Annotated in this window: 58 protein-coding genes and 2 pseudogenes (2 of these 60 only partly in view); 21 read left to right on the forward strand and 39 right to left on the reverse strand. The window is 67.6% G+C overall.

All coding sequences use genetic code 11. The features are described from left to right. Positions 1-197, forward strand: partial view of a cytochrome o ubiquinol oxidase subunit IV gene (cyoD, locus tag BXA03_RS24055; protein ID WP_083716403.1) — the 3' portion only. 187 nt of this gene lie to the left of the window's left edge; the window shows 197 of its 384 coding nt (coding positions 188-384); the start codon falls outside the window, past its left edge; its stop codon occupies positions 195-197. Positions 198-873: 676 nt separating this feature from the next. Here the strand turns inward: cyoD and BXA03_RS24060 are convergent. Then, entirely contained in the window at positions 874-1,629 is a 756-nt protein-coding gene (locus tag BXA03_RS24060) for a GntR family transcriptional regulator (protein WP_083716405.1), read from the reverse strand. A 486-nt stretch (positions 1,630-2,115) separates the two neighbouring features. On the opposite strand from BXA03_RS24060, the gene BXA03_RS27460 reads away from it, so the two are divergent. The 3 genes from BXA03_RS27460 (at position 2,116) to BXA03_RS26405 (ending at position 11,234) form a co-directional block, all read left to right on the forward strand. Further along, entirely contained in the window at positions 2,116-2,250 is a 135-nt protein-coding gene (locus BXA03_RS27460; protein WP_255377224.1) for a hypothetical protein, read from the forward strand. A 112-nt stretch (positions 2,251-2,362) separates the two neighbouring features. After that, complete coding sequence (locus BXA03_RS24065; RefSeq protein WP_076511716.1) at positions 2,363-10,915, forward strand: glycoside hydrolase family 94 protein; 8,553 nt, start codon at positions 2,363-2,365, stop codon at positions 10,913-10,915. Between the two features lie 85 nt (positions 10,916-11,000). Continuing rightward, positions 11,001-11,234, forward strand: a complete 234-nt coding sequence (locus BXA03_RS26405; protein WP_076511717.1) for a Na+/H+ antiporter NhaA — start codon at positions 11,001-11,003, stop codon at positions 11,232-11,234. Between the two features lie 543 nt (positions 11,235-11,777). Here the strand turns inward: BXA03_RS26405 and BXA03_RS24075 are convergent. The 4 genes from BXA03_RS24075 to BXA03_RS26715 all read right to left on the reverse strand — a co-directional run bounded on the left by BXA03_RS24075 (position 11,778) and on the right by BXA03_RS26715 (position 13,724). Continuing rightward, positions 11,778-12,038 carry a DUF378 domain-containing protein gene (locus tag BXA03_RS24075; RefSeq protein WP_083716410.1) on the reverse strand — a complete coding sequence of 87 codons (261 nt, stop codon included), beginning with the start codon at positions 12,036-12,038 and terminating at the stop codon, positions 11,778-11,780. Between the two features lie 293 nt (positions 12,039-12,331). Continuing rightward, the gene (locus BXA03_RS27465; protein ID WP_255377225.1) at positions 12,332-12,466 is read right to left on the reverse strand and encodes a hypothetical protein; all 135 of its coding nucleotides are present in this window, start codon (positions 12,464-12,466) and stop codon (positions 12,332-12,334) included. A gap of 268 nt (positions 12,467-12,734) precedes the next feature. Next, a complete protein-coding gene (locus BXA03_RS26930) occupies positions 12,735-12,911 on the reverse strand; it encodes a hypothetical protein (protein ID WP_159444749.1) in 177 nt (58 codons plus the stop codon). Between the two features lie 582 nt (positions 12,912-13,493). Next, positions 13,494-13,724 carry a hypothetical protein gene (locus BXA03_RS26715; protein WP_143476434.1) on the reverse strand — a complete coding sequence of 77 codons (231 nt, stop codon included), beginning with the start codon at positions 13,722-13,724 and terminating at the stop codon, positions 13,494-13,496. 569 nt (positions 13,725-14,293) lie between these two features. Between BXA03_RS26715 and BXA03_RS24085 the strand changes: the two genes are divergently transcribed. Then, a complete protein-coding gene (locus BXA03_RS24085) occupies positions 14,294-14,761 on the forward strand; it encodes a GH36-type glycosyl hydrolase domain-containing protein (protein ID WP_076511719.1) in 468 nt (155 codons plus the stop codon). Between the two features lie 85 nt (positions 14,762-14,846). Next, positions 14,847-16,175: a Na+/H+ antiporter NhaA gene (gene nhaA / locus BXA03_RS24090; RefSeq protein ID WP_200803428.1), complete on the forward strand. Its 1,329-nt coding sequence runs from the start codon at positions 14,847-14,849 to the stop codon at positions 16,173-16,175. Here the strand turns inward: nhaA and BXA03_RS27360 are convergent. From BXA03_RS27360 to BXA03_RS24165, 15 genes and pseudogenes are all read right to left on the reverse strand, one after another. Next, positions 16,150-16,482 (reverse strand): annotated as a pseudogene (locus BXA03_RS27360) (IS5/IS1182 family transposase); the annotation flags it as partial. The gene nhaA and the pseudogene BXA03_RS27360 overlap by 26 nt on opposite strands. Next, a pseudogene (locus BXA03_RS27365) lies at positions 16,483-16,896 on the reverse strand (transposase); the annotation flags it as partial. It abuts the pseudogene before it with no gap. A gap of 234 nt (positions 16,897-17,130) precedes the next feature. Continuing rightward, positions 17,131-17,367, reverse strand: a complete 237-nt coding sequence (locus tag BXA03_RS24105) for a DUF2274 domain-containing protein (protein WP_076511720.1) — start codon at positions 17,365-17,367, stop codon at positions 17,131-17,133. Further along, positions 17,364-18,680 carry a TraB/TrbI/VirB10 family type IV secretion system protein gene (locus BXA03_RS24110; RefSeq protein ID WP_076511721.1) on the reverse strand — a complete coding sequence of 439 codons (1,317 nt, stop codon included), beginning with the start codon at positions 18,678-18,680 and terminating at the stop codon, positions 17,364-17,366. The genes BXA03_RS24105 and BXA03_RS24110 overlap by 4 nt, the downstream gene beginning before the upstream one ends. Then, entirely contained in the window at positions 18,680-19,678 is a 999-nt protein-coding gene (gene trbG / locus BXA03_RS24115) for a P-type conjugative transfer protein TrbG (protein ID WP_076511722.1), read from the reverse strand. The genes BXA03_RS24110 and trbG overlap by 1 nt, the downstream gene beginning before the upstream one ends. Then, on the reverse strand, positions 19,675-20,379 hold the full coding sequence (trbF, locus tag BXA03_RS24120) for a conjugal transfer protein TrbF (RefSeq protein ID WP_076511723.1): 705 nt from the start codon (positions 20,377-20,379) through the stop codon (positions 19,675-19,677). Before trbF ends, trbG begins: the two co-directional genes overlap by 4 nt. Before the next feature lie 10 nt (positions 20,380-20,389). Then, the gene (gene trbL / locus BXA03_RS24125; RefSeq protein ID WP_076511724.1) at positions 20,390-21,766 is read right to left on the reverse strand and encodes a P-type conjugative transfer protein TrbL; all 1,377 of its coding nucleotides are present in this window, start codon (positions 21,764-21,766) and stop codon (positions 20,390-20,392) included. Positions 21,767-22,072: 306 nt separating this feature from the next. Next, the gene (gene trbJ, locus BXA03_RS24130) at positions 22,073-22,840 is read right to left on the reverse strand and encodes a P-type conjugative transfer protein TrbJ (protein WP_076511725.1); all 768 of its coding nucleotides are present in this window, start codon (positions 22,838-22,840) and stop codon (positions 22,073-22,075) included. Further along, a complete protein-coding gene (gene trbE, locus BXA03_RS24135; protein WP_076511726.1) occupies positions 22,837-25,284 on the reverse strand; it encodes a conjugal transfer protein TrbE in 2,448 nt (815 codons plus the stop codon). Before trbE ends, trbJ begins: the two co-directional genes overlap by 4 nt. A gap of 12 nt (positions 25,285-25,296) precedes the next feature. Next, positions 25,297-25,563 carry a VirB3 family type IV secretion system protein gene (locus tag BXA03_RS24140; protein WP_076511727.1) on the reverse strand — a complete coding sequence of 89 codons (267 nt, stop codon included), beginning with the start codon at positions 25,561-25,563 and terminating at the stop codon, positions 25,297-25,299. Next, a complete protein-coding gene (locus tag BXA03_RS24145; protein ID WP_076511728.1) occupies positions 25,560-25,892 on the reverse strand; it encodes a TrbC/VirB2 family type IV secretion system protein in 333 nt (110 codons plus the stop codon). Before BXA03_RS24145 ends, BXA03_RS24140 begins: the two co-directional genes overlap by 4 nt. After that, positions 25,889-26,923 carry a P-type conjugative transfer ATPase TrbB gene (gene trbB, locus BXA03_RS24150; RefSeq protein WP_076511729.1) on the reverse strand — a complete coding sequence of 345 codons (1,035 nt, stop codon included), beginning with the start codon at positions 26,921-26,923 and terminating at the stop codon, positions 25,889-25,891. The genes BXA03_RS24145 and trbB overlap by 4 nt, the downstream gene beginning before the upstream one ends. Beyond that, on the reverse strand, positions 26,920-27,399 hold the full coding sequence (locus tag BXA03_RS24155; protein WP_083716418.1) for a CopG family transcriptional regulator: 480 nt from the start codon (positions 27,397-27,399) through the stop codon (positions 26,920-26,922). The genes trbB and BXA03_RS24155 overlap by 4 nt, the downstream gene beginning before the upstream one ends. Then, positions 27,396-29,429 carry a conjugal transfer protein TraG gene (locus BXA03_RS24160; RefSeq protein ID WP_369822468.1) on the reverse strand — a complete coding sequence of 678 codons (2,034 nt, stop codon included), beginning with the start codon at positions 29,427-29,429 and terminating at the stop codon, positions 27,396-27,398. The genes BXA03_RS24155 and BXA03_RS24160 overlap by 4 nt, the downstream gene beginning before the upstream one ends. 133 nt (positions 29,430-29,562) lie before the next feature. Further along, complete coding sequence (locus BXA03_RS24165) at positions 29,563-29,877, reverse strand: helix-turn-helix domain-containing protein (RefSeq protein ID WP_076511730.1); 315 nt, start codon at positions 29,875-29,877, stop codon at positions 29,563-29,565. Between the two features lie 374 nt (positions 29,878-30,251). Here BXA03_RS24165 and BXA03_RS24170 point away from each other — a divergent pair, with 374 nt between their 5' ends. From BXA03_RS24170 to BXA03_RS24190, 5 genes are read left to right on the forward strand one after another with little or no spacing between them, the layout of a single operon-like run. Next, positions 30,252-31,037 carry an ABC transporter substrate-binding protein gene (locus BXA03_RS24170; protein ID WP_083716422.1) on the forward strand — a complete coding sequence of 262 codons (786 nt, stop codon included), beginning with the start codon at positions 30,252-30,254 and terminating at the stop codon, positions 31,035-31,037. A 15-nt stretch (positions 31,038-31,052) separates the two neighbouring features. Continuing rightward, positions 31,053-31,724 (forward strand): amino acid ABC transporter permease, encoded by a 672-nt coding sequence (locus BXA03_RS24175; RefSeq protein ID WP_076511732.1) that lies wholly within the window; start codon positions 31,053-31,055, stop codon positions 31,722-31,724. A gap of 5 nt (positions 31,725-31,729) precedes the next feature. Beyond that, positions 31,730-32,425: an ABC transporter permease gene (locus BXA03_RS24180; RefSeq protein WP_076511780.1), complete on the forward strand. Its 696-nt coding sequence runs from the start codon at positions 31,730-31,732 to the stop codon at positions 32,423-32,425. After that, positions 32,422-33,009, forward strand: coding sequence for a hypothetical protein (locus tag BXA03_RS24185; RefSeq protein ID WP_076511733.1), 588 nt, complete (start codon positions 32,422-32,424; stop codon positions 33,007-33,009). The genes BXA03_RS24180 and BXA03_RS24185 overlap by 4 nt, the downstream gene beginning before the upstream one ends. Beyond that, complete coding sequence (locus tag BXA03_RS24190) at positions 33,006-33,758, forward strand: amino acid ABC transporter ATP-binding protein (protein ID WP_076511734.1); 753 nt, start codon at positions 33,006-33,008, stop codon at positions 33,756-33,758. The genes BXA03_RS24185 and BXA03_RS24190 overlap by 4 nt, the downstream gene beginning before the upstream one ends. A 42-nt stretch (positions 33,759-33,800) precedes the next feature. On the opposite strand, the gene BXA03_RS24195 is transcribed toward BXA03_RS24190, so the two are convergent. The 4 genes from BXA03_RS24195 to BXA03_RS24210 form a co-directional block, all read right to left on the reverse strand. Further along, positions 33,801-34,388 (reverse strand): chorismate mutase, encoded by a 588-nt coding sequence (locus tag BXA03_RS24195; RefSeq protein WP_076511735.1) that lies wholly within the window; start codon positions 34,386-34,388, stop codon positions 33,801-33,803. Positions 34,389-34,525: 137 nt separating this feature from the next. Further along, a complete protein-coding gene (locus BXA03_RS24200; RefSeq protein ID WP_076511736.1) occupies positions 34,526-35,071 on the reverse strand; it encodes a DUF6036 family nucleotidyltransferase in 546 nt (181 codons plus the stop codon). Further along, complete coding sequence (locus BXA03_RS24205) at positions 35,068-35,745, reverse strand: helix-turn-helix transcriptional regulator (protein ID WP_076511737.1); 678 nt, start codon at positions 35,743-35,745, stop codon at positions 35,068-35,070. The genes BXA03_RS24200 and BXA03_RS24205 overlap by 4 nt, the downstream gene beginning before the upstream one ends. A gap of 162 nt (positions 35,746-35,907) precedes the next feature. Next, positions 35,908-36,234: a helix-turn-helix domain-containing protein gene (locus tag BXA03_RS24210; RefSeq protein WP_076511738.1), complete on the reverse strand. Its 327-nt coding sequence runs from the start codon at positions 36,232-36,234 to the stop codon at positions 35,908-35,910. Between the two features lie 164 nt (positions 36,235-36,398). Between BXA03_RS24210 and BXA03_RS24215 the strand changes: the two genes are divergently transcribed. Beyond that, positions 36,399-36,692, forward strand: coding sequence for a helix-turn-helix domain-containing protein (locus BXA03_RS24215; protein ID WP_076511739.1), 294 nt, complete (start codon positions 36,399-36,401; stop codon positions 36,690-36,692). 215 nt (positions 36,693-36,907) lie between these two features. Here the strand turns inward: BXA03_RS24215 and BXA03_RS24220 are convergent, their stop codons facing one another. Then, entirely contained in the window at positions 36,908-37,465 is a 558-nt protein-coding gene (locus tag BXA03_RS24220) for a helix-turn-helix domain-containing protein (protein ID WP_076511781.1), read from the reverse strand. A gap of 468 nt (positions 37,466-37,933) precedes the next feature. Between BXA03_RS24220 and BXA03_RS24225 the strand changes: the two genes are divergently transcribed. The 4 genes from BXA03_RS24225 (at position 37,934) to BXA03_RS24240 (ending at position 41,910) form a co-directional block, all read left to right on the forward strand. Next, positions 37,934-38,212: a helix-turn-helix domain-containing protein gene (locus BXA03_RS24225; RefSeq protein ID WP_076511740.1), complete on the forward strand. Its 279-nt coding sequence runs from the start codon at positions 37,934-37,936 to the stop codon at positions 38,210-38,212. Positions 38,213-38,376: 164 nt separating this feature from the next. After that, positions 38,377-38,652 carry a helix-turn-helix domain-containing protein gene (locus BXA03_RS24230; protein ID WP_076511741.1) on the forward strand — a complete coding sequence of 92 codons (276 nt, stop codon included), beginning with the start codon at positions 38,377-38,379 and terminating at the stop codon, positions 38,650-38,652. Between the two features lie 233 nt (positions 38,653-38,885). Next, complete coding sequence (gene pabB, locus BXA03_RS24235) at positions 38,886-41,045, forward strand: aminodeoxychorismate synthase component I (protein ID WP_076511742.1); 2,160 nt, start codon at positions 38,886-38,888, stop codon at positions 41,043-41,045. A gap of 28 nt (positions 41,046-41,073) precedes the next feature. Next, positions 41,074-41,910, forward strand: coding sequence for a DMT family transporter (locus BXA03_RS24240; protein WP_076511743.1), 837 nt, complete (start codon positions 41,074-41,076; stop codon positions 41,908-41,910). A gap of 24 nt (positions 41,911-41,934) precedes the next feature. On the opposite strand, the gene BXA03_RS24245 is transcribed toward BXA03_RS24240, so the two are convergent. Continuing rightward, the gene (locus tag BXA03_RS24245) at positions 41,935-42,645 is read right to left on the reverse strand and encodes an autoinducer binding domain-containing protein (RefSeq protein WP_076511744.1); all 711 of its coding nucleotides are present in this window, start codon (positions 42,643-42,645) and stop codon (positions 41,935-41,937) included. 246 nt (positions 42,646-42,891) lie between these two features. Here BXA03_RS24245 and BXA03_RS24250 point away from each other — a divergent pair, with 246 nt between their 5' ends. Further along, positions 42,892-43,509 carry an acyl-homoserine-lactone synthase gene (locus BXA03_RS24250; RefSeq protein WP_076511782.1) on the forward strand — a complete coding sequence of 206 codons (618 nt, stop codon included), beginning with the start codon at positions 42,892-42,894 and terminating at the stop codon, positions 43,507-43,509. Positions 43,510-43,649: 140 nt separating this feature from the next. Here BXA03_RS24250 and BXA03_RS24255 read toward each other — a convergent pair whose 3' ends face one another. The 12 genes from BXA03_RS24255 to radC form a co-directional block, all read right to left on the reverse strand. Beyond that, positions 43,650-45,611 (reverse strand): DUF3363 domain-containing protein, encoded by a 1,962-nt coding sequence (locus BXA03_RS24255; protein WP_076511745.1) that lies wholly within the window; start codon positions 45,609-45,611, stop codon positions 43,650-43,652. A 329-nt stretch (positions 45,612-45,940) separates the two neighbouring features. After that, the gene (locus BXA03_RS24260; protein WP_234983821.1) at positions 45,941-46,585 is read right to left on the reverse strand and encodes a S26 family signal peptidase; all 645 of its coding nucleotides are present in this window, start codon (positions 46,583-46,585) and stop codon (positions 45,941-45,943) included. 43 nt (positions 46,586-46,628) lie between these two features. Then, positions 46,629-46,892, reverse strand: a complete 264-nt coding sequence (locus BXA03_RS24265; protein ID WP_076511746.1) for a chromosome partitioning protein ParB — start codon at positions 46,890-46,892, stop codon at positions 46,629-46,631. Continuing rightward, positions 46,889-47,656 (reverse strand): ParA family partition ATPase, encoded by a 768-nt coding sequence (gene parA / locus BXA03_RS24270; protein WP_083716429.1) that lies wholly within the window; start codon positions 47,654-47,656, stop codon positions 46,889-46,891. Before parA ends, BXA03_RS24265 begins: the two co-directional genes overlap by 4 nt. Before the next feature lie 27 nt (positions 47,657-47,683). Beyond that, entirely contained in the window at positions 47,684-48,661 is a 978-nt protein-coding gene (locus tag BXA03_RS24275) for a replication initiator protein A (RefSeq protein WP_076511747.1), read from the reverse strand. A gap of 21 nt (positions 48,662-48,682) precedes the next feature. Continuing rightward, positions 48,683-48,976 (reverse strand): helix-turn-helix domain-containing protein, encoded by a 294-nt coding sequence (locus BXA03_RS24280; protein ID WP_143476436.1) that lies wholly within the window; start codon positions 48,974-48,976, stop codon positions 48,683-48,685. A 92-nt stretch (positions 48,977-49,068) separates the two neighbouring features. After that, complete coding sequence (locus tag BXA03_RS24285) at positions 49,069-49,503, reverse strand: DNA -binding domain-containing protein (protein WP_143476437.1); 435 nt, start codon at positions 49,501-49,503, stop codon at positions 49,069-49,071. Positions 49,504-49,684: 181 nt separating this feature from the next. Further along, complete coding sequence (locus BXA03_RS26720; RefSeq protein WP_143476438.1) at positions 49,685-49,888, reverse strand: transcriptional regulator domain-containing protein; 204 nt, start codon at positions 49,886-49,888, stop codon at positions 49,685-49,687. A gap of 81 nt (positions 49,889-49,969) precedes the next feature. Then, positions 49,970-50,317: a DUF2958 domain-containing protein gene (locus BXA03_RS24290; RefSeq protein ID WP_076511748.1), complete on the reverse strand. Its 348-nt coding sequence runs from the start codon at positions 50,315-50,317 to the stop codon at positions 49,970-49,972. Between the two features lie 550 nt (positions 50,318-50,867). Further along, positions 50,868-51,176: a DUF736 domain-containing protein gene (locus BXA03_RS24295; protein WP_076511749.1), complete on the reverse strand. Its 309-nt coding sequence runs from the start codon at positions 51,174-51,176 to the stop codon at positions 50,868-50,870. A 739-nt stretch (positions 51,177-51,915) separates the two neighbouring features. Next, the gene (locus tag BXA03_RS24300; protein WP_076511750.1) at positions 51,916-52,308 is read right to left on the reverse strand and encodes an ATPase; all 393 of its coding nucleotides are present in this window, start codon (positions 52,306-52,308) and stop codon (positions 51,916-51,918) included. Positions 52,309-52,481: 173 nt separating this feature from the next. Beyond that, positions 52,482-53,012, reverse strand: a complete 531-nt coding sequence (gene radC / locus BXA03_RS24305) for a RadC family protein (protein WP_076511751.1) — start codon at positions 53,010-53,012, stop codon at positions 52,482-52,484. A 395-nt stretch (positions 53,013-53,407) separates the two neighbouring features. Here radC and BXA03_RS27585 point away from each other — a divergent pair, with 395 nt between their 5' ends. Both BXA03_RS27585 and BXA03_RS24315 read left to right on the forward strand, forming a co-directional pair. Continuing rightward, positions 53,408-53,764 (forward strand): helix-turn-helix transcriptional regulator, encoded by a 357-nt coding sequence (locus BXA03_RS27585; protein WP_200803429.1) that lies wholly within the window; start codon positions 53,408-53,410, stop codon positions 53,762-53,764. Between the two features lie 29 nt (positions 53,765-53,793). After that, positions 53,794-54,201, forward strand: coding sequence for a site-specific integrase (locus tag BXA03_RS24315; protein WP_234983823.1), 408 nt, complete (start codon positions 53,794-53,796; stop codon positions 54,199-54,201). Here BXA03_RS24315 and BXA03_RS24320 read toward each other — a convergent pair. Further along, positions 54,185-54,541 (reverse strand): helix-turn-helix transcriptional regulator, encoded by a 357-nt coding sequence (locus BXA03_RS24320; RefSeq protein ID WP_369822467.1) that lies wholly within the window; start codon positions 54,539-54,541, stop codon positions 54,185-54,187. The genes BXA03_RS24315 and BXA03_RS24320 overlap by 17 nt on opposite strands. A gap of 209 nt (positions 54,542-54,750) precedes the next feature. Between BXA03_RS24320 and BXA03_RS24325 the strand changes: the two genes are divergently transcribed. Both BXA03_RS24325 and BXA03_RS24330 read left to right on the forward strand, forming a co-directional pair. Further along, complete coding sequence (locus tag BXA03_RS24325) at positions 54,751-55,032, forward strand: helix-turn-helix domain-containing protein (RefSeq protein ID WP_076511753.1); 282 nt, start codon at positions 54,751-54,753, stop codon at positions 55,030-55,032. Then, positions 55,029-55,460, forward strand: the beginning of a protein-coding gene (locus BXA03_RS24330) for a type II toxin-antitoxin system HipA family toxin (protein WP_076511754.1). It continues 894 nt past the right edge of the window; the window shows 432 of its 1,326 coding nt (coding positions 1-432); the start codon lies at positions 55,029-55,031; its stop codon lies off the right edge, out of view. Before BXA03_RS24325 ends, BXA03_RS24330 begins: the two co-directional genes overlap by 4 nt.

Below are 55,460 nucleotides of genomic sequence, written 5' to 3' on the forward strand. Positions count from 1 at the left end.
GGCTGCGCGCCTATGCCGTCATCGGCGCGGCCGCGCTGTTGCAAGTGGCAGTGCACTTCCGCTTCTTCCTGCACATCGGGCTGGGCCGCTCCACGCGCGACGACCTGCAGCTGATCCTTTTCACCGCGCTGATCATCGTCCTGATGGTGGGCGGCACTGTGTGGATCCTGGGGAATCTGCACGCGCGCATGATGTAGCTGCTGCGGCGGCGGAAGCGCACGGCGGCGGCCTTCACACCGAGTTGCGTTTTCCGCGCGGACGCCGTGTGGCAGGGGGTCGATTATTGGAGATGCGGGCCGGCACAGCGGCGCGCCCCACGCGCGTGGTCAATGCCCTCGGGACGGCGCCAGCTCGGCGGATCGGAAGACGGTTCACGTTTCACGTTTCACGTTTCTGCACGTGATGCGCCGGATTTCAGCGCCACTCCCAACATGCTCGCGGCAGACAGCAAAAAGCCCCTGACTCCGTTGGGAATCAAGGGCTTCGCATTTGGTGGCCTGGGGCGGAATCGCAAAAGGTCCGCAATGCCTCTATCCACGCGCCCTCCGTGAAGTTACAAATTTCCCGGGGTACGGGACGGGGTACGGTCGCAGAAAAGCAACGTATGCGGTCAGTGGTTCGATGTTGGAATAACACGCAACACAACATGTTGACGATGACCAAGGTCGAGAAAGCACATGTATCCGTGAAGATAAGCGGGCAGATAAACGCTGCTGGCGTGGATACGGTGGGAAGCCGACGACGACGCAAACACACTGCGCAGTTCAAGGCGGCGTGATCGCAGATTGCCCGAAGCCAATCGTGTCGATTGCGAGTGGCTTAAAGGCCATGGAGGTGTCGACCACTGGCTGTGAGGGACTTCGTCAGATGGGCCTATCGCGCATGGACGCACACACGCGTCAAGTCTTCCGCCCGCGAGCTCTCCATGCGTATCTCGAAGCAATCTGCGCGGCGCCAGCCCAGCAGCAATTGGACGGACGCGCGGGCCTCGTCCGACACCACGCGCTCCAGGCGCAGCACGGGCTCGTGCTCTGGCACGCCGAGTGCCGCGGCGATGTTCGCCGGGCAGCGTTCGGCCCTCACCGACTGCTGTGCGCCGCCCACCTTCAAGCCGCCTTCCTCCAGGGCCCTGATCAGCGGCTGCCGTAACAGTCGGGCAAGATCCAGCAAATGGGCCAGGCGCTGAGGCACAAAGCTTTCGGTGTAGGTGAGCGGCACGCCGACGCGGCTGCGAAGACGGACCACGCGCAAGACGCGTTCGCCTGCGCCGATGCCCAGCGACCCAGCCACCGGCAGCGTGGCCTCCACCGAGCCGAAGCGCAGCACCTTGCGGTGGTCGGCCCGGCCGCGATCCAGGAACTGGTCCACATGCTCGCGCAGCCGCCGCCGCCTGGCGGTACGCTCAGGGCTTACAGTGGCGGCTACCCGGCGTTCGTGGCGCGTGACCAAACTCTGGTCCTCCAGCCGGCGCAGTGCATGCCGCACCGTGACGCGCGCCACGCCAAACTCCAGGGCCAGTGCACGCTCGGTCGGCAGCGCGCCATCGGGATAGACGCCACTGCGGATGGGCTCGGCCGGCATAACCTCGACACGGTGGTATTTCGCAATGGGGCTGCTGCGGGTCGTCATGGGATGCGTGCCGGATGAGCTGGTTCTAAAAATAGAACCACTGGTTGCCCTTACCGTTGCTGCACCACGTGGCAGACGTCTGCGCCTGGCTCCTCCGCCATGGCATTTCCGCTGAAGCGGTGGTTCAGCCCACAGGGACGGTGACGATCTGCTCGACGGCTTTGCGCGAGAGCATGGCGACGATCTGATCGTGGCTGGCGCCTACGGCCACAGCCGCATGGGCGAATGGATTTTCGGCGGGGCAACCCAGAGCCTGATGCAGCACGCCAGTCGATGCGTGCTTTTCTCGCACTGAGGGCCTTGAATTGCGCCTGAGTGCCGCCATCTGACACTGTTGCCGAATGGGCGGACCCTTCCGCTTCCCGCTGGCCGATGCCGGCGTCTTGCAGACCCCCCTTCTTTTGCCGACACACGCCAGCCGCTGGCATTGAGCGGCTGCGCACCCTCGCCCGCATTGCGGGCCGACCTCGAGAGCAGGAGCACTCCATGGCAGAAAAAGAGCAGAAGCGCGGCAACCGGGAACTGAAAAAACCCAAGAAGAAGCCGGCATCGACAGTCCCGACAACCATTGCAGCGGATCGAACGCCGGCACCACCGGCACGCGTACCCAAGAAGTCCTGACAGACGCTGGGCCACTGCGCCCGGCCCCTTCCACGAGGGCCATATGGCCCATGTACTTCTCGGCGGGTTGATCGCGGGGCCACCCGTGCCCGCGGCGCCCTGAAAGGCGCCCATGCATCCAGTTCTTCAGTTCGCGTTCCAGCGGTCCAGCCGAGGGCCGTGGTCAGACACCCCGCCCGTGCGCGAGGAGTTGTTCGGCATCGAACGCCTGGAGCAGCATGCGCGCAGCCTCGCAGCGGCCCAGCAGGTCACCGCCAATCCGCCCCGGGTGCTTTCGCTGCACAGCCGGTTGCGCGACAACGCCGCCGAACTGCTGCTGGCCTACCGTGCGGGTGCAGCGGAAGTGGCCCAGGGCCGCGGCGTGGTCCCGGCTGCCGAATGGCTGCTGGACAACTACCATGTGGTCGAGGCGCAGGTGCGCGAGATCCGCACCGACCTGCCGCCGGGTTACTACCGGCAACTGCCCAAGCTGGCAGACGGTCCGCTGGCAGGCTATCCACGCGTCTTCGGGCTCGCCTGGGCCTTCGTCGCCCATACCGACAGCCACTTCGACCCTGCCGTCCTGCGCCGCTTCATCGCGGCGTACCAGGAAGTCCAGCCGCTGGACATCAGCGAACTCTGGGCCGTGGCAATCACCCTGCGTATCGTGCTGGTGGAAAACCTGCGCCGGCTGGCCGACCAGATCGCGGCGGGACGCGCTGCGCGGGCCGACGCGCAAAGGCTGGCCGACCGCCTGCTGGCGCCAGGCGGCGCGTATGCGGCGCTGCAGCGGGACATCGATAGCCGTGGGAGGGGCCCGCTGTCCGAGCTGTTTGCCGCGCAGCTCGCCAAACGCCTGCGCGACCAGGACCCTCGCACCACGCCCGCCCTGCAATGGCTGGAGGAACGGCTGGGTCGCCAGGGTTCGGACACAGACCGGGCCATCCTTCATGCGCAGCAGCGCCAGGGTGCCTCCAACGTCTCGGTGCGCAACGTCATCACCAGCATGCGCCTGATGTCGGACGTCGACTGGGCGGATCTGTTCGAGAGCAACAGCCTGGTGGATGCCCGCCTGCGGGCCGGCGGCGCCTTCGCGGCGATGGATTTCCCGACACGCAACCGCTATCGCACCGCGATCGAGCAACTGGCCCGAGGTTCGCCCCTGTCCGAGCTCGCGATCGCTGAGCGGGTGCTGGCGCTGGCTGCGGCGCAGAAGACGTCCGGGCTTCGCGTCCAGGACGCCAGCACGGCAGATCCCGGCTACTACCTGATCGCCGAAGGGCGCAACGCACTGGAGCAGGCCGTCGGATTCCAGCCGCCGCTGGCCGTGCGCATCAACCGCTTCAGCGTCCGCCTGGGGATCGGTGGCTACGTGGCCGCCATCCTCGTGCTGGCAGCGATGCTGCTGGGCCTGGCGTTCTGGGCCGCCTTGGGCACGGGCGCCTCGACGGCCGTTCCCGCCGGGCTGCTGGCGGCGCTTGCGCTGGCCGCATTCCTGCCTGCCACGGAGGTCGCCACGGCCCTTGTCCAGAGAATGGTCGGCTGGCACTCCGGGGCCGTGGGTCTGCCGGCCCTGGCGTTGGCCGACGGGGTGCCTGCCAACCTGCGCACACTGGTCGTCGTGCCCACGCTGCTGTCCAGCGAGGCGGAATTGCGCCGCCACGTCGAGAGCCTGGAAATCCACCATCTCGCGGGCGCGGGCGGCGACCTGTCCTTTGCCTTGTTGTCGGACGGCCTGGACGCGGACACGGAGGTGCTGCCGGGCGACGCCCACCTGATCGGTATCGCACGGGAAGCCATTGCCGCACTGAACCACCGGCATGGCCCGGCTCCGGGCGGCAAGCGCTTCTACCTGCTGCACCGGCGACGCCGGTTCAACGCCGGCGAGAACCGGTGGATGGGGTGGGAACGCAAGCGCGGCAAGCTCCACGAACTCAACCGGCTGCTGCGCGGCGCGACCGACACCAGCTTCATGCCGCCGGATGGCGGCGCGGCCGACAACACGCAGCAGCCCGACATCCTGGCCGGCGTGCGCTACGTCATCACGCTGGACGCCGATACCCGGCTGCCGCGCGATGCGGCGCTGCGGCTGATCGGCAAGATGGCCCACCCCCTGAACCGGGTGCGCTGGAGCGACGCCGAACAGCGCGTGGTGGGCGGCTACGCCATCCTGCAGCCGCGCGTGACGCCGGCGCTGCCGCTGGGCCGCGAAGGCTCGCTCTACCAGCGCCTGTCGTCCGGCCCGGGCGGCATGGACCCTTATGCGGCGGCCGTCTCCGACGTCTACCAGGACCTGTTCGGCGAAGGCTCCTACACCGGCAAGGGCATCTACGACGTCGATGCATTCGAAGCCGCGCTCGCAGGGCGCGTTCCCGAAAACACGATGCTCAGCCACGATCTGTTCGAGGGCGTGTTCGCACGCTCGGGGCTCGCGTCGGACGTCGAGGTCGTCGAGGAATTCCCGGCTCGCTACGACGTCGCCGCGCGGCGCCAGCACCGATGGACGCGGGGCGACTGGCAGCTCCTGCCCTGGGTGCTCGGGCGGCGCTACGCGGGTGCGGCCGTGCCGCCGGTGGGCCGCTGGAAGATGATCGACAACCTGCGGCGCTCCCTGCTGGCGCCAGCCAGCCTGCTGGCCCTGGTGCTGTGCGCCTGGCTGCCCTGGCCCCAGTCGCTGAAGGGCATGGGACTGATGATGCTGGCTCTGGCCGTGCCGGCCTTCCTGCCAGGCCTATCGGGCCTGCGTCCGCCACGCACGGGCATCGGACTGGCCAGCCACCTGCGCCTGATGGCCACCGACCTGCGGATGGCAGCACTCCAGGCGGCCTGGGCGCTGGCACTGCTGCCGGACCAGGCGTGGCGCGCGATGGACGCGATCTCGCGCACCCTCACCAGGCTGTACGTGACGCATCGTCACCTGCTGGAATGGACAACCGCCGCCCAAACCGCCACGCGTCCGCGCCCCGGCATGGCGGGCTTCTATGGTCAGATGGCCGGCAGCCTGCTGCTGGCCGGGACACTGGCGGCGGGCATCAGCGTGTTCGCGCCCGCAGCCTGGCCGATGGCGGCGGGTCTGGCTGCGCTCTGGCTCGCGGCGCCGGCCATGGCCTGGCGCGCCAGCCGCCGCCCGCCCTTGTCGCAGCCCGGCACCGCGGGCGCCGCCGACGCCATGGCTCTGCGCCGCACGGCGCGCCGCACCTGGCGCTTCTTCGAGACCTTCGTGACCCCAGCCGAGCACATGCTGCCGCCGGACAACTTCCAGGAAGACCCCAAGCCAGTGGTCGCGCACCGCACCTCGCCCACCAACATCGGCCTGTACCTGCTGTCGGCGGTGGCGGCCCGCGACTTCGGTTGGGCGGGCGCCGTACAGACCTGCGAGCGTCTGGAGGCGACGTTCGCCAGCCTCCACACACTGGAGCGTTTCCGTGGCCATTTCTACAACTGGTACGACACGCGCACGACCCGAGTGCTGGCGCCAGCCTACGTGTCGTCGGTGGACAGCGGCAACCTGGCGGGCCATCTGATCGCCGTGGCCAACGCCTGCGAGGAGTGGGCGGGCACGCCGCCGCCGCTCGACTGGACGGACGGTGCCGAGGACGCGCTCGCACTGGCACGCGAATCCGCGCTCACCGCGGCGCAGGGCCCGCGCGGCCGGCGGCTGCTGGCCATCTTCGACGAGATCGGCGCCGGCCTCCACGGCCGTGCCGGTCAGCCGGTGCCCGTGCTCCAGCGCCTGGCCGACAGGGCTGCGGAAGAGGCGCGGGCACTGATCCCGGCGGCACAGGCTGAGGGCGACGACCTGTTGTTCTGGACCGAGGCGCTGTCCGGGCGGATCGAACAGCAATCGCGCGATGCCGCCTCATTCGCCGCCACGGCAAGTCCCCTCGACGCCCGCTGGCGGGCCCTGGCGCAGCAGGCGCGTACGCTGGCGCTCGGGATGGACTTCGCCTTCCTGCTGGACCCCGAACGCAAGCTGCTGTCCATCGGTTATGCCGCGACGGAGAACGTGCTCGACGCCAACTGCTACGACCTGCTGGCGTCCGAGGCGCGGCTGGCCAGCCTGTTTGCGATCGCCAAGGGCGACGTGCCCACGCTTCACTGGTTCCGCCTGGGCCGCACCGCCATCCCCGTGGGCCGGGGATCGGCCCTGGTGTCCTGGTCCGGGTCGATGTTCGAATACCTGATGCCCTCGCTGGTGATGCGCGCGCCGGCCGGCAGCCTGCTGGAGCAGACCACCCGCCTGGTCGTGCAGCACCAAGCGGCCTACGGCCAGCTGATGGGCGTGCCATGGGGCATCTCCGAATCGGCCTACAACGCCCGTGACCTGGAGTTCACCTACCAGTACTCCAACTTCGGCGTGCCGGGCCTGGGCCTCAAGCGCGGCCTGGCCGACGACCTGGTGATCGCGCCCTATGCCACCGGCCTGGCCGCCATGGTGGATGCACCGCTCGCGCAGCGCAACTTCGAGCGCCTGCAGGCACTGGGCGCGCTCGGGCGCCACGGTTTCTACGAAGCTTTGGACTTCACGCGCGCCCGCCTGCCCGGCGGCGCGCAGGTCGCCATCGTGCGCAACTACATGGCGCACCACCAGGGCATGACCCTGGTCGCCATCGCCAACACGCTGCAGGGCGCGCGCATGCGCGAACGCTTCCACCGCGAGCCCATGATCCAGGCCTGCGAACTGCTGCTGCAGGAGCGCATGCCGCGCCTGGTCGCCGTCGCGCATCCGCGGGCCGAGGAAGTGCCCTCGGGCGCGGCAGATCCGCACGGCGACCTGCACGCGATACGGCGCATGGACCCTTCGGCGGCGGCGGCGCCCGCCACGCACCTGCTGTCCAACGGGCGCTACGCCGTCATGCTGACCGCGGCGGGCACCGGCTACAGCCGCTGGCGCGACCTGGCCGTGACACGCTGGCGCGAAGACGCGACCCGCGACCAGTGGGGCGCCTACGTCTATCTCCGCGACACGGACAGCGGCCGGGCCTGGTCCGCCGCGGCGCAGCCCCTGGGCGTGACGGCCGACAGCCACGAGGTGGTCTTCGCCGAGGACCACGCCACCTTCACGCGGCACGACGGCAGCCTGACGACCACGATGGAGGTGTTGGTCTCGGCCGAGGCCGATGGCGAAGTGCGCCGCGTCACGGTGGTCAACACCGGCCGCAAGGCGCGGGAGGTCGAGCTCACTTCCTATGCCGAGGTGGTGCTGGCGCCGCCCGCCGCCGACGATGCCCATCCGGCCTTCGCCAAGATGTTCGTGCAGACCGAATACCTGCCCGAGTTCGGCGCACTGATCGCGACGCGCCGCCCGCGCACACCCAACGAACCGCCGGTGTGGGCCGCGCATTTCGCGGTCGTGGAAGGCATGGTCACGGCGCCGGCGCAGTACGAATCGGACCGGGCGCGCTTCCTGGGGCGGGGACGCACGGCCGCCGCGGCGCAGGCCATGGCGGACGGTGCCGCGCTGTCCGGCACGGCCGGCACGGTGCTGGACCCGGTCTTCTCGGTGCGTCACCGTGTGCGCATCGCGCCGGGCAAGTTGGCGCGGCTGGCCTTCTGGACGTTGGTGGCCGCGACGCGCGAAGCGCTGCTCGACCTCGTGGACCAGCACCACGACCGCAGTGCCTTCGAGCGCGCACGCACGCTGGCCTGGACCCAGGCTCAGGTCCAGTTGCGGCACATCGGCATCGAGGCCGGCGAAGCCGCGGACTTCCAGCGGCTCGCTGCGCCGATCCTCTACGCCGACGCGCGTTTCCGCACCCCGTCCGAGGCCATCGCGCGCGGCGCCGGCCCGCAGTCGGGCCTGTGGCGGCACGCGGTCTCGGGCGACCTGCCCATCGTGCTGCTGCGCATTGACGACATCGAAGACATGGCCCAGGTGCGCCAGCTGCTGCGCGCGCACGAGTACTGGCGCATGAAGGGGCTGAGCGTCGACCTGGTGATCATCAACGAGCGCGCCTCGTCCTACGTGCAGGACCTGCAGACCGCCATCGAGACCGCCGTGCGCCGCAGCCAGTCGCGGCCCCGCCTGGACGGCGAGGCGCTGGCGCGCGGCGCGGTGCACACGCTGCGCGCCGACCTGATGGACGCGCCGTCCCGCGCCCTGCTGCAATCCGTGGCCCGCGTGGTGCTCCTGGCGCGCGCGGGCGGCATCGACCGGCAGATGGTGCGGCTGCCCGTGGCGACGCCCACCGCGCGGCCTGTTTCCGAGCCGCCCATGCAGCCGCCAGCCGCCGCGCTGCCCAAGCAGGCACAGAGTCCGGACGCGGCCTCACTGGAATTCTTCAACGGACTCGGCGGCTTCGACCAGAACGGCCGCGAATACGTGACCGTGCTCACCGACGGCCAGACCACGCCCGCGCCCTGGATCAACGTCATTGCCAACCCGGGCTTCGGCTTCCAGGTTTCGGCCGATGGCAGCGCCAGTACCTGGGCCGACAACAGCCGTGAGAACCAACTCACGCCCTGGTCCAACGACCCGGTGACCGACCCGACGGGCGAAGCGTTCTTCGTGCGCGACGAGGCGAGCGGCCAGCTCTGGAGCCCCACCGCGCAGCCGATCCGCGACGGCGGCACCTACGTCGCGCGCCACGGCCATGGCTACAGCCGCTTCGCGCACGAGGCGCACGGCATCGCGCTGGAACTGCTGCAGTTCGTGCCGCTGGAGGACCCTGTCAAGGTCTCGCGCCTGACGCTGCACAACCGCACCAAGCAGACGCGGCGCCTGTCCGTCACGGCCTATGCGGAATGGGTGCTGGGCAGCTCGCGCGCCGCCAGCGCGCCCTTCATCCTGACCGAGGTCGATGCAGCCACCAGCGTCCTGCTGGCGCGCAACCCCTGGAGCACGGCCTTCCCGGGTCGCGTCGCTTTTGCCGACCTCGCGGGCCGGCAGAGCGCCTGGACCGCCGACCGCACGGAATTCCTGGGCCACCATGGCAGCTTGGCGGCGCCGGCTGCGTTGCGCAGACAGACACCCCTGTCCGGCGCGGCCAGCGCAGCGCTGGATCCCTGCGCCGCACTGCAGTGCAGCCTGGTGCTGCGGCCCGGCGAGTCGGTGGACGTGGTCGCCCTGCTGGGGCAATGCGGCAGCACGCAGGAGAGCCTGGCGCTGGCGACCCGCTGGCGCCAGGCCGACCTGGACGCCGAACTGCAGCGGGTGCGGGACCATTGGGACGGCCTGCTCGGCGCCGTGCAGGTGCGCACGCCCGACCGCGCGATGGACATCCTGCTCAACGGCTGGCTGCTCTACCAGACGCTGGCCTGCCGCATCTGGGCCCGCTCGGCCTTCTACCAGGCCAGCGGCGCCTACGGCTTTCGAGACCAGTTGCAGGACGGCATGGCGCTGGCATTCGCGCGGCCGGAAGAGACGCGACGGCATCTGCTGCGCGCCGCGGGCCGCCAGTTCGTGGAGGGCGACGTGCAGCACTGGTGGCTCCCGCACTCCGGTCAGGGCGTGCGCACGCGAATTTCGGACGACCGCGTCTGGCTGGCCTTCGCCGCGGCCAGCTATGTCGCCGTGTCGGGCGATGCGGCGGTGCTGGACGAATCCATCGCCTTCCTGGAAGGGCCCGCCCTGCAGGAGGGTGAACACGACGCCTTCTTCCAGCCCATGCAAGCCAGCGCATCGGCAACGCTGTTCGAGCACTGCGCCCGCGCACTGGACCAGAGCATCGCGCTGACCGGCGGGCTGGGCCTGCCGTTGATGGGAACCGGTGACTGGAACGACGGCATGAACCGCGTGGGTCAGCACGGCCGGGGCCAGAGCGTGTGGCTGGGTTGGCTGCTCGTGCGCACGCTGGCCCTGTTCGGCCCGCTGGCCGAGGCGCGCGACCCGGCCCGGGCCGCGCGCTGGCGCGCCCATGCGCAAACCGTGGCCGCCGCGCTGGAGCGCGAGGCCTGGGACGGCGACTGGTACCGGCGCGCCACCTTCGACGACGGCACCTGGCTGGGCAGCCGCGACAACGAGGAATGTCGCATCGATTCGATCGCCCAGTCCTGGGCCGTGCTCTCCGGCGCGGCCGACCCGGACCGCGCCAGGACCGCGATGGATTCGCTGCGCGCGCACCTGCTGGTGCCCGAGCCGGGCCTGGCGCTGCTCTTCACCCCGCCCTTCGACAGCACCCCTTGCGACCCCGGCTACATCAAGGGCTACCCGCCGGGCCTGCGCGAGAACGGTGGCCAGTACAGCCACGCGGCCATGTGGGCCATCCTGGCGTTCACTCAATTGCGCACTGACCCTCAGGCTGGCAAGCACGCCCATGCGCTGTTCTCGCTGGTCAATCCCATCCACCATGCCCGCACGCCACGGCAGGCGGCGCGCTACCGGGTAGAGCCCTACGTGGTGGCGGCCGACGTGTATTCGGTGCCGCCGCACGAAGGCCGGGGCGGCTGGACCTGGTACACCGGCGCCGCCGGCTGGATGCATCGTGCGGGTGTGGAAGGCATCCTGGGCATTCGCCGCGAAGGCGAGGTCCTGATCCTCGATCCCTGCATCCCCGCCGAATGGCCCGGTTTCGAGGTCCAGGTCGTCCTTGGTACGGCGCGCTACGCCATCCAGGTCGAATCCCCGGGGAGGCGATGCACCGGCATCTCGTCGGCGGTGCTGGATGGCTTGGCACTGGCCTGCGACGGCGGCGCTCTGCGCGTGCCGATCACACCGGGCAAGCATCGATTGGTGGCCACGCTGTGACGAAACGATTTTCCCGATGCCCTCTGGAAAGCTCATGAACCGTTTACGGCCGGCACCCACGGCGCAGGTTCAACTCCCTCGGGCATTGATCGACCGGATCGCCCCGCCCTTTGTCCGCTTTCTGCACATCGAGGCAGCCGGTGGCGCTGTGCTGCTGGTGTTCACCATCGCCGCCCTCTTCCTGTCCAACTCCCGATGGGCAGATGCACTCTTCGGCATTTGGGAAACGCGGGTCGAACTGCGACTCGGGCCACTGGAATTCGGTCGCTCGCTGAAAGGTTGGATCAACGACGGGTTGATGACGCCCGCGAGGCGCTAGCAGCGGGATACCCCGTCAGGCCCCCGAGTGGGCGCCGCGCCATCGCTCGGCAGCGCCCTCGTCCGGCAGGTGGCCACCAATCAGTCGCGCACCGGGGCGGCGGGCGAGGCGGTATCGCCGCCCGCTCCGAGTCGGCTGCGCGAGCGAAGGAGTTCCGCGTAGGCGACGGCATCCTCTAGACGGTCGTAGCGATAGCCGCCGAATGTGTACTGGCGTCCATTGAAGCCGACCGCAAGCGCGCGCAACCGGGCGGCGTCCGGTTGCGCCCCCCCGTGTTGCGATTGGTCGCTCTGTCCACACGGCGTCCAAGACGGTGGGCCAGAGCGGGCAACGTCGTCCTGCGCGACAGATCGCGGGCCTGCACCCGCTGAACCAGTGAAAACGGGCAGAGTATGTCCAACGGAGGGCACCGCGGTACCGAGCCGGCGCATCAGCAGCCATTGCCCAGCGACCCAGAGCATCGGCAGGGCAGCAGCGACGGCAACCATCAGAACCAGATAACCGACCCAGGGCATGGAATGCTCCATTTCTCGATGGAACTGGCTATCCGGCGTCTTTGAACAGCCCCTGGAAGGGAATGCTCAGGAGATACATGCCAGCCGCACCGACGAGCGCGTAAACCGCACGCGCCAGCAGAGGCTGCGCCTCGAAGATGCCTGCCACGAGATTGATGTCGAACAGCCCAACCGCACCCCAGTTCAAAGCGCCGATGACGACCGTCGCCCACGCGAGCCAGTTGAGCGTGCCTAGCGTTCCGATATGGTCGCCGAAACGGAACGGGGACTGCGTCTTGATGATGGACATGGTGTTCTCCTGGAGGTCCGGCCGGATTGATCTGCAGGGCATCAAATGGATGCCCGAATCGCTGAAGGTGGAGTCCGTGCGTCACGGTGCATTCCGACGTGCGAGAAGCACCGAATCGCGCTCGCGCCCCATCATGCGCCGCTGGCCGGACCGCGTCCAGGAATCGATTGACATACCTTTTCCCGGGACATGGGCCGACGGAAGGCGGGCGAGGCGCCCGCGCCTTCTGCCGTCCTCTTGGGCCGTCGTGGCGCATGCCCATCCTGTCTGTACCTGCACGACGACTGGCACCTTCAGGCCGCGAAGTCGAAGCAACCGCCGCCATAGATTGCCAGGTCTCCACCCTTCACGAAAGGCTCGGCAATTGGATTGCCTTCGTTGCGCCAAGCTTCGCGCCGCCAGTAGGCGGCGCGGGCGGTCTGGGCCATGAGATCTTCTTGATGGGCGACGTAGTAGGGAGATCGTGACGCCACTGCTGTTGAGCGTCTAGAGGCTGGGCGCCGGGTTCATGGCGGGCAGTGTCAGGATGAGGCGTCGGAGCGTCGAGCCGAGCCCGGCGATGATTTCTTCCAATGCTTGCGGCAAGTGGTGCGGGCTGCCGTTCGATGCGGTTTCTGCCCTTGCAGTACACGACCTTCGGTTTTTCAGGATGCATCGCCAACCCGCGGTCCGCCAGTCGAGACGCGATGGATCGCATCACGTGCTCCGCCGGCTTCCAACTGCGGCAGTGATCGTGGCGTCCACCACGGTGCCGGTGCGCAGCATCAGGCCGCGCTGGGCGCGACGGGCTTTTCTGGTGGCCAGCACCTGCGGTGCCAGCGCGTGCCTGTCCAGCAGGTGGCGAAAGCGATGGATCATGGTTTCGTCGGGCATGCGCGCGGCGCCCTGCAGCCGGCGAAGCGCCGGTACCGCGGGCGCTCGTACAGTTCTTCTCCCACCGCCGGATCGCTGAGGTTTCACCAAGTTGCCGCCCGCCGAGCGCTTGATGCGCTCAGTGCGCATTAGGCTGGATCAAGCCCGAGTGGAATCTGGCTCATGTCAGCATCCTCGCCGATGCTCGACTACGGCGCCCACCCTACCACGGAGGGTTGTGCAGACTCGCCCTAGGTCCATCCGGGTGCCTCTGTCATCTTCAACCCACCCTACGAAGCCGACTTGACCCACCAGCCACTGTAATTTCACCTGGAAAGATAGGTAAATTTAATCCTAGGTGGTCGTTAGTTTCGAGCGCATGATGACTCACTGCTGCGGCGCAGCCCTAACGATCAAGGAGTCCTCGTGTCACACCAAGTACATCTTGAGTTATCAGAGGGTGAAGACAAAGCCATCTCACACGCGTCACCCACATCGGGGCTTGACCGGTGTCAGACATCTGTTCGATCAGTGCTTGGTGAACTGACCCCATCCATTGCAGCGGACCTGCCGGCGCCTGTGCCAAGCCCTCGCCGCAGCCCTTCAGGGTGCAGCATGGAAGGGGCTGACCAGTCCGAGCAGAACTTTTCCGGATCGGTTGGCGTTGCCAAAAAGATCCCATGCCGGGCCCAGAAACCCCCAGTGCTTCCACGCCAAGCTGCGCTGTTGGTTCGGGCGCGCCGCAAGCTGCCTGAGCTGACCGATCTGGACTTGCTCGATCGGGAGCACGCTGTAATGGCGGTGCGTGGTGCCCTCGACGGTCGATTGACTCACAGCGATGCCGCCAATGCGGCGATCGCAAAGGCAATGACAGAGAACAGTGCTGAGCTGGTGAATCTGTTAGAGGAGCTTGTACTCCGGGCTATTCGACAGTGCAGTGCCGAGTCTCTACGGGGCCACATTTCAACGCTTGCCTAGTGCGCTCTTAGCCGGGCCACGATTTGCCCGCGTTTCTGACCTCTATCGCATTCCAAACATTTCCAATCGCTTCAAGGATCCTGTCATGGCCATCGACTCCCATGGCGAATTAATGAGGTTTCATTGAAGGTCATTCTTTTGCCAGTTCCATGAAGAAAAATGTGCCACTCCCAGAAGAGCCGTCAGAACGTCTTTCGGCTACAGATTCGACAGGTAACGATCAACGCCGGACAAGCGTGTCAGCGATGCTCTGGGGCTGGATAGCGCTGGGTTGCTGCTTCGCAGCCGTGACATCCTTTATTGCGCTTCTGAACTGGCTATTTCCATAGAAAATCATTCACTGTGCCAGCCTATGGCGCAACATGGATGGGGTCGATGCCCTGCCTAAACCTGCGGTCCAGCGTCAACTTGCCTGAAGGCTGATCATGGCGGTCTTGAGACAAGAAAAGCCTGGGCACGGCCATGCGCTGTTCGCGCTGGTCAATCCCATCCACCATGCCCGCACGCCACGGCAGGCGGCGCGCTACCGGGTGGAGCCCTACGTGGTGGCGGCCGACGTGTATTCGGTGCCGCCGCACGAAGGCCGGGGCGGCTGGACCTGGTACACCGGCGCCGCCGGCTGGATGCATCGTGCGGGTGTGGAAGGCATCCTGGGCATTCGCCGCGAAGGCGAGGTCCTGATCCTCGATCCCTGCATCCCCGCCGAATGGCCCGGCTTCGAGGCCCAGGTCGTCCTTGGTACGGCGCGCTACGCCATCCAGGTCGAATCACCGGGGAGGCGATGCACCGGTATCTCGTCGGCGGTGCTGGATGGCTTGGCACTGGCCTGCGACGGCGGCGCTCTGCGCGTGCCGATCACGCCGGGCGAGCATCGATGGGTGGTCACGCTGTGACGAAACGATTGCCCCGATGCCCTCGGGAAAGCTCATGAGCCGTCCACGACCGGCGCCCACGGCACAGGTTCGACTCCCTCGGGCATTGATCGACCGGATCGCCCCGCCCTTTGTCCGCTTTCTGCACATCGAGGCAGCCGGTGGCGCTGTGCTGCTGGTGTTCACCATCGCCGCCCTCTTCCTGTCCAACTCCCCGTGGGCAGATGCCTTCTTCGGCATTTGGGAAACGCGGGTCGAACTGCGACTCGGGCCACTGGAATTCGGTCGCTCGCTGAAAGGTTGGATCAACGACGGGTTGATGACGCTGTTCTTCTTCCTGGTGGCAATGGAACTCAAGCGCGAAGCCGTCCTGGGCGAGATGCGCAATCCCCGCATGGCGGCCTTGTCGATCGCCGCAGCATTCGGCGGCATGGTCACGCCTGCGGCCGTTTACCTGGCACTGCAGTGGGCGCAACCCGGCCAGCACGGCTGGGGCGTCGTGATGGCCACCGACACCGCGTTTGTCATTGCTTGTCTGGCGTTGCTCGGCAAACGCATTCCGCACAGCCTGCGGGTTTTCATGCTGTTCCTGGCAATCGTCGATGACATCGGCGCCATCGTGGTCGTCGCCGTCGGATACAGCCACCACATGGACTGGCGCATGCTCGCCCTGGCGGGTTTATGCATCGGCATCCTGCGCCTGCTGGCTGCCGCCGGCATACGTAGCACCCCGATCTACGTCATCGTAGGCTGCGCCACTTGGCTGGCCATTGATGCATCCGGACTCCACGCCACGGTCACAGGCGTGATCCTCGGGCTGATGACGCCGGCGAGACGTTGGGTGAGCGACAGCCGGCTCTACGCCATCCTGGGACAGGTCATCGCACACCCGGCGGGCAACGACGGCAGCGCTCACACAAGCGACCGCAGCACATTGCGGGCGGCAGAGATTGCCGCGCGCGAGTCGCTCTCGCCCGTCGAGCGCCTGGAGATGGCGCTGCATCCCTGGGTCAGCTTCTGCATCATGCCGATCTTCGCCCTCGCCAACGCAGGCTTGGCACTTTCGTGGACAAGCGCCGCCCAGCCTGTCGCGGCAGCGGTGTTTCTGGGTTTCGCTGTCGGCAAGCCGGCAGGAATTCTTCTTTTCTGCTGGCTGGCCCTGCGTTCTGGGGTAGCGCTACGCCCTCCGGATCTGGGTTGGGGCAGCATGGCGGGCGGCAGCTTCCTGGCCGGCATCGGTTTCACGATGGCGCTGTTCATTGCCAATCTCGCATTGGCCGGCCCGTTGATGAACAGCGCAAAGATCGGGATCTTCCTGGCCTCGCTGTTCTCGGCGGCTGTGGGCTTGGCGTTGCTGGTGTGGAAGCCTCGAACACAGGCTATCGAGTCCGCCCTGAACAATCCCGTTTTCAGCCGCGAGCAGCGCGATTGTTGAGCGCGGGAGCGATCAGCGCGACGACAACCGCCTGCACGGACAGCCCGATCCGGGCGCAATAACGGCGCGATGCGGCCAGGATCAGGCGCAGGTGGTGCCCGGCACCGCACGACACCGCGTGCAGCGCATCGCCCAACGCGCCCTTGAGCGGGTTGGGAGCGAGGCGCCCGTCGACCTTCATGTGCCCGATAGCCGGCTCGATGACGCTTCTTCGCTTGATCATGGCCTTGAGGGTTTTGGTCAGGCCCCGCTTCTGGCCCAAGCGCAGGATGCGCACGCCCTCGATCTGCACACCCTGGGAGCCCTTGCCGGTGCGCAGCATCAGGCCGTGCTCTGCGAGATGGGCATTGATGGTTGCCAGCACCTGCGATGCCAGGGCATGCCGCTCCAGGAGGTGGCGAAAGCGAAGGATCGTGGTCTCGTCAGGCATGCGCGCGGCGCCTTCCAGCCCGGCGAAGCGGCGGTACAGCGGGCGCTCGTGGAGTTCTTCTTCCACGGCCGGATCGCTGAGGTTCCACCAAAGCTGCAGGCAGTGGATGCGCAGCATGGTCTCGATGCCAAACGGCGGGCGTCCGCCGAGCGCTTGGTGCGCACCGCGCGCATAGGGCTGAATCAAGGCCACCAGCGCAGCCCAGGGCACAACCTGGTTCATCTCTTCCAGGAAGACCTCCTTGCGTGTCTTCTTGGGCAACGGCTCAAGACCGAGTGGAATTTGGCTCATGCACGCATCCTCACCGAGGCTCGGCTACGGCGCCGGCCCTATCGCAAGGGGTTTTGCAGACCTTCCCTAACACGCCGAGCGCAGCGACAACTCTAGCGTCGTACTTGCCGCACTATAGAAATTTACACAAATTTCGAGCTATTGAGATACAGCAGCAATGGTCGGTTTTTCTAGGAGCGCGGGGGGCGAGATGCCTTCACCGAACGGCCATGCTCTGGCTAGATTCGGAAGTCATCAAGACGGTACTGTCGGCACTGTCCGCATCCGATGAAATGTGCGATCTCTTCTGATGAACGCCTTGAGCATGTGCGGGATCAGTGCAACGGCGTCAACGGTCTCCCCGTAGGTCTGCGCATGCAGCACCGCGTAACGTTCAAGGTCGTTTTTCAGAGCAACGGGACACGAGAAGGTCAGCTTGACGCTCTCATTCTTCGGCAGCGGCCCAAGCCGCAACTTTCGCGTCGAAGTCATGGAAGGCTCCTTCGTTCAAAGAAAAGCGGTTGGTACGGCCGCAACACCAGATCCCGGTTCACAATGACCCGCACCGGCAGCCCGGGGCGCAGTGTCAGCGTCGGTTGGATGTCGAGGTTGCGCCGTGTGAGTTCCTGCCCAACCCGGCTGACGCTGTCCTGCAGGCTATCGCGACCAGCGATCACGATGCGATCGCCGCCATTGCGGTTCTTGGGTGCGGCGAGCTCGGAACCAATGCCCAGCAGCGTCGTCAACGCTGCACCGGCCATCACCCGATCCCAGTGCCAATCGACACCGTCTTCCAGTCCCGCCTTGCCTGAGGGATCACCGCCGACCAGGTTGTCCAGTGTCAGTGACGTGGTGTCAGGCAACACGATGCGGTGCCAGACCATCTGTACCCTGCTCTGCCCAAAGCTCAACTGGCTGTTGTAGCGCCCCAGGATGTGCGAGCCCTGCGGAATCAACAAGTGGCGGCCCGTGGCGGTGTCGTAGACCGGCTCCGTCACGCTGGCAATGACATCACCCGGGAGGTCAGATTGAATGCCGGTGACCAAGGCGCCGGCGATCACCGTCCCCGCCATGACCTGGTAAGGAGAAGCGGGCAGCGTCACGGTTCCGGCATTCCGCGTCTGACCGGTACCCGCGCTCTGGAATGTTTCCTTCTGATTAGGCTGCGGAGCACGCGCTTGCAACCCGTCGCGCGCAGACGCGATACCTCCGCCGGGCACGTCGCCGTCACGCACAGGTACCTGACCGGACGATGCCGACGAAGCCACTGAATTAGCGTCGCTGTCTGCCAATGCCGGCCTACCCGCCAGCGACGCGGCGCGTTGACCGCCGGATCGAAAGAACACCCCGGAGGCGAGCGCCTGGGCCTCTTCCTTGTGCAGCGCGTCTCGCTCTGCCTGCTGCGGGTCTTGGCCAGGCGACGCATACGCGGCGCCGGCAGGCTGCTGCGCCTTCAGAACGGCATGTCCCAGATCTCCAGGCAGCGGAGGCCCCAACTGCGGAAAGGGGGGCGCATGTGGGACAGGCGCTGGCACCTGCGAGTAGTCCGTCGGCAACTGGCTCAATCCCTCCGATCGAGACACGCGATCCACGTTGTACAGCTCTGCGGGCTCGCCTCCTGGCTTCCGTGCGCGAGGCTCCAGAGACCAAAGCATGGCACCCAGGACGCCCGCCGACACCCCGCCCGCGAGCAGGATCATCATCCGGCGGTTGAGCCGGACGACGGCGCGCGGCTGGGCCCGCAACGCCATGCCTTCAGGCGGCGCCTTCGGCGCGGTCGCCGCGCCCTCCTCGATTGCAGCCATCACGATCCAGCTCCCAGTGCGCGGCCGTCGGTGCGCTCGATGCGCACGGCGTCGGCCTTGTCCGCGCCCAGCCGCAACTCGGCCGCACCGAACAGCCGATCCACGATGTAGTACGGCGGCCGGAAACGATAGTTCACCAACTGCGCGTCACCCTGGTTCCCCACCACGAAAAGCGGCGGCAGCTCGCCTTGGGCTATCCCTGCGGGGAACTGGATGTACACCTTCTCCCCGTCATCGAAGGCCCGCAGAGGCTTCCATGGCGGGCTGTCGCCGCGAATGACGTAGCGAAACCGGAGCCGGTCCAGCGCCAGCCCACTGTCGACGGGTACCGCAGCCTGTGCCTTCGCGGCCTCGCGCCTCAAAGCAATGAGTCGATCCTTTGGGTAGTCCCACGACACGGAAGCCATCCACGCCTTCTCGGTCGACGTCAGTTCGACAAGATAAGTCCGCCGGTTGGTCGTGATCACCAGGTTGGTCTTGAGGTCGGCACGAATGGGCTTGACCAGCACGCTGACCCGGGCCACCTCCCCCGCACCACTGACCGTGTCCCCGACGATCCAGCGCACGGTGTCACCGGCTGCGACCGTCACGAGTTCCTCCCCAGCTTGCAGAAGGATCGCCGTCACGCGCCCGGGCGCTGCATAGACCTGATAGAGCGCCCCTTCGCTGTAGGGCCAGACCTGGATCGCGTTCACGTAGCCATCGCGCGTGGGCGGAACACGGGCATCCTCGTTCGCGCGCGTGACGCGCTGCGCCTCATCAGCAGGCTCGGTTGCAACCGGCGCGGGCGCCTTGGCGTCCAGCGGCTTCAGCTGCGCCGGCATGGGCAGCACCTGCGGCACCTCGACCACGGTGGTGGGCGCGGGAGGCTCTGGCACGCGCGTCGCTTCGGCCGGCTCGTCCAACGCAATCACCGGTGGCGGTGCCGACCGACTGGCACATCCAGCAAATCCCACTGACACAGCCGTAAAGACACAGATCCTGAAACTCGCACTCATGGCTTCACTCCTTCATTGGCGTCCAGCTCACGGCTCCACGACAGACCATTGACGTAGATGCCGAGGGGGTTCTTGCGTAGCCGCTGCTCGGTGCGCGGCGTCTGCAGCACGACCGTGATCGAGGCCGTCCAGCGCTCCAGGCCCGCCGGTGCGCCGTTGACGAAGCGCTGTTCTGTCCAGCGCACGCTGAAGGACTGCTCGGTGGCACGGACAACGCTGTTGATCTGCACCGTGACGGACTCCTTGCCCACCCGCGAGAAGGGATCGTTCACGCGCGCGTAGCCATTCAGCGAAGCAGCACCGCGATCGGTGGTGTAGTCGTAGGCGTCGAGCCAGTTCTGCCGCACGACCACCGGGTCGATGGACAGGGACCGCACCAGCGTGATGAAGCGAGCCAGGTGATGCGCGATCTGGGCATCGGTCGGCCGATAAGGCGTGGCGGCCTCGCCCACCGCGCGGACTTGGCCCGCCGCGTCCACCTCCACGACGTAAGGTGTCACGGTGGCCCGAGAGGCCCGCCACAGCAGGCCACCGCCCATCAGCAGGGCGAGCCCCAGGCAGCCGAAGGCCATCCACCGCCAGTTGCGGGCCTGCGCCCGCGCCGATCCGATCCGTTCGTCCCAGGCTTGGCCAGCGGCCTGATAGGGAGTAATGGGCTGGGGCGTTTGGGCGTAGCGCACGCCCGGTCGCTTGAAACGCATGCTGAGCTCCTCAGGAATCCGAATCACGCAGGGTCGGTCCGCTGCCGGCACCACCGGCATCGCCGCTGCGCAGGGTGTGGGCGACTGTCGTGGCTGCATGCCCGATCTGCTGGCGACGCCGCATGCGGCGCGCCCAGGCAGGTTCGGCGGCTCGACCCATCGCAGACGGCTCGTCCCTCACTTCTGCAGCGTTCGCACCAGATGCCGGCGGTGCAGCCGCCTCTGCCACGAAGCCAGCAACACGTTCACCCAGCGCCTTGGTGCCAGCGGCCAGGCGAGTCCCCAATGCATTCGCGCCTGCCCGCGCCACATTGGCCATGCCAGCCGTTGCAGCCCGGGCAGGATTTCCGTCAGCGCCTGCGGCACCTACCGCATAGGCGTTCCCCGCATCGCGCGCCATCGAGGCGGCCGTACGGCCAGCGGTGGCGCCCCCGTGAATCGCAGCCCGCGCTGCCCCCGGCGCGAGCCGCGCACCAGCCGCTGCGGCAGACCCTATGCTGGCAGCCGCAGCACCGCCTGCAACCGCCAGGCCCGCGGCCCCCATCGCCGTTCCAGCGGCCGCCCCGGCGCCCAGTTGCGGTGCGCCAGACACTAAACCGGTGGCAATGCCCGGACCGAACACGCCAAGCCCCAACAAGGTCAACGCCGCCAGCATCGTGACCAGCGCATGGTCGATGCTCGGGTCGTCTCCGGCGGCCGCCGTGAACTCGCCGAACAGGCCTGAGCCGATGCCCACGATGACGGCGAGCACCAGCACCTTGACGCCCGATGCCACCACGTTGCCCAGGACCTTCTCCGCCAGGAACGCGGTCTTGTTCCAAAGGGCGAAGGGCACGAGCACGAAACCCGCGAGCGTGGTGAGCTTGAACTCGATCAGCGTGACAAAGAGCTGAACAGCCAGCACGAAGAAGGCCACGATCAGCACCAACCAAGCCAGGAAGAGGACAGCGATCATGTCCAGGTTGGCAAAGACCTCCGGAAAGCCCGTAAGGTCGCCGATCTGCTTCATGATCGGGCGCCCCGCCTCGATGCCGACCTGCGCCAGGCGGCCTGGCTGCAGCAGTTGCCCCTTCGAGAGACCGGAACCCGAGGCCTGCAGGCCAAGCGCCGCGACGGAGTCGAACACGATGCCCGCCAGCCGGTTGAAGTTGCCAAGGATGTAGGCGAAGGCACCCACGTAGAGCACCTTCTTGATGAGTCGCGCCATCACGTCGTCGCCCTGCCCGCCCGCGTGGCCCAGCGCCCACATCAGCCCCGCGAGCGTCATGTCGATGGCCACCAGCGTGGCGGTCAGGAAGCGCACCTCCCCCTGGAGCAATCCGAAGCCGGAATCGATGTAGCGGGAGAAGACGTCCAGGAAGCGGTCGATGGTTCCGACATCGTTCATGGCGCAACACCTTGAGCGGCCTGCGCCGACGTTGAACCGGGTGCAGCGTACGGCGACGGTGACGCTCGCAGGAAGCGCAGCCGGGCGGCCTCCGAAACGGCAGCGCACTGGGCTTCCGACACGGCGGTGTCTCGCCGCCGGCATGCGGACTGCAAGGCAGACAGCCGCTGCGGATCTTCCGCCAACTCCTGCGCCAACGCCGGGGACGGCAGTGTCTGCTGCCGACTGCAGCCGCCCTGCCCCAGCACAGCGCCCACGAGCATGCCCAGCGTCAGCCAGTAGATGGCGCCCGGCGCGCCCACGGCCTCACGGAGTGCCATGGAAACTCACCGGGTAAGGGGTGTAGACCGTGCCGCTGCCCTGGAAGCGGCGCCGCGTCTCCCGCGCCCGCTCATGCGCGGTGGCCTGCCGCGCCTGCTCAAGCGCAGCAGCCCGGTCTTGGGTCAGCTGCAGCTGCTGCGCCTGGATGGCCTGCCGGGCCTGCAGCGCCAGGAGTTGGTTCGTCGCTTGAACCGCCTGCAGTGCGCCGCTTGCCGACTGGCTGCGCGCCACCAGATCCGACAGGACCTGTTCATCCGCGGAGAAGTTCTGGACGGCCTGCGCCTGCACCTTGGCAGCGGTGCGCAGGGCCTCCAACGACAGGGACCAGCGCCGACGCGCATCCTCGACCATCTGGCCCTGCGACACGGCGCCGCCCACGGCCTGCGGGTACAGCGCCTGGAACTGCGCCTCCATGGCCTGCACGCCCTGGGCCAGGCCCTGCGCCTCCTGGATCAGCCGGTTCGACGTGGCGAGCGTGCTGCGCAGTTGCGCCAGGGCGTTGAAGTCCAGACGGGCCAGGTTCTTGGCCTGGTTGGTGATCATCTGCGCCTCGTTCTGCAACTGCTTCACCTGGTTGTTGATCTGCTCCAGCGTATTGGCCGCCGTGAGAATGTTCTGCGCCAGGTTCGAGGGATCGAGCACGATGTCGCCGATCCCGAAGAGGGCATGGGCGGGGGCTGCGGCGCCCAAGGCAAGGGCGGCTGCCAGCGCAACGCGGCGGAGCAAGCGGTGGTTGGTACGCGAAGACGTCATGCGATGTTCTCCTTCAGGTTGGACGATTCGGGACCGCGCCCGGGATAGGCATCCAGAAGCTCGGCCGCCCAACCCAGCCCCTGGTGCATCAGCCATCGCCGTGCGAACGCCGGGCGGCCGTGTTCGCGCAACAACTCATCCATCTCCCGCTGCTGTTCGGGCCGCGACGCACCGGCGAAGGCCAGGGCCACCGCGCCCAGGCCCAACTCGAACATCCGGCAGCCCAATCGGGACTGGTAGTAGTACTCGCGCTTCGGGGTGGCCGTCGCCACGAGAGCGATCTGCCGCGCGTTGAGGCCGAAGCCCTCGTAGATCTGCCGGATCTGCGGCTCCGTCGCCTGCGGGTTGGGCAGGAAGATGCGGCTGGCGCAGCTCTCGACGATGGCCGGCGCAATGGTGGAGTTCTGGATGTCGGCCAGGCTCTGCGTCGCGAACAGCACGGACACGTTCTTCTTGCGCAGCGTCTTGAGCCACTGGCGGATGCGTGCGGAGAAGACCGGCTCATCCAGGAACAGCCACGCCTCGTCCATGATCAGCAGCGTGGGCGCGCCGTCGAAGCGCGCCTCGAAGCGCGCGAAGAGATAGCCCAGCACCGCCAGCACCGCCGCCTTGCTGGGCATCAGCGCCTCCATCTCGAAGCACTGCACGGGCGCATCGCCCAGCCGGTCCGCTTCGGCATCGAGCAGCCGGCCATGCGCGCCGCCAAGCACGTAAGGCGCCAGCGCCTGGCGCAAGGCCTTGGACTGGAGCAGCACCGACAGGCCCGTGAGCGTGCGCTGCTCGACCGGCGCGCTGGCCAAGCTGCCCAAGGCCAGCCACACCGCCTCCCGCTCGGCCGGTCCCACCTCGCCGCCCTCCTGGCGCAGCCGGCCTTCGATCCACTCGGCCGCCCAGGCGCGATGGCTTTCTTCATCGATGCGGGCCAGGGGCTGGAAGGCAATGCCGTGCTCGGCGCCAAGGTCGTAGTGCTCGCCCCCGAGTCCCAGGATCGTCGCGCGCAGGGAGCGCCCCACGTCGAAGGCCAGGACCCTGGATCCGGGATAGCGCCGGAACTGCAGCGCGAGCGTGGCCAGCAGGACGGACTTGCCCATGCCGGTCGGCCCCACGACCAGCGTATGGCCCACGTCTCCCACATGCGTCACCAGCCGGAACGGCGTGGCCCCGTCGGTGCGGGTGATCACGAGGGGTGGGCCGTCCAGATGGGCGTTGCGCTCCGGCCCGGCCCACACCGCCGACACCGGCATCAGGTGCGCCAGATTCAGCGTCGACACGATGGGCTGTCGGACATTGGCATAGACATGACCCGGCAGCGACGACAGCCAGGCCTCCACGGCGTTGAGCGTCTCGGGCATCGTGACGAAGCCGCGTCCCTGGACCGCCCGCTCCACCTGCCGCAGCTTCTCCTCGGCCGCGTCAGCGCTGGCGTCCATCACGACCACCGTGGCCGTCACGTAGCCGAAGGCGACCTGGTCGCTGCCGAGTGCCTGCAGCGCCGCGTCGGCGTCGGCGGCCTTGTTGCTCGCATCGGTGTCGACCAGCGGGCTCTCCTGCTGGAACACGCTCTCGCGCAGCAGCGCGGCCACGCTCTTGCGCTTGGCGAACCAGTGCCGGCGCAACCGAGCCAGTGCCTGCTCGGCCTCGGCCTTGTCCATGCAGAGGAAGCGGGTCGACCACCGGTAGGCGAAGCCCAGGCGGTTGAGTTCGTCCAGGATGCCGGGCCAGGTCGACGTCGGAAAGCCGCGCACGGTCAGCACGCGAAGGTGCTGGTCGCCGAGCATCGGCGCCAGACCACCGGCCAGCGCACGGTCGGCCAGCAGCACGTCCAGGTACATCGGCACCTCCGGTACCGCCACTGGGTGCCGGTGCGCCGAGATGCAGCTGTGCAGAAAGGACAGCGTCTGTGCATCGTCCAGCCAGCCCACCTCGGGCATCACGCCCTCGATCAGGTCCAGCAGTCGGCCAGACTCCGCCACGAAGGTGGCCAGGCGCTCGCGCCAGTCCACGCCTTCCACGGCGCGGTTCTCGTAGAGCAGATGCGCCGCCCGGTCTCGGGCCTCTTTCGGGGGAAGCCAGACCAGTGTGAGGTGGTAGTGGCTTTCGAAGTGGCTGTCGGACGCTTCAAAGGCGGCACGACGCTCCTCGTCCACGAGCCAGGACAAGGGCTCCGGAAAGTCCGACGGGGGATAGCCGGCTGCCTCGCGCCGCTCGGCCTGCACGAAGATCGCCCAGCCGGAACCGAGACGACGCAGCGCATTGTTGAGCCGGGCGGTGGTCGCCACCAGTTCGGTCGGCGTGGCGCTGTCCAGATCCGGCCCACGAAAGCGTGCCGTGCGCTGGAAGCTGCCATCCTTGTTCAGGACGACCCCGGGCGCCACGAGCGCGACCCAGGGCAGGTAATCGGCCAAGTGGTCGGCCCGCCGACGGTACTCGGAGAGATTGAGCATGCGACTGGGCCCTCACACGTCCAGCAGCGCGCGGTGCTTGAGGTGCCGCATGAACACGGACATGAATTGCGCGTCCTGTCGCGCACCCCAGACCGCCAGCGCATGGCCGATCCCCCAAAGCAGCGCGCCTGGAATCCACAGCTGCAGCCCCAGGCCAACCGCAGCCGCCAGGGTGCCGTTGGCGATGGCCACGGTCCGCGGCGCACCGCCCAGCAGGATCGGCTCCGTCAGCGACCGGTGCAGCGGCACTTCGAAGCCGGGAACGTCCTGCCCGTTCATGCCAGGACCGCTCCGCCCGAGAAGCTGAAGAAGCTCAGGAAGAAGGACGAGGCCGCGAACGCGATCGACAGGCCGAACACGATCTGGATCAGCTTGCGAAAGCCGCCGGACGTGTCGCCGAAGGCGAGCGCCAGGCCGGTCGAAATGATGATGATCACCGCCACGATGCGCGCCACCGGCCCCTGAATGGATTCGAGGATGGACTGCAGCGGCGCCTCCCACGGCATGCTGGAGCCAGCGGCATGCGCGGGTACGGCCACCGCCAGCAAGGCGATCAAGGGTACGGCGGCGCGCAGCAGCGCTCGCCTGGAACGAGGACCAAGGGTCATGACAGATCTCCTGCGGTGGATGACGAGGGTTGAGAGGGCGAAAAGTCGGAAGCGTCGGGCAGTCCGGTCCCGAGCGCGTCGTCCAACAGATAGCCGTTGGCATCCAGGCCGATCACGCGCGTGACGCTGCGAACACGGCGGGCCTGACCCCGCCCCGTCAGATGCACCACGACGTTCACCGCTTCGGCGATGAGGGCCCGGGGCACAGTGAGGCTGACTTCCTGGATGAGCTGTTCCAGCCGCGTGAGGGCGCCGGCGGCGGAGTTGGCGTGCACGGTCGCGATCCCGCCCGGGTGGCCGGTGCCCCAGGCCTTGATCAGGTCGAGCGCTTCCGCGCCACGCACCTCGCCGACCACGATGCGGTCGGGTCGCAGGCGCAAGGTGGCGCGCACCAGGTCGGCCATGGTGGCGGTGCCCGGTTCGGCGCGCAGGCTCACGTGGTCATCGCTGCGGCACTGCAGCTCCACGGTGTCCTCCAGCACCAGCACGCGGTCGCGTGTCTGGGCCACCTCGACGAGCAGCGCATTTGCCAGCGTCGTCTTGCCGGTACTGGTACCGCCGGCCACGACGATGTTGAGCCGCGCGCGGACGGCGCTGCGCAGGAAGCCCGCCTGCGCCTCGCTCATGATCCCTGCGGCCACATAGTCCGCGAGCGTCATGACGGCCAGCGCCCGCTTGCGGATCGCGAAGGAGGGGGCCCGCACGACGGGCGGCATCGCACCCATGAAGCGCTCCCCTGTTTCAGGCAACTCGGCGGACAGCAAGGGCGCACCTGCATGGACCTCCGCCCGCACGTGGGCCGCCACCAGCCGGATGATCCGCTCGGCGTCCGCAGCGGCCATCCGGTGACCGGTTGGCGCCCTCCCCGCGCTCAACCGGTCCAGCCACAGGGAGCCGTCCGGATTGAGCAGCACCTCGACCACATCGCGGTCTTCGAGGGCAGCGGTGATCTCGGGACCCATGGCCGTGCGCAGCATGCGGATGCGCCGCTCCGCGGGTTCGCCGTCGGTCCAGGCATCTGAAGCCGTCATGCGCCCTCCTCGCCTGCAGTGGGCGCGGGCATGCCGGAGGGTCGGGTCTCTGGGCCATTGACCGACAACTCCTCGTGGACCTCCCGCACCAGGCTGCGCCCGCGCTGCACATGGCGGGCCAGTTGCTCGACAAACTGGGCGTAGCGCGCCCGGCCCTGGGCGCGCACGGCCTCCTGCTGGTGCTCCGGGACCGGCAGGGCCAGTGTCAGGTAGTGGCGCACGAACAGGGCCACGGTCTCGATCAGGATGGCCTGGTCGCGCTCGAGCCGTTCGAACTGGCGCGAGAGGCGGTCCAGTCGTTTGGTGAAGGCCGTTTCGCGCTGCTCCGCCGCATCCGGCGCGAGATAGACCGAGAGCGCTGCTGCAATGACCGCCGATTTGGACACGCCACGGTGGGCCGCGATGTCCTCCAACCGACGCGCATGGTCCGGCTCGATGAAGACATTCAAGCGCGTGCGCCGGGTACCGAGGCTCATAGCACGATCCCGTCGTCCGGATCCAGCGCCGCCAAGCGGGCGGTGCGAGAAGAGTTCCGCTCCGCCTGACCGCCTCTGGATGCGGAAAGACTCTGTGGCAGGGCCACCGCCGAATCGTCCGCATCCTCGTCGAGCAGCAGCAGGTCCCCCGCCTCCGTCTCGTGCGCCGGTGCCAGCGTCAGGTCGAGTTCCGGCTTGCGCTGATGTCCGCCCTCGTCGGCTGCGGCATCGTCACTGGCGCCGCAGCCTGCCACTGCACAGACAGGCGCGGGCAAGCCATGCCAGTCATCCTGCCGGGCCGGTGGCCGGTCGGCATAGCCGCCTGAAGACAGCAGTGGCGGCGGCAGCACACGCGCGGTGAAGTTGCGATCCAGGAAGTAGCGCAGCTTTCGAGCACGGATGGGTGGATGGCCGGACACCATCACGACCGCGTCATCCGGCGGCAGTTGCATCACCTCGCCCGGCGTCAGCAGGGGCCGCGCCGTCTCTTGCCGCGACACCATCAGATGCCCGAGCCAGGGCGAAAGCCGATGACCAGCATAGTTGCGCTGGGCCCGCAACTCGGTGGCCGTCCCGAGCGCATCCGAGATGCGCTTGGCGGTGCGTTCGTCATTGGTGGCGAACGCGATGCGCACATGGCAGTTGTCCAGGATCGCGTGGTTGGGCCCATAGGCCTTGTCGATCTGGTTGAGGCTCTGCGCGATCAGGAAGGCCCGCAGGCCGTAGCCGGCCATGAAGGCCAGTGCCGACTCGAAAAAATCCAGCCGTCCCAGGGCCGGAAACTCGTCGAGCATCAACAGCAACTTGTGCCGCCGTGCCAGCCCGTCCGAGCCGTCCAGCGACTCGGTCAGCCGTCGGCCGATCTGGTTGAGGATCAGGCGGATCAGCGGCTTCGTGCGGCTGATGTCGGAGGGCGGGACCACCAGGTACAGCGAGACGGGGTGTTCCGCCGAGATCAGGTCCACGATGCGCCAGTCGCACCGGGCCGTCACCGCCGCCACCGTCGGGTCCCGGTACAGGCCGAGAAAGGACATGGCGGTGGACAGGACACCCGAGCGCTCGTTGTCGCTCTTGTTGAGCACCTCGCGCGCCGCGGAGGCCACCACCGGATGCGGCGCGGTCCCCAGATGCAGCGTCGTCATCATGCGATGAAGCGTCTGCTCGAAGGTGCAGGCCGGGTCGGACAGGAAGTTCGCGACGCCGCGCAGCGTCCGGTCCTCACCTGCGTAGAGCACATGGAGGATCGCGCCCACCAGCAAGGCGTGGGAGGTTTTCTCCCAGTGGTTGCGCCGCTCCAGCGCCCCTTCGGGGTCCACCAGGATGTCGGCGATGTTCTGCACGTCGCGCACCTCGTGCTCGCCGCGCCGCACTTCCAACAGGGGGTTGTAAGCGGCGGACCGTGCATCCGTGGGGTTGAAGAGCAGGCAGTGCGAGAAGCGCGCCCGCCAGCCCGCCGTGAGCTGCCAGTTCTCGCCCTTGATGTCATGGATCACCGCGGAGCCAGTCCAACTGAGCAGCGTCGGCACGACCAGGCCCACGCCCTTGCCTGAGCGCGTCGGCGCGAAGGCCATCACGTGCTCGGGCCCCTCGTGCCGCAGGTAAGCACCGCCTTTCGCGGCGAAGCGCCCCAGGAACACACCAGCCTCGCCCGTCAGGCCAGCCTTGTCGACGTCCGCGGGCTCCGCCCAGCGGGCCGAACCATAGGTGGTCACGCGTCGGGAGACCCGCGAGTGCCACACGGCCATGCCGATGGCCACGCCTGTGGCGAGCAGACCGCTGGCCGCCGCGATGGTGCCTCCAAAGCTGAAGACCTCGGGCGCGTAGGCGTCGTACCAGTACCACCACTCGAACAGCTTCCAGGGTTCGTAGATGGGCTGTCCTGCCAGTTGGAACCAGGGCGGTCCCAGACGCCGCTGATGTCCCAGCGCATCGGCGGTCCACTGCGTCGCCGACCACACCCCGCCCAGCGCCGTGGCCGTCACGGCCGCGACCCGGCCGAACAACACACCGCTTTGCACTTCCTGGGACATCGCACTCCTCGTCAACGCAGAGACGCGCATGCGAATGGCATGCGGACAACTGCGACGCAGTGTGCAAAGCAGGCGCGGATGAGGCCACCCATGCTGGCGTACCGTGGCGTAGTCGCGAGCGAGCCGAAGATGTTCAGACGTCGCCGCGGCGCGATGGGCACGCGGCCGGCCCCATGTCGGCGCTTCGCAGGTCGCCCACCACGCGCTGGAAGTGCTGCTCCAGATCCCGCCCATGACGCGCCAACGCCAAGCCTGCCGGCGTGAGCTGCAACGGCCGTTGCCGCCGGTCAAAGAGCAAGACGTTGCCGAGCCTGTGCTCGAGCTCGCGAATGGCCCGGGACAGGTTCGAGGCATCGGTCGGCAGTTGCTCTGCAGCGCGGCGAACACTGGCCTCTTGGGCGACGGCCAGAAAGAAGCGCAGGTGGCGCAGGCTGATGCCTTGGATCATGGGTAGGCCTCCGCCGATGCACGGCGCTCTGACACCCCGGACAACTGCATCCAAGGCCAGCGATGCACAGTGTGGGCAGATACGGTCGAGGTAGCAGCCCCCGAAATCTGGCAGGCCCCCTGCGCACCGGGGCGCCCAGCCGCCCGATCTCATGGACATCACTGGCGAACACGCTGCGTTGGAGCGCCGGGGACCTTATGCAAGCGTGCTCAAGAAGCACGCTTGTTGCCCAGCATGCAACGGGCGTCATGCCGCCCGCCGCGAATCGCAGTCACTGCAATCCGGGTGACCGATTGCTCGGCATGCAAGCGTTGAACAGCTACCGCACAACCGGGAGGATCGCGCCGTTCCCATCGTCAACCGAGGACCCGCTCATGACCCTCTTTTCTCATGGCATTCGATTCGCCCGCCCGCTTTCGTTACTGCTGATGGCCTGCTGCCTCTGGGCCAGCAACGCGAACGCACAGGAAAGCTTCCGCATCGCGACCGAGGGCACCTACCCGCCCTGGAGCTTCAAGGATGCCCAGGGCACGCTGCAGGGCTGGGACGTCGACATCGCCCACGCGCTGTGCGAGAAGATGAAGGCCAAGTGCGAGATCGTGGCCCAGGACTGGGACGGCATCCTGCCGGGCCTGCTCGCCCACAAGTACGACATGATCGTCGCCAGCATGGCGATCACGGAGCAGCGGCGACAGCGCGTCGCCTTCTCGGACAAGTACAAGGAGACGGTCTCGCGCTTCGTCGCCCGGAAGGGCACGCCGCCGGACGTGAGCCCGACCGCGCTGAAGGGCAAGTCCATCGGCGTTCAGCGCGGCTCCATCCAGGCCGGCTACCTGAGCCACGAATACAGAAACTCGGATCTGCGCTTCTACGACACGCCGCAGGCCGCCGAGCTGGACCTCGTGGCGGGCCGCGTGGACTACATCTTCGGGAACATGGTCACCTACTACGTCGGCTTCATGAAGACGCCACAGGCCAAGGACTTCGACTTCGTCGGTCCCGACCTGAAAGGGGGACTGCTCGGTGAGGGCAACGGCATCGCCGTGCGCAAGGACGATCCGCAGACCCTGGCCAAGGTCAACGCGGCCCTTGCGGCCATCCGTGCCGATGGGACCTACGACCGCATCACGGCAAAGTACTTCCCCTTCAAGCTGATGTAGGCCAGCGACTCGCGTATGGAACTTCTTCAAGGCTATGAAGCGCAATTGCTGCAGGGCACGCTGACGACGCTGAAGCTGGCCGCATGTGCACTGGTCCTGGGCACGGTGCTGGGATCTGCCTGCTGCTGGCTGCAGCTGTCGGGCGTTCGTGTGCTCGAAGCCGTGGGGCGCACCTATGTGGCCGTCGCACGGGGCGTGCCGGATCTGCTCATCGTCTTCGCGGTGTTCTTCGGGGCACCGCTGACACTGGCCACCTTGACGGGTCGCCCGGTGGAGATCGACACCTTCGCTGCGGGCGTGGTGGCGTTGGCCCTGTCCTTCGGCGCCTACGTGGCCGAGATCATCCGTGGCTCGCTGCTGTCCGTGCCAGGCCCGCAGCGCGAAGCGGCGCGGATGCTGGGGCTTTCGCGCCTGCAGACGCTGGGGACGGTGGTGCTGCCGCAAGCGGCCCGTGCAGCGCTTCCGCCCTTCGGCAACCAATCCATCGTGCTGCTCAAGCAGACGTCCATCGTCTCCATCGTGGGCTGCGACGAATTGATGCGCAAGGCGGCGGAGGCCGCAGGCGCGACGCGGCAGCCGTTCACGATGTACCTGGCCGCCGCCCTCATCTACCTGGCGCTGACAGCCATGCTGACGCTGTGCCTGGGATGGGCGGAGCGCCGATCGGTGCCCACGGCACAGAGGTGAGCAGCATGTTCGACATCACCCTTCTTTGGTCCGTCCTGCCGACACTGCTGGCGGCCGCCCAACTGACGCTTTTGCTCACGGCGCTGGTCATCCTGCTCGGAATGGCGCTGGCCCTGCCCGTTGCGCTCTGCGTCAACTCGGGCTTTCGTCTGGTGCGCGCCGCCGCGCAGGGCTACATGCTGTTCTTCCGCGGCACCCCCGCGCTGGTCCAGCTCTTCCTCCTGTACTACGGTGCGGGGCAGTTCGACGTGGTGCGTGAGTCCTTCCTCTGGCCCGTGCTGCGCAATCCGTTCTGGTGCGTGGTCATCGCGCTCGGCCTGAACTCGGCCGCCTATGCCGGCAAGACGCTGGGCGCGGCGCTCGACGCCATTCCCAGGGGCATCCAGGAGGCCGCCTTCATGCTGGGCTTGAGCCCATCGCAGCGCTTCTGGCGGATCGATCTGCCGCTGGCGCTGCGCGCCACGCTGCCCGCGCTCGGCAACGACGTCATCCTGACCTGCAAGGCCACCTCCCTGGCGAGCACGGTGACGCTGCTGGAGCTGACGGGCACGGCACGGCTGCTCACGTCCGAGACCTACGCGCCCTATGAGGTGTTCTTCGGTGCCGGGCTCGTGTATCTCGCGATCAACTACCTCCTGATGTCCGGCCTTCGCAGGCTCGAACGCACCTTCAACGTCCAGACGGCTTCCCCTTCCCAATGAAATTCATCACCCTTGGCCCTGCCGGCAACAACCACGAACTGGTGACGTTGCGTTACCTCGACTTCCATGGCCTGCGCGACCGCGCTGCGCTCGCGTTCGCGCGCGACTTCTCGGAAGGTGCCGCCGCTGTTCTGAGCGGGACGGCCGACTTCATGGTCCAGTGCGCGGTCCATCCCGAATGCTCGACGACGATGGCCCGATCGTTCGACGGGCTGTACGCCCTGGACACCTTCATCTCGCCCAGCCGCGATCTCGCCATCCTGCAGCGCAAGGATGTCGCGCAGCCCCGAACACTGGCGGTCATGAGCCCGACGCTGGGCTACATCGACGCGTCCCGCTGGGAGGATGTCGAACTGGTCCCGACCGTGTCGGAAGTCACCACGGGGCTCATCGAAGGCCGGTATGCGGCAGGCGTGGGCTATGCATCAACCGCGCAGGACCACCCGGAGCTGCTGCGCGTCGCGCAGTTCATCGGTACGGTGGACGACGTGTGGATCGTGTACGGCCGCACCCGCGTGACCGAAGGACGCCTGCTCGCCTGGCCCGACAGCCCGGCCAGCCGCCTGTACCGGGAGGCCGCATGACCGCAGGCGCTCCGGACCGGACGCTGGTGGTGCGCGTCGGCAATCTGTCGAAGCACTTCGGGGCCCATCAGGTGCTCTGCGACATCAACCTGACCGTGCAGGTCGGCGAACGCGTGGTCGTCTGCGGCCCATCCGGCTCTGGCAAGTCCACGCTGGCCCGATGCGTGAGCGGCCTGGAGCCCTACGCCAGCGGTGAAGTGATCGTCAACGACCGGCCGATCTCTCCGCGCATGCGCCATGCGGACCTGGTGTCGGCCAACATCGGCATGGTGTTCCAGCAGTTCAATCTCTTTCCCCATCTCACGGTGCTGGAGAACTGCACGCTGGCGCAGCGCTGGGTTCGCCGCAGGTCGAAGGCTGAGGCGCAGGACACCGCGCTGGCCCACCTGGCGAAGGTCCGTCTGGCCGACAAAGGCTCGGCCTACCCGGCCCAGCTCTCGGGTGGTCAGCAGCAGCGTGTAGCGATCGCCCGTGCGCTCTGCCTGAACCCTTCGCTCATGATCTTCGACGAAGCGACCTCCGCGCTCGACCCGGAGATGGTGAAGGAGGTGCTCGACACGATGATCCTGCTCGCGCGCGACGGCATGACCATGATCTGCATCACGCACGAAATGGGATTCGCACGGGCCGTGGCGGACAAGGTCGTGTTCATGGACGCCGGCCGGATCGTGCAGGAGGCGCCGCCCGATCGCTTCTTCGGCGGGAACACGGACCCGAGGATCCAGCAGTTTCTGAGCCAGCGCTTCTAAAGCGGCCGGTCGAGACGCAGCCGGCTTGAGCGCTGCGCGCGCTCAATCGCCGCAGACCCGAGCCAGCCCCCGGTCCAGCCCCACGGCGAACAAGGCGGGTAGCCGGTGCGCATCGGCATAGGCCGCCGTGGCATCGGCGACACAACGCTTGCAGTCCGCGCGACCGCGGTACGGCTCGGCCGACTTCAGCGCGTCGATGAGGGCCGGCCTCAGCATGTCCAGGGCGGGGCGCAGCGCAGTGCGCAGGTCGGCCCGAGGCTCCCGCGGCGCCCCGCCTGAGCGGTGCCACTGCGCGATCAGTCCGATCTGGATGAGTTTGCTGGCCTCGATCTGGTCGGCGAAGAACGCGTTCGCACGCTCGGGAGCCACGCCATGCTCAGCAGCCTCCTGCGCCGCGGCGGCGATGACCTGGGCCTCCCGGGGATCGCCCGGCGGATCGGCCACGGGATGGCCGCTGTCCCATTTGGCGAGCGCCACCTGGCGGGAGATATCGAGCCGCTTTGCGCCCAGCTCGACAAGCCTGGACACGTCGCAACTCGGTGGCTCTCCCGATGGCGCCGCACAGGCTGTCAGCAGTGCGGCAAGCGCCAACAATCCAGGGATACGGTATCCGGCGATCGCAGGGGACATCGGCAACTCCTCATCGAATCCGCCGCTGAGCGTAGAACGGACGCCCAGGCGCAGGAACCTGCCAGATTCAGTAGGACCGCCCGTCCACGAAACGCTGTAGGCAGCACGTCGCCCCAGCGCAAGGGCGAAGCCTTCAGCTACCCCTCCGAAGGCGTCCCGAGAGCCCAGCGCGTCAGGGTGCGGCGCAGCCGCTGCTGCTCCACCCGGCCGAGCATGCCCATGCGCGGTATGAGCGCGACGACCTTGTCCAAGGTCACCAGCCCATGGACGAACATCGCGATGCAGAACGCACGGTCCTTCTCGCGGCCAGCCACGGCCTTGGAAAGGAGAAGGTCCGGCAAGTCCAGACAGTAGGCGACCTTCCCGTCGGTTCCCGGGCCCTGGACGCGATGCACCCGGGTCATCCAGTCGTCCGGAAGGACGGCGGTTTCCGGTCCCACGCCTTGTGCGTAATACCCATAGGTCTCGTGAAACTGCGATCCCTCACCGATGGCCCCATCAATGGCGTCTGCCAGGTCGGGGCGCTGCAACGGATAGATGTCTGCCTCGCGCGAAGCACGAAACACCTCGGGCGCCGCCGGCAGCGCCCCCAGGATGGACTGGCTGCCCACCACGATGAATTCGTACTGGTCGGTGATGTCCGCGCTGGCGCGAACGATATGCTCCAGTTCCTCCCGCGTCACGGCATGCTCGCAGAGAGGTCCGAAGCACCGAGCTGCACGCCCTTTTTGAGCGCGCGCACTTGTGCCAAAACATCGGCTCGCACGTTTTCGGGAAGAACGGCGGTGAGCGGCGACGCCTGACGAAGTTCGGCCGCACGTTGATTTCGGCCGAGCACCTTGCTCCAGGCGTTCGAGCGAAGAATGGCGTCCCATTCGTGCCAGAGGCTGGTGGATCGTGTAGAACCGGCACTCATCCAGCGCTGCAGTGTGGCTTGGGCCTGGGCCAGCAGTGCCGGGTCCTCGCGCACCAGGCGCACTGCGGCCTCGTGCAAGGCCAGGCTCTGCAGGTCCTGCGCGCGATGATGCGCGTCATCCGTGGACACCGTGACCTGAACCGACGGCCGAGGGCGGCGCGACCGGGCGCCCGCAGTATTGGCGGCCGCAGCCTGCAACGCGTCACTCGCCAGCAACGCGAGATCCCCCGCAACGCCCAGCACCGCCATCACACGCACATAGTTGCCCATTGACGGACCCGGGTCTCCCGCCTCGATCGCGGCCAACGTGGTGCGCGAGATCTGCGCGCATTGAGCGACGTCCGCCATGGAGCGCTTGCGGCTCTTGCGCAAGACTTTCAGGCGGTCCCCCAACTGCAACAGCAGCTGCCGTTCGAGAACACCGGACAGACCCTCGTTCATATGAACGGAATTCTAGTCAAAACACCTGGAATCGACCATTATTCTGAACACTTGAAGCACCGGATCGGGTATGGACGGAGCGGCGTCCCTGCGCCCATGCGACGGGTCAGGAGCACAGGGGGGTGAACCATGGCCTCAAGGCTCAAAGCCGCAGCAGCATGATCAGAGGCATGAAGAGGCTTCGCTGGTGGCCTCGGCCTTGGACAAGCTCTCCTCGAAGAGCGCGCCAATGCGCACGTCCAATGCGGCTGCGATGCGTCCTAGCGTCTGCGTTGAAGGAGATACCAAGCCCCGCTCAACACGCGAAAGCATGGACAAGGATAGGCCGGAGACCCGCGCGAGTGCTGAAATCGACATGCCCAACCGCTCGCGATGAGCACGGACATGCATCCCAATCCGTAGCTCCACGGATCCATCCACGCCGCGCTTCGGCGCTCGCACCCTTGCAAGCAACCGCTTGGGGATGCACACGGGTTCCGACGAGGGCATGGGAGAAGCTTGTTGCACGGCAAGGTCCTTTCACAAGCGCCAAGAGCGAACCCACGGCGGCCGTTATCTACGTATTTCGTAGAGCACTTTAGCCCAAATACTTCGAATATCGTAGGGTGACGCTCAACGGTCCGCCCACGTCCAGCCCCATATTCAGTCGACGCATGCGCGAAGCGCGTCTTCGAGCGCGATTGCCTCAAGACCGATTGGGCGTTCTCATCGGGCTGGACGAGTCGAGCAGCAGCGCCAGAATTTCTCGCTACGAAACCGGCGTGCACGAACCTTCGTTGCCCACGGCGCGAGCGATCGCCACGGTTTTGCGGGTGCCTCTCGCCTACCTTTACTGCGAGGACGACGTCACAGCGGAAATCCTCCTCGAACTGCACATGGGCGACGACGCCATGCGGGCACTGTGCCTTGAATGGCTGAGGACCGGCCGCCGGACGCACCACCCCTGACTCGTCGCCGGCGGCAAGCCGCATGGACTTCTTTCTGCGTCAGGCTTCTGGGCAGAGGATGCTGGCGCATCCTGCCGCTCCCACAAGTGAATGGCCGAGGCACGGGCCCCGCAGTCGGCGACCCAGCACCCGATGAAGTCAGCCCCTCTGCTCATCACCACCCTGCTTGGGATGAGCGCTCACCATTCGCTGTGCACGCCCCCTCCTGCGCCCGCTCAGGCGCGCAACGTGAACACGATGGACAGATAGGACACCGGCCGAACGACAACCGCCTCGACACCGTGCAAGGCACTCGCATCGAACAGCATGGAGTCACCCGCGCTCAGCTCCATCACCCGCGGGCCGTAGCGGTACTGGACCTGCCCACTGAGCAGGTGAATGAATTTGAGCCCCGGATGCTGGAAATTGGCATACGGCGGCGCCTCCGGCTCCAGTCGAACCAGGTAGGGCTCCACGAACATCTGGCCGGATAGAAGGTGGCCCAGCAATTCGTAGTGGTAGCCCGCCACGGCACCCAGCCGATCCACGGGCATCCCCTGCCCTCGCCGCACCAGGCTGAAATCCATGCGCTCCGCCTGGTCTGCAAAGAAGCGGGCCACCGGAACGCCCAGCCCGCGGGCGATGCGTTCGAGGGTGTCGACCGAGGGAGACACTAATCCGCGCTCGATGCGCGACAGCATCGAGCGAGACACACCGCTGGCCTGCGCCAGCCCCAGCCCCGACAAAGATGCCGCGGTGCGCAGCGCCCGGATCTGGGCGCCCACCCGGGACACGGTCGATTCCGGCTCGCCGGCCTTGGACTGCCGGGGGGTCGGCAGCGCCGAGACCGGAATCTGGATGACGCGGCCGGACGGCAGAGGCGAGGCCTTGCGCAGGCGGCTCATGGGCCCAGCCCCCCGCTGGCCCACCGGCCCACACGCCACGGCGAAACCATGCCCCGTGCCGCCAGCCAGCGGGCATGGGAAGAGCGGGCGCGAACGGAGCGATGCACGGCAGATCCACGTCAGAAAGGCCGCCAGTGTTCAAACAACCCTTCCCCCCCTCAAGCCTTGCCCCAGAGGCAACCACTGCTGATTGAATGGACCCGGCGCGGCGCCGCATGGGCAATGCATGCAGGGTTGCAGGACCGACACACGCACCAAGGCAGACCCGCCGGCGAGGTGTTGCACATCACGGCCACACCGCTGTTTTGTACCATACATGCGGGTGCATAAACAGTTCACCACCACGAGATTCGGTGGGTGCGCACCCACCAGGATCCCGAGCTTCTCCAGGCCTTCGCGGCCGAGATCCGGGCGCGCCGTCACGCCGCGGGCCACAGCCAGGAAGCGCTGGCTTTTCATTGCGGCCTGCACCGCTCCTTCATCGCCAGGCTGGAGCTCGCGCGAAGCAGCCCGTCGATCACCGTCCTGTTCCGACTTGCCGAGGGTCTGGCGACGCCGCCAGCGACGCTGGTCGATGCGGTCGCGGTACGGCTGCGACAGGAGCGCGCCGCACGCGCGCAGCAGTCCGACGCCTGAGCACCCGGGTCCGTGAGACCGACGCGGCATGGGCCCTCGGTGCCCCGTCGAGACAGGACGCCAGCGAACGGCAAGGGGCCCGCCGTTTCGTGCCATGCACACACCTCTTTTTTTGCACCATACAAGCGGGTGCATAAGAACCCATTGACCGGGAGAGTCGGCGCGTGCGCGCCCACCAGGATCCCGACCTTCTCCGAGCCTTCGCGGCCGAGGTCCGGGCGCGCCGGGATGCGGCAGGCTTGAGCCAGGAAGCGCTGGCCTTCCAGTGCAGCCTGAACCGGACCTTCATTGCCAAGCTGGAGCTGGGCCAGACCAGCCCGTCCCTCACCACACTGTTCCGACTGGCCGACGGCCTGTCCGCCACGCCGACCCAGTTGGTCGAAGCCGTGGCCGTGCGGCTGCGCAAAGAACGTACAGCCAGCCGCCGACGGGCCGCCTGAAGGCGGCCGCGCAGCGGCGCCGCCGGCACCAGACCGGAAGGGCACCGAGCGCGCCACGGGTGGCCGACACCGGCGCGCAGCGGCAGGTTCCGACGCCGGCCACGCCACCGCTCCCCTTCGCCTGACTTCGACGGACGCCGCCACCGCACCGGCGAACCTCCCATTTTCCGGAGGTTGTATTTGGCGCAAGCACGTTCAGGATGGCCGCTTCCCTTTCACGTTGGAGGCCCTCCATGCGCACCCTGCTGATCGACAACCACGATTCCTTCACCTACAACCTGTTCCAGTACTTGGCCGCCAGCAACGGCGTCCCGCCCGTGGTGGTGCGCAACGACGAAATGGACTGGGCCGAGGCCTCGCACCTGGGCTTCGACAACATCGTGATCTCGCCGGGCCCCGGCCGCCCCCAGCAGCCGGCCGACCTGGGCCTGTCGGCGCAGGCGCTGGCGCAGGCCGACGTGCCCATCCTGGGCGTCTGCCTGGGCCACCAGGCCATGGGCCATGCCTGCGGCGCCACCGTCGATCTGGCCATGCGACCCATGCACGGGCGGATCGACCGCATCTCGCACTGCGGCCGCGGGCTGTTCCAGGGCATCCCCGACCGTTTCGAGGCAGTGCGCTACCACTCGCTCGCCGTGACCCAACTGCCCTCCAGCCTGGAAGCGCTCGCCTGGGCGCCGGACGGCACGCTCATGGCACTGCGGCATGTGCGCAAGCCCTGGTGGGGCGTCCAGTTCCATCCCGAGTCGGTCTGCACCGAGCACGGCGCCCGCCTGTTGCGCAACTTCCGCGAACTGACCCTCGAATGGCAGCAGAGCCGGGTACGCCGCAGCACCTGGGGCAGCTTCATCACGATGCCCGAAGCGGCCGAGCCGCCAGCGCCCGCCTGGGATGTGCGCGCCCGGTGCCTGGATTTCTTCGTGGACCCAGCCCGGGTCTACCAGGCGCTCTTCGCCAGCCAGCGTCCGGCCTTCTGGCTGGACAGCAGCCAGAACGGGCCCGGCATCGCCCGCTTCTCGTTCATGGGCGATGGCAGCGGACCGCAGAGCGAATACCTGAGCTACGACAGCGAAAGCGGCGCGCTGCATGTGCAGCATGCGGACTGCGAGGAAACGCTGCCGCAGAGCGTCTTCGACTACCTGGGCCTGCGGCTCGCCAACGAGCCTGCCCAGTTGCACGCGCCGCTGCCCTTCGACTTCGTCGGTGGCTTCGTGGGCTACTTCGGCTATGAACTGAAGCAGGAGCTCGATGGCGACGGCGTCCACGAGGCCCCTGGACCCGACGCCGCCTGGCTGTTCGTGGACCGCTTCCTCGCCTTCGACCACGCGGAAGGCCAAGTGTGGATCGTCTGGCTCACGCCGCAAGGGGGCCAGGATCTGCATCAAGGTTGGGTCGAGTCCATCGCGGCCTATTTGCAGGCCGAAGCCGAGGCCATGCCGCCGCCGCCACCGGAGAGTCGGACCCAGGCGGCGAGCCAGGTGCAACGCATGCGCTGGCACACCCCTTTGCCGACCTATCGCACGCTGATCGAACGCTGCCAGCAGGAAATCCGCATGGGCGAGAGCTACGAGCTCTGCCTGACCAACCAGCTCGTCGGCGTCGGTCGCGTGGATGCGATGGCGCTCTATCACATGCTGCGCTCGCGCAATGCCGCCCCCTACGCGGCCTACCTGGCGCTGCCGGAACTGAGTGTTCTCAGCGCTTCGCCGGAGCTCTTCCTGGCCATCCTGCCGGACCGGACCGTCGAGTCCAAGCCCATCAAGGGCACGGCACCGCGCGGCAACACCCCCGAAGAGGACGAGCGGATCGCCCAGGACCTGCTGTCCGACGAGAAGACCCGCAGCGAGAACCTCATGATCGTGGACCTGCTGCGCAACGACCTCAATCGCAGCTGCGAAGTGGGCAGCGTGCATGTGCCGGTGCTCTTCGGGATCGAACGCTTCGCGACCGTGACCCAGATGGTGAGCACCGTGCGCGGCCGGCTGCGCAGCGACCTCACGGCCGTGGACGCCGTGCAGGCGGCCTTCCCGGGCGGCTCCATGACCGGCGCGCCCAAGAGGCGCACGATGCGCATCATCGACGCACTGGAAGGCGCGCCGCGCGGCGTGTATTCCGGCAGCCTCGGCTATCTGTCGCTCAACGGCGCCGCGCGCCTGAACATCGTGATCCGCACCCTCGTCGTGCAGGACGACATGCTCAGCATCGGCGCGGGTGGCGCCATCGTGGCGCTGTCCGATCCCGATGCCGAGGTCAATGAAATCGTCCTGAAGGCGCGGGCCCTCTGGGACACGCTCAAGGCCTGCGGCGCAGCGCTGGACGACGCGGACCTGCAGGGCATCGCGCCGGCCGCGCCACCGGTTTCCCCAGGCGACGGCCAAGCCCGTGAGAATTGATGCGGAGGGCCGGTACGGCCCCGCGGCCATGGCCGCTGCCATGGGCTGCTGGGCCGGCAACGATGCCCTGGTCAAGCTCTGCGCACACGACCTTTCGGTGACGCAGATCCTGGCCATCCGGGGCCTCTTCGCCAGCTCGCTCGCGCTGACCCTGGTCCTGCTTGCACGCGAGCGGCTTCAGCCACGCGCGCTCACGCGCCCAGCCGTGGCGCTGCGGTGCACGCTGGAGCTCGCCACGGCCGCCAGCGCTACCTGGGCACTGGCCCACGCGCCCCTGGGCGTCGTCACGGCCATCACGATGACCGCCCCCATGCTGGCGGTGCTCGGGGCACAGCTGCTGGGCTGGGAGGCGCGCGCATGGACTCGCCTGCTGGGCGTGCTGGCGGGTCTCTTCGGCGCCCTGCTGGTCGTGCAGCCATGGCAGAACCAACAACCGCCGCTCGCGGGTGTCGCGGCGGCATTCATCTGCGCCCTGTGCCTGGCCGCCCGGGACCTGAGCACGCGACGCCTGGCGCAGGCCCTGTCGGCGCGCGCAATGACGCTCCTGACGAGCGCCACTGTCGGACTTGCCGGCCTGGGGGCCTGGCAGGCGACGACGCCCGCCCCATCCGTCACTCCATGGCACTGGGGACTGTTGGCTGGCGCGGCCCTATGCGCCACCGCAGGCAACCTGCTGCTTGTCGCGGCGCTGCGCAGCACGCATCTGGGGCGCGTCATGCCCCTGCGCTTCAGCCTGCTGCTGTGGTCCACCTTGCTGGGCATGCTGATCTGGCAGGAACGGCCTTCGACGCTCACCTGGGCGGGCCTCACACTGATCGCCGCAACCGGCGCGGCCGCGTTGCGCAAGCGCGCCCCCTTCGCCTGAGCGCCATCGCGCGCGCCGGCGTCTTCAGCGAAGCATGCCGGTGGCAGCGGCCCGCGCCGTGGCCGAGGGACGGTTGCGCGCGCCCAGCTTTCGCCCTGCGTTCTTGATGTGGAACTCCACGGTGTGCGACGACGTGGACAGGATCTGCGCCGTCTCCGTCGACGTCTTGCCGTCGGCTGCCCAGCGTAGCGCCTCACGCTCGCGGGGTGTCAGCGGCGCCAGGTGCAGGCCCTTGAGCTGGAGGATCCGCTTCGTCAAGGCGGCGTGCGCCACGTTGACCAGGAAGCGCAGGCGGACCTCCTTGGTACGAAGTTCAGCCTGGCCGATCGGCTCCGAGGACCGTGCAAGGGTGAGCATCCCCACGCCGCCCTCCGGTCCGTAGCAGGCCTGGGCCCGCCCATGGCGAAGTCCAAACGACCGCGCTTCGTCCCACAACTGTTGCGCGGACCGAAAGAGACCGTCGCACCACAGCACCGGCTCCAGCGATGCGTGCGCATGGGCCACGGTGGGATCGACCCGAAGGTAACCGGCCTCTTTGTAGCGCTCTCGCCATGACTCCGCGTAGTTGTTGACCAGGTAAAAGCGCCGATCGGTGAACGGCAGCGGGTACTGGTAGCCGTAGGCACACCACTCGAAGCCAAGCTGCTCTGCGCACTTGGCCACCGTATTGAAAGCCTGCCGAACATCCCCGCTCGCATCCAACGCATCCAGCAGTGCGCCGCCCCAACTCTCCATGTGGTTCCCCTCATCGGACGTTGACACATGACCGTCACAAAAGATTAACGAAACATGCGCCTTTTATGCAACAGCTGTGCGCTCGATGAGCAGTCATCGTCTTTGGCAACTCGCGATCCAGACCCCGGCTCGCGCACTCCAAGGCGCACCGCAGCGCGTTCAACGCGGCGCGCAACTACCAGATTCAGCAGGTACCTCGGCAGCGCGTCTTTGCCTGAAATCGCGGTGATCACACCGGAGGATTTCATGCACTACCTGACAGGCAACGCGCAACAACTCGGCGCCACCTTGGTCGATGCGCTCGGCCGCTATCGGCACCAGGTTTTCGTCGAGCATCTGGGCTGGCAGTTGCCCGATGCGACCCCTGGCGCAGAGTGGGACACCTTCGACACGCCGGGCACCGTGTATGTGGTCGCACTTTGCAACCATGGTCGAATTGCCGGATGCGCGCGCCTGCTGCCGACCACCGGTCCGTATCTGCTCGCCGATGTCTTTCCCGAACTGCTGAACGGCACCCCGTGCCCGCGCTCGGCCGCCGTGTGGGAGCTGTCGCGCTTCGCGGCCTTCGATCCCGAATCACCGCCTGCACGAGGCCACACGCTGGGTTCGCCCGCTGCGCTCGACCTGCTTCGGGTGAGCCTGCGGGAGGCCGCACAACGGGGTGCCAGGCAACTCGTAAGCGTGTCCCCCGTGGCCATCGCGCGGATCCTGCATCGAGGCGGCTTCGCCCACGCCCGGCTCGGCCCACCGCGCGAGGTCGCCGGTCAGCAGCTGTTCGCCTGCAGCTTCAACGTGGCGCCTGACGAGGACGGGGCCGGCGGCCTTGAGGCCACACCCAGCGCGTTGGAAGTGGAGGCGCAGTAACCCCCATCCCCTCGCGCTGCGGCGACTCGGACCCGCGTCCGCATGCCCACGCCCTTGCTCAGCTGGCAGCGCAACTGCGCGTTGGGGCGCAGTCCACCCCAACAGTGACGAACAGAAGGCCGCCAGCGCATGGGGAGCCCTCAGCGGCCGATCCCACGGCTGCGCCCCACCTCCCAGTTCACCGTGCTGCCTCGGACGGTCACGCTCAGAGCCTGGCCAAGGCGCGTTTCGATGACGGGCCGCCAAGGCACCAGGCAGAAGCCGTGGCCGTCGTCGAGCAAGGCGAAGCGGCCGCTGACGAGCTGAACGGACGTCCGATAGGTGCCCTGGGCGCGAACGCCGTCCTGGACGGCTCGCCACACCTTGCCGGTCTCCGCCTCGAGCGCTCGGCCATGCTGCTCGACCTCCCGCGCGATCAGCGCCTGCAGCAGGTTTCTGTTCGGCACCACGTACGCCCCTTGCTGCTGCGCCAAGCCCTGTGACGCCAGCACACGCAGTCGGTCCTCGAGCGCACGGCGCACCTGCGCGCCGAAGCCTGCGGCAGCGGGATGCTCGGACGACTCGGCGCCAACGAGTTGTCGATCCAGCCATGTGGCGCCGCACGCATGAACCTGTTGCTCGACCGGCAGATGACAACGGACGTCCACATGCAGACCTGCAGCACCCTTGCGGCCGTCGTGATCCCGGGCCCGCTCGGCCAGGTCATCAGGAATTCGCCAGACCCCGTCAGTCACGCGCTCGACGACACCACCGCGTCGCAGGGCCTCCAGCCGGCGGGCGCAGGCCGCCAGCACCTGTTCGACATGGGGGTGCCGGCTGGTCTGAAGCGCGGCGCGATGCGCAGCCACCTCATAGAGACCGCCCTGAGCGGCTGCCCGCACAAGACCGTCGGCCGCGCGCCCCAGGGGCGGCGGCCCACAGGCCACGATGCTTCCCACAGGAATACCGGACAGATCGCGTCCCGCGGGCAGCCGGACGTAATGGGCACGCCCATCGATGCCGTCGATCACCAGGTACGGTTGCTCCAGCAGCTCGTCGTGCAAGCCCTTCGCATGGACACGCCCCAGGATGCGAGCGTCTGGCGGTGGATCGGGCACCAGTGATCGCGCCTCGCCCGCCATGGCGCGGTGCAAAGTGCGAAGGATGTCGCCACGCTGCCCCATGGTGGAGAGCGTGTCCGCCAGCCTCGGAGAAAGCTGCCATCGGTGCGCGTCGATCTTGCGCGCGAGCCCCAACTCCCCGAGCCGCTGCAGGCGCCCCCGCAGAAGCGTATCACGCGCAGAAACCCGGTCCGGCACCGGTGCGGACCTCAGCACGACGACGCCATCCACGGCCTGACGCAGCAGTTGCCGGTCCAGGCCGGTCAGGCGCTCCTGCTGCACCTCGCGCTGCTGGGCACGCTGGATCTCGAGCTCGGTGCGCGGCCCGAGCCACTGCGTGACGATCTCGCTGGCCCGGTGGCGAATCCCGTGGGCGGCATAGTCGGGAGCGATCACCAGGTCCCGCTCATCGCGCGCGCCACCCACCCGTCCTCGCAGCACGATGTGCGTGTGCGGGTTGTCTGTGTCCCAGTGGTCCACGGCCACCCAGTCCAGCGGCGTCTCCAGGTCCGTCGCCATCTGCTGCATCAGCCGCCGCGTGAAGCCGCGCAGGTCGTCGAGCTCGGCGGCGTCCTCGGGCGAGACGATGAGACGGAACTGGTGCCGGTCACCACGGCCGCGCGCCTCGAAGGCCTTGAGATCGGCCACGTCCGTCTCGGCACCGTAGGCTTGGGCCTTCTGGCCGTCGCGCGTCACGCCATCGCGTTCGATATACCGCAGGTGGGCGAGCACACCCGCCTTGCCCGCACGCCGCAGCACCACGAAGCGCGACTTCACAACCACCCGCCGCGCATCAGCACCCAGACGGCGGCCTGCCGCGCCAGCGGCGACTCGCCCGCGCCCAAAGGACGACGCCGGTCGCCCATCGCCCACGCGCGGCTTGGCGCCCGATGCGGACGCCGCCTTCAGCACGCGCGAGATGAAGGCCTGGGGACGGCCACGGCCACGCGCCTTGGGCGCGCCAAGCAGGGGCCGGAAGCGGTCGTCATCGGCAGCCGCCATGGCGCCTCCGACGATGGGACAACGGCACGGCGAAGGCACCGCGGCGGCGGGGCCGGTGCCGCGCCAAACCCTTGTGCAGACAGGAGAAACGCCCTTGGGTGTGCCGCCCCTTTTCTCTTGCCCTCCCCCTGCAAAACCCGGATCCACCCCGCACCCGGATGCGTGACCCGCAACGGGCAGACCTGCCGGACTGCGCAATGCGCCCAGCAGGCGAGCCGGACGCCGCAGCCTCCGAGAGACATCGATTGCATGTGCAAGAGCCGCGATCACGCAAAGCCCATGAGGTCTCTGCGGCACTGGCGATGACACGAGAAGGCATCTCGATGGCCTCACCAGATCCACAACGGCCGCGCGATGCCGAGCACAGCGTCGGCGCCGACGGGACCGAAGTAGCGACTGTCGAACGAAGCCGGATGCGCGTCGCCCAGCAGGAACAACTCGCCATGAACGAGCCGTCTGCAATGCAGCCACGAAGGCAAGGGACGGCCCGCCCCGTCGTGCGCCAGCACGACGCCCACGGCGGTATCCTCGATCACCACTTGCTGCCCAGACACGCACACCCGCTCCGGCGCCATGGCACCGATCCGCTTGAGCACCGGCACGCCCTCAGGCAGGTAGCCCCGCTGCGCGGCGAACGACGCAACGGCGTGCGGTAGCCGCGCCAGAACGATGGCACCGGGGTGGAGTGAACGCGGATCGCGCGGCGCGTCGATGCGATACCAGCCGCGCGCCACGCTGGCCGTCGGATTGAAGACAACACGGACAGGCAATGGCAGGGCAAGTGGCGCGATCAATGCGCCACTTGCGAGCACCATGCCGACCAACAATCCGGCACGTAAAAGTACGACGCTCATGACCGCCACCGCTGCCATGACGGCATCACGTGAAGCGGCGATATGCCCGAGAACGTACGTCCGGCAGCCCCGCGCGCGGCGCGCGCCAATCCGGTTCCTGACCGAGTTGCACGCAGGCATTCGACGTCCTCGCGACGTGCGGTGGTGCGTAAGCATGGCACCGTCATGGCTGCGGCTCCGGGTATTCGCGCTCCAGCAGTTCGCGCAGCATGTCGGCTGCCGTGATGCCCCGCTGAAACGCCGTCACCTTGATCCGTCCGCGCAACGCGGGCGTCACATCGATCGTCAGCCGCGCAGTGAACACCTGGGACTTGGCGGGCGCAGCGCCGCCGTCCTCCCGATGCACCCAGGCCGTTGCCGGATCGAGCGCCGGCCGGCGTCCGATCACAGGTCGTGGCGGCAGCTTGAGTGGCGGCGCCTTTGTCATCGCAGTGCCTCCTGCGCGGCATCGGCCAACGCCCAGATCTCGCGGGCCGCAGCGCCCTTGGGCGCCACCTCCCACACCAATTTGCCCGCCGCCACGCAGTCGGCGAAGGCGATGCGCTGCGCGATGTCGGCGCGCAGCGTGGGAAACGGCTGATCCGCCAGCGCATCGCGCGCCTCGCGTCCGATGACGGTGCCCACGATGCGCCGGTTGATCACGAAGGCCGCGCGCAGACCCGGCCGAAACACCTGCGCCTCCTGGATCAGGGCCACCATCTCCTGTGTCGCCCAGACGTCGTAGGCGCTGGGCTGCACCGGGATCAGCACCAGGTCGGCGGCGAGCAGCGCCGAGCGTGCGAGCGACGCCACCCGGGGCGGGCCGTCGATGACGACCCGGTCCGCCTGCAGCGCGATCTGCGGTACTTCCTTGTGCAGCGTGTCACGCGCCAGCCCGAACACGCCGTAAAGCCGACCCTGACCGCTTTGAAGCCGACGCTGAGCCCAGTCCAGCGCAGACTCCTGCGGGTCGGCATCGATCAGCGTGACGCGCTCTCCTCGACACGCGAAGGCGCCTGCCAAGTGCGTGGACAGCGTGGTCTTGCCGGCGCCGCCCTTCTGGTTCAACAGGGCGATCACCTTGCCCACCAGGCTGGCCTGCGTGGCGGCCTTGACGCTCAAACCGGGGGCCGGCGGCACGCGAGGGCGTGGCTCAAGGCCGGCACTGCCCGTTTCCTGGGCACCCCAGATCTCACGCGCGCGGGTATTCATCAAGTTAGTCCCTGTTATGGATAAAAGTTAAGGAAGACCCAAACCCTTGTCCCGTGCGGGTTCCAGCGGGTTTGGCGCCGGTGATCTCCCGAGCGCCGCGCCGCCGATCTCCCGTGCCTCCTGCCGGTGATCTCCCGAGCCCATCCCCACACGATCCACAGCTTGTTCCACAGGACCTGTGGATAAGCCGGCAACGTCATCGCGTCGGAACGCCAGCCAATCGGCGGCCCCGATCCGTTCGATCAAGAGCCGATAGCCGGGCAGCGACTGGCGCTCAGCCAGGGTGCGCACATGCAGCGCAAAGTCGCGGTAGCGCTGCAGGCTGCCGGACTTGGCATGGAGGTATCGCAGCTCGAAGCGCCAGCCACTGCGCTGGCGTCCGCCGTGCTTGCGCACCAGGCGGTACAGCCAGCGCTCGATCCCGCCCGTGAGCTGGAAATAGGTGCGGTCCAGCGTCAGCACCAGCGCGTTGTCGATCACGCCGGAATAGAACCAGTCTGGCAGGATCAACTCGATGCCAGCAGAGCGGCCATCAGGGCGGACGCAGTCGCGCCACTCGTTGATCCACGAGAAGCGGTGCATGCGCCGCCCGGCCTGCCGGATCGAGGTCTGCACCGTGGTGGACTGCAGCCGGTCCAGCGAGGCCCGCAGCGCGAGGTACTCGGTCTGGCCCGTGCCGCGCTGCGTGAAACGCAGGATCTCGTAGGGCGTGGCCGCCATCAGGCGCGAGGTGGGCCTGCCCTCGTCCCGCGCCTGCACGATCTGGCTCGCCGCCCAGATCAGCACGTCGGCGTCCCAGATGGTGGCGATGCCGTGCTCGGGCACACCCTCCACCGTCAGGGACACGGCGCCGGCCTCGAAGCGGATGGGCACCACGCGCCGCGACTTGGCCAGGCTGAAGAAGGGATAGGCCATCAGGTCCTGCGCATCGCGCAGCGCCATGTCCTCGGCCGGCAAGGCGCGGAACAGCGTGAGCTGCTCCCGCTCGCCAGATCGCCTGGACATCGCCACGCCCTGCTCTCCCGCTCAACGCACCGAATCCCGGACCGCGTAGCCCGGGTCCGAGGTCATGCCGAAGGTGTTGCTGTCGGCATAGGCCAGCAGGTCCACCCGCGCATAGACGACCCGGGACCCGAACTTGCGAAAGCGTGGCCCGCCGCCCAGCACCCGCTGCTTCTCCAGCGTGCGGGGCGACAGGCGCAGCAAGGCCGCCGCCTCCTGCGTGGTCAGGAACTCGGGTTCGGCACCCGTGCCATCTGGAGCGGGCCGAGTCGCAGCCACGGCCATGGGGCGCGGGGGAATGGAATGTGCGGTCGCCATGGAGGCCTCCATCTCGGTGGATGGGCCGCGATCCATTCGCAGCCCGATGGAGGCAGTCTCTGGAAACGGGCGGCGCTCGGGCAGGGAGAGATTCAGTGCCCGGCTTCGTCTCCGTGGGCGCCATCGTCCCTCTGTCGCAGCCCAGCCAGTCCGAGGTAGCCGCAACGCATGAAACCCTCAGCCCTCGACACCAGGTGTCGCACCTGGGCACGCATCACGCCGTCCGCATGCCACTCGCGTCGAACGGCCTCCAGGCCGAAGAGCGCGATGGCCAGTTCACGGTGCGACGCACCGGCCTGCACGGCATCGAGCGCCTGCAGCGCGCGCAGGTGCAGCAAGCCGCTGCGGCTCGCCGAGCGGTTGGAGGCTGGGCACAGCGTCCGGCCATCGAGCAGGCCTGCGAGCGCCTGGAACTCAGCCAGCTGGCGCCGCAGATGCGGTGTGAGCGGGACGGTGCAGATGCAAGGCGCGCCATCGGACATGCGCTCGTCGAGCAGGATGCGGGCATGCCGGGAACCGATGGACACGGTCAGGACAGCATCGGCCGCGCCAACCAGATGCTTGCGGCCGGCGATGCGCCAGAGGTCGAAGCACTGGGCGCCCGCGCCGACGGCGGCCCGGATACCTGCATCCGATGGACGCACGTGAAGCGCGCCCTCCGCCGCGCTTAGCCAAACAGGGCAAGCAGTCCGTGCATCCTCCTCAGGATCAGCGGCGACATCGCAACCCCCATCGCCTCAGCGCGTGCAGGGAGCCATGCCAACGCCCAAAGCGCCAGGCGCTTCGGTAGGCGGGATGGCGCCGCAGGTACTCCCAGGCCAGCGCGGCCCCGTCGAGCTCGAGCAGGTAGAGGTAGGCAGCGCCCGCGCACCAGGGTGCTTCGGACGTGCCGGCAGAAGAGTGGATCGTCATGGCGCAGCGCTGGTGAACGAAAAGCGCAGGCTGGCACGTTGGCGTCGCCTGCGCGTGGCTTTCAGCGCCTCGACGGCCGACCTATGCCACGATGCGCCCCGCGAGTCGCGCGTCGCGCGCATAGAAGGAGATGGCCCTGTCGGCGTGGAAATACAGGTCCCGCTCGACCGGCGGGCCCAGCGGTCCCCGCAGCGCGGCCAGCTCCGCGAGGCTCATCCACCCGAGCTCAGGGTGGCCCTGACCCAGGTCGCACAACCCGAAGGCATGGTCTTCATCATCGGGATCGATCTCGGTGAGCAGCCACGTCGCGCCCGCATCGGGCGTGAAGAGCTTGACCACCGGCCGCGGATCGAAACTGTGTTCGTCGAGGGATTGCCTGCCGTTCTCCAGCAGTTGCGCACGTTGTTCGTCGGTGATGAGCGTCGTCATGAGGAATGCCTTTCCATGGTTGCCGGGCGGAATTGCCCAGGCCAGGCAGGACACGGCGAAGCGCAGCCGTCACAGGTTCCGCAGGACGGACGCAGGCCGCCAGCGTGCGACGCACGCGCAGACCTTGACGGCGAGCACGCCGTGGCACGATGGCCGAACCGCAAGCCAGCCCCCAGCGCTCGTCTCCCCGCAAGCGAAGCGCGCAGCGCCCTGGGCGCGAAGGCGTCAGTGATCGAAGCCCGACAGGGGCCAGACACCTGGCTTCGCGAGGCCAGGTGGCTGGATGCACAAGCACGAGAGCGCGGTGCGGCATCGCCGCAGACGCACGAATCCGCAATGCCGGAGAGTCGGTTTGTCGGAGCCTCGTCGAACCGCAGAGACGGGTTGACGGCTTTACGCTCCTGCGCAGAACCGCCAATGCACAGAATCGGCTCTACGCGGAAACGGACTTCCCCATACGCGATGGTGAGCCTTGGCAAGGCCGCCCATCGGCTGGCGCTGAAACAAGACGGAGCGCCCCGCCTCGGCGGGGCGCTCAGGGCGTGGACGATCAGTCGGCCTTGGTGCGTGTCCAGATCAGTTGGTGGGCACCTTCTTCGCCTTCGACCAGGCGGGCGTAGATGGTGGACGGGAACGATGGGTCATCGAGCGTCACCGAGAGGTAAGGCCGCTCCGCACGGCTGACCTTCTTCCAGGCGGCGCCGATCTCCAGCCCGTTGCCGGCCACGATGCGGAAGTCCGGGGCGTTGTCGCTGCCCTTGTCGTTGGGGACGATGCGGACCTTGACGTTCAGGGTGAGGGTGCGCACGGTGCCGGTGTAGCTGTTGCCGGAGGCGGTGAAGTTGCCGATGGTGCTCATGGTGATTCCTTTCGAGGTGGTGCCAGGTCCGCGCCCATCGCGGCCTTGTGCGGTGATCCGACCGGCGGGGGTCGGGCGCGTCGCACCGGAGGCCGCAACGCAGTGGAGGACCGGCAGGCCCGGCAAATTTGCCTCGCGAGGAATGCGCGCAGCGCAGGGGAAATTTGTTGGGCAGGCCGGTTGCGGCGATCAAGCCCGAGGCAGGCCGCAGCGCAGCGGCAGCGAAGTGCAGGCCTGCCGTGCCCGCGCCAGGATTCACGCTCAAAGACAAGGCCGTGGGAGCGGACCGACCCTCGCAAGGAACCGGGGGCACTGGCCCTGCCACCTTCGTGCACCCATCCGGCCCCTGCAAGAAGCCTGCGCCGTTCATCCGCATCGACATCGCGTCGCAGGAGCTCACGACATCGCCGGTCATTGCCCGGCAAAGGAAGGTGCCAGCGATGCGAAGGTCCGCCGGGCCGACACCCGGCTGAACGAGCCGAGTCCTTCCCGTCCGCGTCTGCCCTGGGAAGGTTGCGGGAAAGCCTCCAGAGACGCCCACCAGCCGGCACCAGATGCAAACACCCCCCATTGCGCTGGCAGCGAGAAGCAGACGCGGGCCACGCCCGCTGAGTTCGCGGAGGTTCTCGCCTGCGGCACGAGGCAGCCGCCCAAAGCCGAAACCGAGCGCATGGCCCACACCGATCATGCGCACCCACACGCCCCCCGGTGGGGCGGCGCGTCGTCGGCATCCGGCCGATCAGCCCTGGGCGGACACCATCGCCTCGAGCCGCGCGATCACACCCGGCTCGACGAAGACGCAAGCCTGCCCATCGCCGATCGCAACGTTGAACACCCGCGTGAACACCTCGCGCCGGAGATGCGCCAGCCTCCCTGTGCGATAGGCCCGCTCAGGCTGCAAACGCGTGGAACCTGCAGATACGCCGCTGCGCGCCGGATCGCATTCGATCAGCGCGACGAAACCTTCGTCGAACAGCTTTTGATGCTCGGGGCACAGGCCCCAACCCGTCGTCGTGTGACGCTCCATGCTCGCGCGAAAGCGCTTGTCCATCAGCACATGGCCGGTGTCGAACAGCCTGCCGCAAACGAGACACAGGTGCTGCTCCAGCGAAACATACGATTTGTCGTCCATGAGGATCTCCGGTTGCTCGGGCGGGATTGCCCGAGACCGTCATCCGCGCGGCGCAGCGCAGGCCGTCAGGGGCCGAAGGCGGCCGTCAGGCCGCAAGCGCCAGCGGCGCGCCGCCCTTGAAGGCCGAGCACGCCGTGATAGGGTGAAGGGAGCAGCAAGCCGCTCCCCTTCGTTCAAAGAAGCCCGAGCTCTGCGAACGACACCACCGTTGGGCCCGCGACGATCAGGTGGTCGATCACCCGGATGTCCACCAACGCCAGCGCGTCCTTGAGCGTGCGTGTGAGCAACTCATCCGCCCGCGAAGGCTCGGCCGCGCCAGAGGGATGGTTGTGGACCAGAAGCAGGGCAGCCGTGTTGCGTGCGAGCGCCTCCTTGACGATCTCGCGCGGATACACCGAAGTCTGGCTCACCGTCCCGCGGAACATCTCCACGTAGTCCAGCACCCGATGCTGTGCATCCAGGTGGATCACGGCGAACACCTCGTGGGGCAACGTCCCCAGGCGCACGCGCAAGAACTCCCGCACCGCAGCCGGCGAGTCCATCAGATCGGCGCCCCGCACCTGACCTGCAAGCACCTGCTGTGCCGCCAGGAGCACCTCCTCGGCCGTTGCACGGCGGTACTCGCCCGCATGGTCCTGGACCAGCAGAGCAGCAGGGACTACGGTACTCAGGGAGTGGAAAGAGGAAAACAGATCGTGCGCCATGACGGCCTCCAGTGACCGGGCGGAATTGCCCGGGACCGGAACCGGCACATCGCAGCGCAGCGGTCACAGGTTCGAAGACGGCCGCGAGGCCGCCAGCGTGCGAAGCACGCGCAGACCTTGACCGCGAGAACGGTGTGCAAGGATGAAGGGAACCAGCAAGCCAGCCCCCGCCCGCCCCTCCCCAAGGGCGAGCGGAGCGCGCAGACCGTCGCACGGCGGCGGCCGGAGGCGTGAAGGATCGAAGCCTGACGGCCAGGACGACATCGTCGACCTGGGGCGAAGCCCGAAGAGCCTGACGGCAGGAACTGCCGGCACGCGCAGACTTGGCAACTCAGCCAGCCTCACCCCGTAAGCCAACCTCGCGATGTCAGCAAAACCCGTCACAAGGCGCAACCATGCCCAACAGACAGCACAGCATCTCTTCGTCACCCGAAGCCGAGCCAGCGTTCCTCCGCCTCTCTGACGTCATCCGCATCACCGCCTTGAGCCGCTCGACCATCTACCGCCGCATCGCCGCCGGCGAGTTCCCTGCACAGGTCTCGCTGCGGACGTGCGACAGGCTGGCGCCGCGAAGCACTCCAGACTTGGCTGAACGATCCAACAGGTTTCTGAGCCCTCGCGACATGCGAGATACGGCGCGGCGCTTCAGGGGGCGCAGGTCCGACACGTTGCTGCGGCGGAGCGAGCGTTCGGGCCCGGGTAATCGTCAAGTGCGGTTGATGCATCAGAGCTTGCCAACGGTGCTGCGCTGACTGGACCCGCAGGCCGGATCTTTCGGAGCATGGCCAAGCGCTCCGAGAAGAGGCGCTACGTGAGCGACAACACGGTCAACAGTGCGCTGCGCACGTTGGGCTACGACAGGAAGGAGCAGATCACGGGACATGGCTTTCGCGCTACGGCCCGCACCCTCATCCGGGAACTGCTCGGCTGGGATCGGGAGATTATCGAGCAGCACCTGGCACACGTGTCGGATGAAGAGCTTGGCAGCAGCTATGACCGCACGACGCATTTCGAGCAGCTACGCCGGATGATCCGGGTGGGGGCGGATCTGCTGGACGACCTCGCTGATGGTCGAACGGCCGAGCCGACGCGCGATCTGCGCCGGCTGGATGCTTCGCCGCTGCCATGGGTGAGGAGCGGCCTGCCCCAGGGCCTTGGGGGTGCGGTGGACGTCAGGGCGGCGGCGTAGGCGATCGGTAGCCGTCAGGATCGTCGATCCACGCTTGAAGCGCGGCACTCGGCCAAGCGGCGGCCCTGCCGCCGAGACGGACGGGTGCAGGGAAGCGGCCCTCAGAGACCCGCCTATAGACCGTCGAGCGGCTGAGCGAGGAAATCCGCATGACGTCGTGCAGGCGGTAGAAGGCCGGCGGGGCCTTGGAGGGATTCGGCTTGGGCAGGGTTTGATGGAAGAGCATGGCGGCACCTTGTCGAGCGATGTCGCAAGGATGCGTCCTGGGGTGCCTCATAAAAACCCAGGAGGGCGCAGTCTGTCGTATGTGGTTCAGGACCTGGATTGGTGCAAACCTCATCCAAAATTGATGCCTTATATGCTAATAATCGTGGCGAAAGCTTGCTCCTTTCCTCATGTACAAGCATTCTCCCCAGTTCATTTGATAGCATATAAAGCATAATTTTCTATCGATATTCATGCTTTATGTGCTATAAATTGTCCTGCTGAAAGTGAGGCTTGCGTTGGAGCTTTCGTCTTTCATCTTAAACACGATAGCAAATAAGGCATATGAACACCTTGCTGGATCTCGGCCGCGCACTCGCGCGCTTGCGCAAGGAGCGTGGCATGACGCAGAAGGAACTGGCCAACCTGTGCGGCATGGGCCAGTCCACCCTTGCGCGCTTCGAGACCGGCGGCGTCGCCGAATTCGGCTCCCGCAAGTTGCTGCGCCTGCTGGAAGTTCTCGGCTACGGGATGGACTTCGTGCCGATGAAGCGCGAATTCACGCTCGACGACGCGCTGGCGGAGCGGCAGCGCGCCTTTGAGGGCGTCGGCGGGGTTCAGCGATGAAACTGCACGTCTTCGTCCACGACAGGCCGGTGGCGACCTTGGAGTCTGCCGATGGCTTCCGGCACATCATGGCCTACCACCCGGACGTGGGTCCCGAGCAGTTCGTCTCGCTGCTCATGCCGGTGCGGACCGAGTCTTACGCCTACCCCGATCTGCATCCCGTGTTCCGCATGAATCTGCCGGAAGGCTTTCTGCTGTCCATCCTGCAGGAGCAACTGGGGCCGCACGTCGGCGCATCACCACTCAACCTCTTGTCCGTAGTGGGGCGCAACGCCATTGGACGCGTCAAGGTGGCGGCTCGGGGCGCAGACCCTACACAGCCCCCTGTAGCGTTTGAACTGGGGGCCATTCTGCGCGGCGACAACTCAGAGGCGGCCTTCGTGGAACTGGTCCGCCGCTACGCCGTCTCCGGGGTGTCGGGCGTCGTA

Origin of the sequence: Pseudacidovorax sp. RU35E, assembly GCF_900156165.1 — a bacterium.
Classification (GTDB): domain Bacteria; phylum Pseudomonadota; class Gammaproteobacteria; order Burkholderiales; family Burkholderiaceae_C; genus Xenophilus.

Coding starts and splice junctions, on each gene's coding strand:
- BXA03_RS24060 (WP_083716405.1), bottom strand. CDS start 1,629: ATGACGACCCGCAGCAGCCCCATTGCGAAATACCACCGTGTCGAGGTT.
- BXA03_RS27460 (WP_255377224.1), top strand. CDS start 2,116: ATGGCAGAAAAAGAGCAGAAGCGCGGCAACCGGGAACTGAAAAAACCC.
- BXA03_RS24065 (WP_076511716.1), top strand. CDS start 2,363: ATGCATCCAGTTCTTCAGTTCGCGTTCCAGCGGTCCAGCCGAGGGCCG.
- BXA03_RS24075 (WP_083716410.1), bottom strand. CDS start 12,038: ATGTCCATCATCAAGACGCAGTCCCCGTTCCGTTTCGGCGACCATATC.
- BXA03_RS27465 (WP_255377225.1), bottom strand. CDS start 12,466: ATGGCCCAGACCGCCCGCGCCGCCTACTGGCGGCGCGAAGCTTGGCGC.
- BXA03_RS26930 (WP_159444749.1), bottom strand. CDS start 12,911: ATGCCCGACGAAACCATGATCCATCGCTTTCGCCACCTGCTGGACAGG.
- BXA03_RS24085 (WP_076511719.1), top strand. CDS start 14,294: ATGGCGGTCTTGAGACAAGAAAAGCCTGGGCACGGCCATGCGCTGTTC.
- BXA03_RS24105 (WP_076511720.1), bottom strand. CDS start 17,367: ATGACTTCGACGCGAAAGTTGCGGCTTGGGCCGCTGCCGAAGAATGAG.
- BXA03_RS24110 (WP_076511721.1), bottom strand. CDS start 18,680: ATGGCTGCAATCGAGGAGGGCGCGGCGACCGCGCCGAAGGCGCCGCCT.
- trbG (WP_076511722.1), bottom strand. CDS start 19,678: ATGAGTGCGAGTTTCAGGATCTGTGTCTTTACGGCTGTGTCAGTGGGA.
- trbF (WP_076511723.1), bottom strand. CDS start 20,379: ATGCGTTTCAAGCGACCGGGCGTGCGCTACGCCCAAACGCCCCAGCCC.
- trbL (WP_076511724.1), bottom strand. CDS start 21,766: ATGAACGATGTCGGAACCATCGACCGCTTCCTGGACGTCTTCTCCCGC.
- trbJ (WP_076511725.1), bottom strand. CDS start 22,840: ATGACGTCTTCGCGTACCAACCACCGCTTGCTCCGCCGCGTTGCGCTG.
- trbE (WP_076511726.1), bottom strand. CDS start 25,284: ATGCTCAATCTCTCCGAGTACCGTCGGCGGGCCGACCACTTGGCCGAT.
- BXA03_RS24140 (WP_076511727.1), bottom strand. CDS start 25,563: ATGAACGGGCAGGACGTTCCCGGCTTCGAAGTGCCGCTGCACCGGTCG.
- BXA03_RS24145 (WP_076511728.1), bottom strand. CDS start 25,892: ATGACCCTTGGTCCTCGTTCCAGGCGAGCGCTGCTGCGCGCCGCCGTA.
- trbB (WP_076511729.1), bottom strand. CDS start 26,923: ATGACGGCTTCAGATGCCTGGACCGACGGCGAACCCGCGGAGCGGCGC.
- BXA03_RS24155 (WP_083716418.1), bottom strand. CDS start 27,399: ATGAGCCTCGGTACCCGGCGCACGCGCTTGAATGTCTTCATCGAGCCG.
- BXA03_RS24160 (WP_369822468.1), bottom strand. CDS start 29,429: ATGTCCCAGGAAGTGCAAAGCGGTGTGTTGTTCGGCCGGGTCGCGGCC.
- BXA03_RS24165 (WP_076511730.1), bottom strand. CDS start 29,877: ATGATCCAAGGCATCAGCCTGCGCCACCTGCGCTTCTTTCTGGCCGTC.
- BXA03_RS24170 (WP_083716422.1), top strand. CDS start 30,252: ATGACCCTCTTTTCTCATGGCATTCGATTCGCCCGCCCGCTTTCGTTA.
- BXA03_RS24175 (WP_076511732.1), top strand. CDS start 31,053: ATGGAACTTCTTCAAGGCTATGAAGCGCAATTGCTGCAGGGCACGCTG.
- BXA03_RS24180 (WP_076511780.1), top strand. CDS start 31,730: ATGTTCGACATCACCCTTCTTTGGTCCGTCCTGCCGACACTGCTGGCG.
- BXA03_RS24185 (WP_076511733.1), top strand. CDS start 32,422: ATGAAATTCATCACCCTTGGCCCTGCCGGCAACAACCACGAACTGGTG.
- BXA03_RS24190 (WP_076511734.1), top strand. CDS start 33,006: ATGACCGCAGGCGCTCCGGACCGGACGCTGGTGGTGCGCGTCGGCAAT.
- BXA03_RS24195 (WP_076511735.1), bottom strand. CDS start 34,388: ATGTCCCCTGCGATCGCCGGATACCGTATCCCTGGATTGTTGGCGCTT.
- BXA03_RS24205 (WP_076511737.1), bottom strand. CDS start 35,745: ATGAACGAGGGTCTGTCCGGTGTTCTCGAACGGCAGCTGCTGTTGCAG.
- BXA03_RS24210 (WP_076511738.1), bottom strand. CDS start 36,234: ATGCCCTCGTCGGAACCCGTGTGCATCCCCAAGCGGTTGCTTGCAAGG.
- BXA03_RS24215 (WP_076511739.1), top strand. CDS start 36,399: ATGCGCGAAGCGCGTCTTCGAGCGCGATTGCCTCAAGACCGATTGGGC.
- pabB (WP_076511742.1), top strand. CDS start 38,886: ATGCGCACCCTGCTGATCGACAACCACGATTCCTTCACCTACAACCTG.
- BXA03_RS24240 (WP_076511743.1), top strand. CDS start 41,074: ATGGCCGCTGCCATGGGCTGCTGGGCCGGCAACGATGCCCTGGTCAAG.
- BXA03_RS24245 (WP_076511744.1), bottom strand. CDS start 42,645: ATGGAGAGTTGGGGCGGCGCACTGCTGGATGCGTTGGATGCGAGCGGG.
- BXA03_RS24250 (WP_076511782.1), top strand. CDS start 42,892: ATGCACTACCTGACAGGCAACGCGCAACAACTCGGCGCCACCTTGGTC.
- BXA03_RS24255 (WP_076511745.1), bottom strand. CDS start 45,611: ATGGCGGCTGCCGATGACGACCGCTTCCGGCCCCTGCTTGGCGCGCCC.
- BXA03_RS24260 (WP_234983821.1), bottom strand. CDS start 46,585: ATGCCTGCGTGCAACTCGGTCAGGAACCGGATTGGCGCGCGCCGCGCG.
- BXA03_RS24265 (WP_076511746.1), bottom strand. CDS start 46,892: ATGACAAAGGCGCCGCCACTCAAGCTGCCGCCACGACCTGTGATCGGA.
- parA (WP_083716429.1), bottom strand. CDS start 47,656: ATGAATACCCGCGCGCGTGAGATCTGGGGTGCCCAGGAAACGGGCAGT.
- BXA03_RS24275 (WP_076511747.1), bottom strand. CDS start 48,661: ATGTCCAGGCGATCTGGCGAGCGGGAGCAGCTCACGCTGTTCCGCGCC.
- BXA03_RS24280 (WP_143476436.1), bottom strand. CDS start 48,976: ATGGCGACCGCACATTCCATTCCCCCGCGCCCCATGGCCGTGGCTGCG.
- BXA03_RS26720 (WP_143476438.1), bottom strand. CDS start 49,888: ATGACGATCCACTCTTCTGCCGGCACGTCCGAAGCACCCTGGTGCGCG.
- BXA03_RS24290 (WP_076511748.1), bottom strand. CDS start 50,317: ATGACGACGCTCATCACCGACGAACAACGTGCGCAACTGCTGGAGAAC.
- BXA03_RS24295 (WP_076511749.1), bottom strand. CDS start 51,176: ATGAGCACCATCGGCAACTTCACCGCCTCCGGCAACAGCTACACCGGC.
- BXA03_RS24300 (WP_076511750.1), bottom strand. CDS start 52,308: ATGGACGACAAATCGTATGTTTCGCTGGAGCAGCACCTGTGTCTCGTT.
- radC (WP_076511751.1), bottom strand. CDS start 53,012: ATGGCGCACGATCTGTTTTCCTCTTTCCACTCCCTGAGTACCGTAGTC.
- BXA03_RS27585 (WP_200803429.1), top strand. CDS start 53,408: ATGCCCAACAGACAGCACAGCATCTCTTCGTCACCCGAAGCCGAGCCA.
- BXA03_RS24315 (WP_234983823.1), top strand. CDS start 53,794: ATGGCCAAGCGCTCCGAGAAGAGGCGCTACGTGAGCGACAACACGGTC.
- BXA03_RS24320 (WP_369822467.1), bottom strand. CDS start 54,541: ATGAGGTTTGCACCAATCCAGGTCCTGAACCACATACGACAGACTGCG.
- BXA03_RS24325 (WP_076511753.1), top strand. CDS start 54,751: ATGAACACCTTGCTGGATCTCGGCCGCGCACTCGCGCGCTTGCGCAAG.